The 57,671-nt window shown below is 68.6% G+C and carries 39 protein-coding genes and 6 pseudogenes (2 of these 45 only partly in view); 27 read left to right on the top strand and 18 right to left on the bottom strand.

The features are described 5' to 3' along the window. Positions 1-215 carry the 5' portion of an SCO family protein gene (locus WJ35_RS06345; RefSeq protein ID WP_069238930.1) on the bottom strand. 430 nt of this gene lie to the left of the window's left edge, so the window shows 215 of its 645 coding nt (coding positions 1-215); the start codon lies at positions 213-215; its stop codon lies beyond the left edge, outside the window. A 278-nt stretch (positions 216-493) separates the two neighbouring features. On the opposite strand from WJ35_RS06345, the gene otsB reads away from it, so the two are divergent. Both otsB and otsA read left to right on the top strand, forming a co-directional pair. Next, positions 494-1,246: a trehalose-phosphatase gene (otsB, locus tag WJ35_RS06340; protein WP_010091865.1), complete on the top strand. Its 753-nt coding sequence runs from the start codon at positions 494-496 to the stop codon at positions 1,244-1,246. Next, positions 1,243-2,638, top strand: a pseudogene (gene otsA / locus WJ35_RS06335) (alpha,alpha-trehalose-phosphate synthase (UDP-forming)). The gene otsB and the pseudogene otsA overlap by 4 nt, the downstream one beginning before the upstream one ends. Positions 2,639-2,724: 86 nt before the next feature. Here the strand turns inward: otsA and WJ35_RS06330 are convergent. Next, on the bottom strand, positions 2,725-4,557 hold the full coding sequence (locus WJ35_RS06330) for an ABC transporter ATP-binding protein (protein ID WP_059893833.1): 1,833 nt from the start codon (positions 4,555-4,557) through the stop codon (positions 2,725-2,727). A gap of 574 nt (positions 4,558-5,131) precedes the next feature. On the opposite strand from WJ35_RS06330, the gene WJ35_RS06325 reads away from it, so the two are divergent. Together WJ35_RS06325 and WJ35_RS06320 are read left to right on the top strand one after the other, a co-directional pair. Beyond that, positions 5,132-6,196 (top strand): glycosyltransferase family 4 protein, encoded by a 1,065-nt coding sequence (locus WJ35_RS06325; RefSeq protein ID WP_010091870.1) that lies wholly within the window; start codon positions 5,132-5,134, stop codon positions 6,194-6,196. 241 nt (positions 6,197-6,437) lie between these two features. Then, complete coding sequence (locus WJ35_RS06320; protein ID WP_029226476.1) at positions 6,438-7,253, top strand: hypothetical protein; 816 nt, start codon at positions 6,438-6,440, stop codon at positions 7,251-7,253. A gap of 78 nt (positions 7,254-7,331) precedes the next feature. Here WJ35_RS06320 and gudD read toward each other — a convergent pair whose 3' ends face one another. Further along, positions 7,332-8,684: a glucarate dehydratase gene (gene gudD / locus WJ35_RS06315; protein ID WP_060234528.1), complete on the bottom strand. Its 1,353-nt coding sequence runs from the start codon at positions 8,682-8,684 to the stop codon at positions 7,332-7,334. A gap of 308 nt (positions 8,685-8,992) precedes the next feature. Here gudD and WJ35_RS06310 point away from each other — a divergent pair, with 308 nt between their 5' ends. Then, on the top strand, positions 8,993-9,754 hold the full coding sequence (locus tag WJ35_RS06310; protein ID WP_042583502.1) for a FadR/GntR family transcriptional regulator: 762 nt from the start codon (positions 8,993-8,995) through the stop codon (positions 9,752-9,754). Positions 9,755-9,898: 144 nt separating this feature from the next. Here the strand turns inward: WJ35_RS06310 and WJ35_RS06305 are convergent, their stop codons facing one another. From WJ35_RS06305 to pdxY, 3 genes are all read right to left on the bottom strand, one after another. After that, complete coding sequence (locus WJ35_RS06305) at positions 9,899-11,047, bottom strand: branched-chain amino acid ABC transporter substrate-binding protein (protein WP_069238929.1); 1,149 nt, start codon at positions 11,045-11,047, stop codon at positions 9,899-9,901. 386 nt (positions 11,048-11,433) lie between these two features. After that, complete coding sequence (locus WJ35_RS06300; RefSeq protein ID WP_069238928.1) at positions 11,434-13,578, bottom strand: phosphocholine-specific phospholipase C; 2,145 nt, start codon at positions 13,576-13,578, stop codon at positions 11,434-11,436. Between the two features lie 321 nt (positions 13,579-13,899). After that, entirely contained in the window at positions 13,900-14,760 is an 861-nt protein-coding gene (pdxY, locus tag WJ35_RS06295) for a pyridoxal kinase PdxY (RefSeq protein ID WP_010091876.1), read from the bottom strand. 175 nt (positions 14,761-14,935) lie between these two features. Here pdxY and WJ35_RS06290 point away from each other — a divergent pair, with 175 nt between their 5' ends. After that, entirely contained in the window at positions 14,936-15,985 is a 1,050-nt protein-coding gene (locus tag WJ35_RS06290; RefSeq protein ID WP_060234576.1) for an alpha/beta fold hydrolase, read from the top strand. 49 nt (positions 15,986-16,034) lie between these two features. Here WJ35_RS06290 and WJ35_RS06285 read toward each other — a convergent pair whose 3' ends face one another. After that, complete coding sequence (locus WJ35_RS06285) at positions 16,035-17,033, bottom strand: LLM class flavin-dependent oxidoreductase (protein WP_060234525.1); 999 nt, start codon at positions 17,031-17,033, stop codon at positions 16,035-16,037. Between the two features lie 626 nt (positions 17,034-17,659). Here WJ35_RS06285 and hpnI point away from each other — a divergent pair. From hpnI to WJ35_RS06245, 9 genes and pseudogenes are all read left to right on the top strand, one after another. Further along, a pseudogene (hpnI, locus tag WJ35_RS06280) lies at positions 17,660-18,840 on the top strand (bacteriohopanetetrol glucosamine biosynthesis glycosyltransferase HpnI). A 117-nt stretch (positions 18,841-18,957) separates the two neighbouring features. Beyond that, on the top strand, positions 18,958-20,379 hold the full coding sequence (gene hpnJ, locus WJ35_RS06275) for a hopanoid biosynthesis associated radical SAM protein HpnJ (protein ID WP_010091881.1): 1,422 nt from the start codon (positions 18,958-18,960) through the stop codon (positions 20,377-20,379). 3 nt (positions 20,380-20,382) lie between these two features. After that, a pseudogene (hpnK, locus tag WJ35_RS06270) lies at positions 20,383-21,274 on the top strand (hopanoid biosynthesis-associated protein HpnK). Further along, positions 21,271-22,315 (top strand): annotated as a pseudogene (locus WJ35_RS29650) (HpnL family protein). The pseudogenes hpnK and WJ35_RS29650 overlap by 4 nt, the downstream one beginning before the upstream one ends. Positions 22,316-22,403: 88 nt before the next feature. Next, complete coding sequence (locus WJ35_RS06265; RefSeq protein ID WP_060234522.1) at positions 22,404-22,961, top strand: hypothetical protein; 558 nt, start codon at positions 22,404-22,406, stop codon at positions 22,959-22,961. A gap of 302 nt (positions 22,962-23,263) precedes the next feature. Then, positions 23,264-23,953: an ABC transporter permease gene (locus WJ35_RS06260; protein WP_060234575.1), complete on the top strand. Its 690-nt coding sequence runs from the start codon at positions 23,264-23,266 to the stop codon at positions 23,951-23,953. Next, complete coding sequence (locus tag WJ35_RS06255; protein WP_042583511.1) at positions 23,950-24,663, top strand: ABC transporter permease; 714 nt, start codon at positions 23,950-23,952, stop codon at positions 24,661-24,663. The genes WJ35_RS06260 and WJ35_RS06255 overlap by 4 nt, the downstream gene beginning before the upstream one ends. A gap of 21 nt (positions 24,664-24,684) precedes the next feature. Next, positions 24,685-25,479 carry an ABC transporter ATP-binding protein gene (locus tag WJ35_RS06250; RefSeq protein ID WP_060234521.1) on the top strand — a complete coding sequence of 265 codons (795 nt, stop codon included), beginning with the start codon at positions 24,685-24,687 and terminating at the stop codon, positions 25,477-25,479. Between the two features lie 22 nt (positions 25,480-25,501). Next, the gene (locus WJ35_RS06245; RefSeq protein ID WP_010091890.1) at positions 25,502-26,545 is read left to right on the top strand and encodes a GlxA family transcriptional regulator; all 1,044 of its coding nucleotides are present in this window, start codon (positions 25,502-25,504) and stop codon (positions 26,543-26,545) included. A gap of 537 nt (positions 26,546-27,082) precedes the next feature. Here WJ35_RS06245 and WJ35_RS32715 read toward each other — a convergent pair. Then, positions 27,083-27,184: pseudogene (locus WJ35_RS32715) on the bottom strand (ion transporter); the annotation flags it as partial. Positions 27,185-27,337: 153 nt separating this feature from the next. On the opposite strand from WJ35_RS32715, the gene WJ35_RS06240 reads away from it, so the two are divergent. From WJ35_RS06240 to WJ35_RS06210, 7 genes and pseudogenes are all read left to right on the top strand, one after another. Beyond that, positions 27,338-28,570 carry an aspartate aminotransferase family protein gene (locus WJ35_RS06240; RefSeq protein WP_060234520.1) on the top strand — a complete coding sequence of 411 codons (1,233 nt, stop codon included), beginning with the start codon at positions 27,338-27,340 and terminating at the stop codon, positions 28,568-28,570. Between the two features lie 30 nt (positions 28,571-28,600). Next, positions 28,601-29,656 carry an arginine/ornithine succinyltransferase subunit alpha gene (gene aruF / locus WJ35_RS06235; protein ID WP_042583515.1) on the top strand — a complete coding sequence of 352 codons (1,056 nt, stop codon included), beginning with the start codon at positions 28,601-28,603 and terminating at the stop codon, positions 29,654-29,656. Continuing rightward, a pseudogene (astA, locus tag WJ35_RS06230) lies at positions 29,653-30,709 on the top strand (arginine N-succinyltransferase). The gene aruF and the pseudogene astA overlap by 4 nt, the downstream one beginning before the upstream one ends. 7 nt (positions 30,710-30,716) lie before the next feature. After that, on the top strand, positions 30,717-32,180 hold the full coding sequence (gene astD / locus WJ35_RS06225) for a succinylglutamate-semialdehyde dehydrogenase (RefSeq protein ID WP_060234519.1): 1,464 nt from the start codon (positions 30,717-30,719) through the stop codon (positions 32,178-32,180). Positions 32,181-32,194: 14 nt separating this feature from the next. After that, complete coding sequence (gene astB, locus WJ35_RS06220; protein ID WP_042583517.1) at positions 32,195-33,535, top strand: N-succinylarginine dihydrolase; 1,341 nt, start codon at positions 32,195-32,197, stop codon at positions 33,533-33,535. Between the two features lie 7 nt (positions 33,536-33,542). Next, positions 33,543-34,616, top strand: coding sequence for a succinylglutamate desuccinylase (gene astE, locus WJ35_RS06215; RefSeq protein ID WP_069238927.1), 1,074 nt, complete (start codon positions 33,543-33,545; stop codon positions 34,614-34,616). A 236-nt stretch (positions 34,617-34,852) separates the two neighbouring features. Beyond that, positions 34,853-35,647 carry an ABC transporter substrate-binding protein gene (locus tag WJ35_RS06210; RefSeq protein ID WP_010092790.1) on the top strand — a complete coding sequence of 265 codons (795 nt, stop codon included), beginning with the start codon at positions 34,853-34,855 and terminating at the stop codon, positions 35,645-35,647. Positions 35,648-35,743: 96 nt separating this feature from the next. Here WJ35_RS06210 and WJ35_RS06205 read toward each other — a convergent pair whose 3' ends face one another. Together WJ35_RS06205 and cdpA are read right to left on the bottom strand one after the other, a co-directional pair. Continuing rightward, positions 35,744-37,258: an HDOD domain-containing protein gene (locus tag WJ35_RS06205; RefSeq protein WP_069238926.1), complete on the bottom strand. Its 1,515-nt coding sequence runs from the start codon at positions 37,256-37,258 to the stop codon at positions 35,744-35,746. 31 nt (positions 37,259-37,289) lie between these two features. Beyond that, positions 37,290-39,035, bottom strand: a complete 1,746-nt coding sequence (gene cdpA / locus WJ35_RS06200) for a cyclic di-GMP phosphodiesterase CdpA (RefSeq protein ID WP_196222093.1) — start codon at positions 39,033-39,035, stop codon at positions 37,290-37,292. Positions 39,036-39,314: 279 nt separating this feature from the next. Between cdpA and WJ35_RS06195 the strand changes: the two genes are divergently transcribed. Next, the gene (locus WJ35_RS06195) at positions 39,315-39,866 is read left to right on the top strand and encodes a peroxiredoxin (RefSeq protein WP_069238924.1); all 552 of its coding nucleotides are present in this window, start codon (positions 39,315-39,317) and stop codon (positions 39,864-39,866) included. A gap of 204 nt (positions 39,867-40,070) precedes the next feature. Here WJ35_RS06195 and WJ35_RS06190 read toward each other — a convergent pair whose 3' ends face one another. After that, positions 40,071-40,700: an SDR family oxidoreductase gene (locus WJ35_RS06190; protein WP_059960610.1), complete on the bottom strand. Its 630-nt coding sequence runs from the start codon at positions 40,698-40,700 to the stop codon at positions 40,071-40,073. 231 nt (positions 40,701-40,931) lie between these two features. On the opposite strand from WJ35_RS06190, the gene WJ35_RS06185 reads away from it, so the two are divergent. Further along, a complete protein-coding gene (locus WJ35_RS06185; RefSeq protein WP_069238923.1) occupies positions 40,932-42,440 on the top strand; it encodes an NYN domain-containing protein in 1,509 nt (502 codons plus the stop codon). A gap of 325 nt (positions 42,441-42,765) precedes the next feature. On the opposite strand, the gene WJ35_RS06180 is transcribed toward WJ35_RS06185, so the two are convergent. The 7 genes from WJ35_RS06180 to WJ35_RS06150 form a co-directional block, all read right to left on the bottom strand. Continuing rightward, entirely contained in the window at positions 42,766-46,074 is a 3,309-nt protein-coding gene (locus WJ35_RS06180; protein WP_069238922.1) for an efflux RND transporter permease subunit, read from the bottom strand. Positions 46,075-46,077: 3 nt separating this feature from the next. Next, positions 46,078-49,191 (bottom strand): MdtB/MuxB family multidrug efflux RND transporter permease subunit, encoded by a 3,114-nt coding sequence (locus tag WJ35_RS06175; RefSeq protein WP_060234513.1) that lies wholly within the window; start codon positions 49,189-49,191, stop codon positions 46,078-46,080. Between the two features lie 15 nt (positions 49,192-49,206). Further along, on the bottom strand, positions 49,207-50,568 hold the full coding sequence (locus tag WJ35_RS06170) for an MdtA/MuxA family multidrug efflux RND transporter periplasmic adaptor subunit (RefSeq protein WP_060234512.1): 1,362 nt from the start codon (positions 50,566-50,568) through the stop codon (positions 49,207-49,209). A gap of 254 nt (positions 50,569-50,822) precedes the next feature. Continuing rightward, positions 50,823-51,647: an IclR family transcriptional regulator gene (locus tag WJ35_RS06165; protein ID WP_060234511.1), complete on the bottom strand. Its 825-nt coding sequence runs from the start codon at positions 51,645-51,647 to the stop codon at positions 50,823-50,825. Positions 51,648-52,132: 485 nt separating this feature from the next. After that, positions 52,133-54,094, bottom strand: a complete 1,962-nt coding sequence (locus tag WJ35_RS06160) for a PhoX family protein (protein ID WP_069238921.1) — start codon at positions 54,092-54,094, stop codon at positions 52,133-52,135. Between the two features lie 159 nt (positions 54,095-54,253). Beyond that, complete coding sequence (locus WJ35_RS06155; protein WP_060234509.1) at positions 54,254-55,447, bottom strand: ammonium transporter; 1,194 nt, start codon at positions 55,445-55,447, stop codon at positions 54,254-54,256. Between the two features lie 253 nt (positions 55,448-55,700). After that, entirely contained in the window at positions 55,701-56,036 is a 336-nt protein-coding gene (locus WJ35_RS06150) for a hypothetical protein (RefSeq protein WP_069238920.1), read from the bottom strand. Positions 56,037-56,227: 191 nt separating this feature from the next. On the opposite strand from WJ35_RS06150, the gene WJ35_RS06145 reads away from it, so the two are divergent. From WJ35_RS06145 to WJ35_RS06135, 3 genes are all read left to right on the top strand, one after another. Further along, positions 56,228-56,656: a hypothetical protein gene (locus WJ35_RS06145; protein WP_069238919.1), complete on the top strand. Its 429-nt coding sequence runs from the start codon at positions 56,228-56,230 to the stop codon at positions 56,654-56,656. A 92-nt stretch (positions 56,657-56,748) separates the two neighbouring features. After that, complete coding sequence (locus WJ35_RS06140; RefSeq protein ID WP_069238918.1) at positions 56,749-57,189, top strand: Rrf2 family transcriptional regulator; 441 nt, start codon at positions 56,749-56,751, stop codon at positions 57,187-57,189. Between the two features lie 131 nt (positions 57,190-57,320). Next, positions 57,321-57,671, top strand: partial view of an NAD(P)-dependent oxidoreductase gene (locus tag WJ35_RS06135; protein ID WP_060234507.1) — the 5' portion only. The gene runs 291 nt beyond the window's last position; the window shows 351 of its 642 coding nt (coding positions 1-351); its start codon is at positions 57,321-57,323; the stop codon falls past the right edge of the window.

Raw genomic sequence — 57,671 nt, 5'->3', positions numbered from 1 at the left:
CCGCGGAATGCGGACGCATCGACCGGCCGGCCGTCGCCGCCCGTCAGCGTGAACGACAGGTCGGGCAGGTGGCCGGTCACGTCGGTCAGGCGCCAGGGCGGTTCGCCGCGCGTGCAGGCGGCGAGCGCCACGGCGACGGCGAGTGCCGCGGCGGCGCGGACGACGCGGGAGAGGCGCCGGTGCGGCGCGTAGTGGACAAGCGGGACTGGCGACATCCAGGGGCTCGATCGGACGGAACGGACGCACGGCCGGCGCGACGCCAAGCGTCGCGCGGCCGGCGGTTGCGACTGTAGCGCAATTCGCCCGTTGGCGCCCCGGCGAAACGCGTGCGACGCACCGTGGCGGGGCAATATGTCGCAGCGGCCGCATCGGGGGGGCATCGCCCGCGTCGCACCCCGGTTTCGCCCATCCGGACGCGAAGGCGCGGTAAGATGCGCACAATTCCTCTCGTGCAGCGGCGGTCTTGCGGGCCGCCGCTCAGACTATCGACTCGATGCAATCCGTCCCGGCTTCCCTGTCCCTGACCGATACCGCGTTCTTTTTCGACTTCGACGGCACGCTCGTCGAACTGGCGCCGACGCCCGACAGCATTCACGTGCCGCCGTCGCTGCTCGCACTGATCGACGCGCTGCGGCGCCGCTCGCACGGCGCGGTCGCGATCCTGTCCGGCCGCGGCATCGACAACATCGACCAGTACCTGAAGATGCCCGACCTGCCGGTCGCCGGCCTGCACGGCGCGGAGCGGCGCGACGCCAACGGCGACACGCAGCGCGTCGGCTTCAACGACGCGCGCCTGTTGCGCATCGAGCGCGAGCTCGCGGACGTCGTCGACCGCTATCCGGGCATGCTGCTCGAAATCAAGGGCGCGGCGGTCGCGCTGCATTACCGCAATGCGCCCGAGCGCGAGGCGATTGCGCGCGAGGCGGCCGAGCGGCTCGTCGCCGACTATGCGGACGCGTACGTGCTGCAGCCGGGCAAGATGGTGTTCGAGATCAAGCCGAAGGGCGTCGACAAGGGGCGCGCGCTCGCGGCCTTCCTCGACGAGCCGCCGTTCGCGGGCCGCACGCCGGTGTTCGCGGGCGACGACCTGACCGACGAGAAGGGGTTCGCGGTCGTCAACGCGCGCGGAGGCCTGTCGATCAAGGTCGGCGCGGGCGAGACGTCGGCGCGCGTGCGGCTCGACTCGGTCGACGCGCTGCACGCGCAGATTCGCCGCTGGCTCGACGTGGAGCCGCAGCACGCATGAGCCGTCTCATCATCGTTTCGAACCGCGTCGCGCCGATTTCCGAAGGCGAGCCGGCGGCGGGCGGGCTTGCCATCGGCGTGTACGACGCGCTGAAGGAAACCGGCGGCATGTGGTTCGGCTGGAGCGGCGAGGTCGTCGCGTCCGGCGCGCCGCAGATCCGCGTCGAGGAGCATGGGCCGGTCACGTTCGCGACGGTCGGCCTGTCGCGGCGCGACTACGACCAGTACTACCGCGGCTTCTCGAACGCGACGCTGTGGCCCGCGTTCCACTACCGCGCGGACCTGATCCAGTACGACCGCCACGAGTTCGAAGGCTACGGCCGCGTGAACGTGTGGCTCGCGCAGCAGCTCGTGCCGCTGCTGCAGGAAGACGACGTAATCTGGGTGCACGACTATCACCTGATCCCGTTCGCCCGCGCGCTGCGCGCGGCCGGTGTGAAGAACCGCATCGGCTTTTTCCTGCACATTCCGTTTCCGGCGGCGCAGGTGCTCGTCAACGTGCCGCCGCATCGCGAGCTCGTCGAGGCGCTGTGCGCGTTCGACCTGCTCGGTTTCCAGACCGAGCCCGACCTGCGCGCGTTCTGCGATTACATCGAGTCCGAAGCGGACGGCGCGGTCGAGCGCCGAGCGCGACGGGCGCGACGTTCGCGCGGTGGCCGTGCGCGCGTTCGGCCAGACGCTGCGCGCGGCCGCGTATCCGATCGGCGTGCATCCGGACGAGATCGCGTCGCTCGCGCAGGCGGGCGAGCACGGCAAGGCGGTGCGCACGCTGGCCACGTCGCTGCGCGGCCGCCAGCTGATCATGAGCGTCGACCGGCTCGATTACTCGAAGGGGCTCGTCGAGCGCTTCCGCGCGTTCGAGAAGCTGCTCGAGCACGAACCGTCGCACCGCAACCGTGTGTCGTTCCTGCAGATCGCGCCGTCGACCCGCGCGGAACTGCGCGCGTACCAGGACATCCGCCTGCAGCTCGAAGCGGAGTCGGGCCGCATCAACGGACGCTTTGCGGAGCTCGACTGGGCGCCGATCCTCTATATCCATCGCCAGTACGACCGCCAGCTGCTCGCCGCGCTGTACCGGCTCGCACGGGTCGGCTACGTGACGCCGCTGCGCGACGGGATGAACCTCGTCGCGAAGGAATACGTGTCCGCGCAGAACCCCGACGATCCGGGCGTGCTGGTGCTGTCGCGTTTCGCGGGCGCCGCGCGCGAGCTGACGGGCGCGCTGATCGTCAATCCGATCGACATCGCGGGGATGGCCGAAGCGCTGTCGCGGGCGCTGTCGATGCCGCTCGCCGAGCGGCGCGCGCGCTATGCGGACATGATCGCGCAACTGCGCGAGAACAACGTGTCGGTGTGGCGCGACAACTTCCTGCGCGACCTGCAGCGCGCCTGAGCCGCCGCCCGGTGCGGCGTCGGGAATGAACAAAGCCGCAGTGCGTGATGCACTGCGGCTTTGTTTTCGGGCGGGTGCGCCGCGCGTCAGGCGACGCGCTCGCCGGCAGCCGGGCCGCCGTCGGGCGCCACGTGTTGGCGGCCGTGCTGTTTCGCGAGCAGGTCGCGGTACAGGCCGGGGCGGTTGCGCAGGACTTCCGGATCGCCGTCGTCGATCACCTTGCCGCTGCTCATCACGATGATCCGGTCGAAATTGCGCAGCGTCGACAGGCGGTGCGCAATCGCGATCACCGTGCGGCCGACCATCAGGCGGTCGAGCGCGCTCTGGATCGCTTCCTCCGACGCGCTGTCGAGCGCGGACGTCGCCTCGTCGAGCAGCAGGATCGGCGCGTTCTTCAGGATCGCGCGCGCGATCGCGATGCGCTGGCGCTGGCCGCCCGACAGCTTGACGCCGCGGTCGCCGACGATCGTGTCGTAGCCTTCCGGCATCGCCTCGATGAACTCCGCGCAGCGCGCGTCGCGCGCTGCGGCGAGCACCTCGTCGCGCGACGCGTCGGGGCGGCCGTACGCGATGTTGTCGTAGATCGACCGGTGCATCAGCGAGATGTCCTGCGGGACGAGTGCAATCGCATGGCGCAGGCTGTCCTGCGTGATCGACTTCACGTCCTGGCCGTCGACCTTCACGACGCCGTCCTGCGTGTCGTAGAAGCGCTGCAGCAGCGCGAGCACGGTCGACTTGCCGGCGCCGGACTTGCCGATCAGGCCGACGCGCTGGCCCGGCTCGATGTGCAGCTCGAAGTGGTCGAGGATCGGGCGGCGGTGCGGATACGCGAACGTCACGCGCTCGAAGTCGACGCGGCCGCCCGATGCGGCGAGCGGCACCGCGTCGGAGCGGTCCGGCATCCCGTGCGGTTCGAGCAGCGTCTTCACGGCTTCGGCGAGACGCGCGACGTGCTGCGTGACGTCGACGAGCGCCACCGCGAGGTCGCGCGTGCCGTGCAGGATCGTGAAGCCGAGCGAGCTGACCAGCACGATGTCGCCCGAGGTCGCGCGGCCCTGGTCCCACAGCCACAGGGCCCAGCCGAGCAGGCCGGCGGACAGCATCGCGGTGATCACCGCGTGCAGCAGCCGCAGCTTTTCAAGATAGAGCAGGCTCTGCTGGCGCGCGTCCATCTCGGCCTTGACCGTCGCGCCGAAGCGCTTCTGCTCGCGCAGCGTCATCCCGAACGCGCGCACGAGGCCCATGTTGCCGATCACGTCGACGAGCTCGCCGTCGACCGCGGCGGCCTTCGCCGCGAACGCGTGATGGCGCGCGGAGCCGCGTCCGGCGAGCTTGAACAGCACGACGGAGAGCACCGCCGAGCAGCCGAGCAGGCCGGCCGCCATCATCGGGTTGACGACGATGATCATCAGGATCGCGCCCATCACCGCGATGCACGGCGGCAGCACGTTCCACGCCATCGTGTTCTCGGACGTATAGACGGCGTTCGACGTCGCGGTGATGCGGCTCGCGAGCGTGCCGGGCTGCTTTTCCGCGTAGTACGTCGGCGAGTGGCCGATCAGGTACTGGAACAGGTCGCGCCGCAGGTCGCCCGTGACTGCGACGAACGTGTGCGCGGCGAACCAGCCGCCGACGCGCCACAGCAGGTTGTCGGCGGCGATCAGGCCGACGAGCAGCGCGAACGCGCTCCACAGCGGGCCCGGGTGGTGGCGGCCGGTCGCGAGGACGTCGATCAGGTGCTTGATCGCGTATTGCGAGCCGAGCGCGCAGCCGACGGCGGCCAGCACGCTGAAGAGCACGACGAAGTGCGCGACGGGATGCAGGCGGATGTAGCGGAACAGGAACGCGAGCGGCCGGTGCGCGTAGCTCGACAGCTTCGCGTTGTAGGCGTTGCGCTGGGCAGGGGTGAGAGCTTCCAAAATATGCGTGCGGTGAATCGGTGGTTGAACGTTGCGGCCGGACCGGATGCCGACCTTCGGCCAGGCGCAACGTAATCCGGCATTGTAAACAAGGCCGTGCCTCGCGCTGAGCGAATCTTGCCGACGGCAGGAGGCGCTGAGTTAATTTTGGGATAAAATTCGACATCCCGCGCCTTGCGATGGGTGCCGCGTTCGCGGTCCCGGTCGTGCGGACGGCGGCGAGGAATGCCAAAAGGGCCTTCCACTCTAGAACGGACGCCAACGTCCGCGGGTTGCAAAGTGTTGCCGCTTTGTAACAAAGTAAAGTGTTTGAAATGTTGTGCGCCGTATCGGGATTAACCCTAGATAATCGGCTCCGGGTTCGCGCCTTGGTATTTTTACGAACCCCTGTCAACGGGTCTTCGTTTCAAACGTTCTATGCCTGTCGCGTCGCCGACGCTCCTTGAGCAGCGCGGGTTCGACGCCGCCAGCAGGCCGAATCGTCCGAATGTCGGATGAAGTGCGTCCAGCCAGGATCGCCGGCAGGCTGCTGACCCAAATGCTTGGTTTATTGCCGATTTTTTAGGAGTTACGCATGCGAATCGCCCAAATCGCTCCGTTGCACGAAGCGGTTCCCCCGAAGCTGTACGGCGGTACCGAACGGGTGGTGTCCTACCTGACCGAAGCGCTCGTCGAGATGGGGCATGACGTCACGCTCTTCGCGAGCGGCGATTCGCAAACGTCGGCGAAGCTCGAAGCCTGCTGGCCGCAGGCGCTGCGCCTCGACCCGACGATCCGCGACGTGATGGCCCCGCACATGCTGCTGCTCGAGCAGGTGCGCCGCCGCGCGGAAGAGTTCGATGTCCTGCACTGCCACATCGACTACTACCCGTTCTCGCTGTTCTCGCGCCAGCCGGTCCCGCATCTGACGACGATGCACGGCCGCCTCGACCTGCCGGAGCTGCAGCCGATCTTCAACGCGTTCAGCGACGTGCCGGTCGTGTCGATCTCCGACAACCAGCGCATCCCGCTGCCGCAGGCGAACTGGCTGTCGACCGTCTACCACGGCCTGCCGGAAAACCTGCTGACGCCGATCCCGAACGTGAAGCCGAGCTACCTCGCGTTCCTCGGCCGCATCTCGCCGGAGAAGCGCGTCGACACGGCGATCCGCATCGCCGAGCAGGCCGGCCTGCCGATCAAGATCGCCGCGAAGCTCGACAAGGCCGACCGCGCGTACTACGAAGAGAAGATCAAGCCGCTGTTCGCGCTGCCGCACGTCGAGTACATCGGTGAAATCAGCGAAGCCGAGAAGACCGAGTTCCTGGGCAACGCGCACGCGCTGCTGTTCCCGATCGACTGGCCGGAGCCGTTCGGCCTGGTGATGATCGAGGCGATGGCCTGCGGCACGCCGGTGATCGCGTTCAAGCGCGGCTCGGTGCCGGAAGTGATCGAGAACGGCGTGTCGGGCTTCGTCGTCGAGGACGAGTTGTCGGCCGTCGCGGCGCTCAAGCGCCTGGACACGCTGCCGCGCGAGAAGGTCCGCGCCGCGTTCGAAGCGCGCTTCTCGTCGAAGGTGATGGCGCAGAACTACGTGAAGGGCTACGAGGAGCTGCTGCGCCAGAAGCGCCGCACCGTGCTGCGCGAAGTCAACGCAGGCTGAATCCGGCCGGCCGCCTCGCGGCGGCCGGCTTCACGGCGACGCCCCGTCCGGGTTTTCCGGCGGGGCGTCGTCGCATTCGCGGCGCCGATGGCCAATGTGTTGTATTCTCGCCGCGCCCGGCGGCCGCGACGGGCCGGAACGCGTCCGTGCACGCCTGCCGTTCGTCTGTCCAGCCGGTAATGTCCCTATAATGGCCGTGCCGTAAAATCCGGCCCCGCAGATCATCGAGAGGAGAGCAGTCTTGGCGAGAACGAAACCCACGCGCGCAGCCCCGGCCCCCGGCGCCGGCGTGATCTTCGCGTTGCGCGCGATCGGTCTCGTGCTGCTTGCCCGGTGGCTGTTCTCGATGTCGCAGATGGGCTATCGCGAGTCGTTGTCGGCGATGGCGTCGTCGCCGTGGGCATTCGTCTACCTGGTGCTGATCTTCCTGCTGCTCGCGTTGCCGGGCGCGGTCGCGCGCGCCGAGCGCCCGTTCCATCCGCTGCCGCAATGGCTGCGCCAGGCGCTCCGCTTCTTCGCGCTGATCGGTTTCCTGTTCGCCGTCTGGTCGATCGGCGTCTACGTGTGGGCGGCCGGCTGGCGCCGGGCGATGCATGCGGTGACCGCGACCAACGGCTGGCTCGTCGCCGCGCCGGCGCTGTACGCGGCCGTCGTCTGGATCTGCCGGCCGCGGCCGCTGTGGCGCACCAACGTCGCCGCGCGGCGGTTCGCGGTCGGCCGCTACGCGATCTCCCTCGATACGCTGACGCGCACCGTGATCGTCTGGATGGAAAGCCGCAAGGTCGGGCAGTACGACGCGCGCGAGCTGTCGGTGCGCTGGCCCGGCCGCGCCGGCTCGGCGGGCCGCCAGGTTCAGGGCGGCCCGCCGCAGGACTGCCCGCCGCCCGTCGCGCTGCCCCGCGGCAGCTGGTTCAAGCGGCCGAAGGTCGAGCTGCTGTGGGATTCGCCGGCGGCCGTCGGTCATAACCGGCAGATCGTGATGCGCGCGCCGCTCGCGACCGAGGGCGACCGCGTCGCGGTGCTCGCGCTCGACGCGGCGCTCAAGCAGATCGTCTGATACGTCCGGCGCGGGCAGCCATGCCAGCCCGCGTTTGATCCGTCGCCGCGTCTGACCGGCCGGAGGCCCGCCCGCCGCTCAGCGCGCGAGGCAGGGGCGCTTGTTGTCGAACGTCCACCCCGGAATCAGGTACTGCATCGCCGCCGCATCGTCGCGCGCGCCGAGGCCGTGCTGCTTGTAAAGCTCGTGCGCGGCCGCGACCGCGTTCATGTCGAGTTCGACGCCGAGCCCCGGCCGCTGCGGCACGTCCACCAGCCCGTTCTCGATCTTCAGCGGCTCGCGCGTGAGCCGCTCGCCGTCCTGCCAGATCCAGTGCGTGTCGATCGCCGTGACCTTGCCGGGCGCGGCGGCCGCGACGTGCGTGAACATCGCGAGCGACACGTCGAAGTGGTTGTTCGAGTGCGAGCCCCACGTCAGGCCCCAGTCGCGGCACATCTGCGCGACGCGCACCGAGCCCTGCATCGTCCAGAAATGCGGATCGGCGAGCGGAATGTCGACCGCGTGCAGCTGTATCGCGTGGCCCATCTGCCGCCAGTCGGTCGCGATCATGTTGGTCGCCGTCGGCAGCCCCGTCGCGCGGCGGAATTCCGCCATCACTTCGCGGCCCGAGTAGCCGTTCTCCGCGCCGCACGGGTCTTCCGCATACGCCAGCACGTGATGGAGGTCGCGGCACAGCCGCACGGCCTCGTCGAGCGACCACGCGCCGTTCGGGTCGAGCGTCACGCGCGCGCCGGGGAAGCGCTCGGCCAGCGCGGTCACGGCCTCGATCTCGCGCGCGCCTTCGAACACGCCGCCCTTCAGCTTGAAGTCGTTGAAGCCGTAGCGCGCATGCGCGGCCTCGGCGAGCCGCACGACGGCCTCCGGCGTCAGCGCGGGCTCGTTGCGCACGCGCGTCCAGTCGTCGGTCGCGCCGCTGCTGTCGCGGTAGGGCAGCGCGGTCCGCGTGCGGTCGCCGACGTAGAACAGGTAGCCGAGCATGTCGACTTGCTCGCGCTGCTGGCCTTCGCCGAGCAGCGCGGCGACGGGCACGCCGAGGTGCTGGCCGAGCAGGTCGAGCAGCGCGGCTTCGAGCGCGGTGACCGCGTGGATCGTCGTGCGCAGGTCGAAGGTCTGCAGCCCGCGGCCGCCCGCGTCGCGGTCCGCGAAGCGGCGGCGCACGTCATTGAGCACCGCGTGGTAGTTGCCGACCGGCTGGCCGACGACGAGCGCGCGCGCGTCGTCGAGCGTACGCCGGATGCTTTCGCCGCCCGGCACTTCGCCGACGCCGGTGCGCCCCGCGCTGTCCGTCAGGATCACGAGGTTGCGGGTAAAGAACGGGCCGTGCGCGCCGCTCAGGTTGAGCAGCATGCTGTCGTGGCCGGCAACCGGGATCGCTTGCAGGTCGACGATGCGCGGCGTGTCGTGTCGGGGCGTGGAAGTGGCGGCGTTCATGGGCGGCGATGGCAAATGGGTAGGGGGCGCCGCACCCACGCAAAAGCTTTGCCGGGCGCGGCAGGAGGTGCGATCATTCGACAACCGACGTGCGCGGAACGGCAACGACCGCGGCATTGGCATTGGAGCGATGAATCCACGATAGCGCCGCGAATCGTCCGATGCCAGCGTGGGTCGACAGGAGACAGATCGAGCAATCATCAGTCGTCGGATGACTTGTGACGCAGTATAATGAATCGACGGCTTTCGCTCAAACCCCGCGTAAACCCTCGGCTTACCGATACGATATTCAAAAAGGAACCGGCCTCATGTCCGTGCCTACGCTCCCCGCAGCGCCGCGTCGTCGCGCGCGCAGCCTCGCACAAGATGTCGTCGACGCGCTGACCGCGCAGATCGAAAACGGCACGCTGCGTCCCGGCGACAAGCTGCCGACCGAAACCGAAGTGATGGCGACGCAGGGCGTGAGCCGCACGGTCGTGCGCGAGGCGATCTCGCGGATGCAGGCGAGCGGCCTGGTCGAGACGCGTCACGGCATCGGCAGCTTCGTGCTCGAGCCGTCGCGCCGCCAGGCGCTCGGCATCGATCCCGCGACGATCACGACGCTGCGCGACGTGCTCGCGGTGCTCGAACTGCGCATCAGCCTCGAGAGCGAGTGCGCAAGCCTCGCCGCGCAGCGCGCGAACGACGCGGACCTCGCGGCGCTGCGGCGCGCGCTCGACGCGATCGCGTCGGGCTCGGGGGGCGGCCGCGACACCGCGCAGCTCGACTACCAGTTCCACCTGCAGATCGCGCAATCGACCGGCAACCGGTATTTCGTCGACATCATGACGCAGCTCGGCGCGTCGATCATCCCGCGCACGCGGGTGAATTCCGCGCGTTTCGCGGGCGACGACCTGGAGCGCTACGTGGCGCGGCTGAACCACGAGCACGAGGACATCTACGAGGCGATCGCGCGCCACGACCCGGAAGCGGCGCGCGCCGCGATGCGCACGCACCTGACCAACAGCCGGGAGCGGCTGCGCCGCGCGCACGAGGCGGCCGAAGCGGGGCGGGACGCGCACGCCGAGTAGGCCGCCGGTCCGCCGGCGCGCGCCGTCAGGGCTCGGCGCGGCGGCGGTTCTGCCAAATATCGGTCATCGTATGATTGCATCGCGCATCACACCGGATGACGACGCCCGCGCCGCCGACGCAAGGCCGGCGCGGGCGTTCCGCAATCAACCGCCCTTCGTCACGATCGTCTTCCAGGCGCCGCTCTTCACCTGGTAAAGCGTCGACATGCCGCTCTTCAGCGAGCCGTCGTTCGCGAACGAGATGCGGCCGGTGATCCCCTCGAAGTCGACCTTCTTGAGCGCCGGCCGATAGACCTTCGGATCGGTCGAGCCGGCCGCCTGCATCGCCTTGATCGCGGCCCAGGTCGCGTCGTAGCCGAACTGCGCGTACGACAGCACGTCCACCCCGAAGCGCTTCCTGAAGCGCTGCTCGAAATCCTTCCCTTGCGGCAGCTCGTCGAGCGGCCGGCCGTACTCCCACGCCATCGCGCCTTCCGCGGCGGGACCGGCGATCTTGATGAACTCGTTGTCCTTCACGCCGCCGCCGCCGACGAACTGCGCGTTCAGCCCGAGCTGGCGCATCTGCTTGATGAAGTTCGCGGCGAGCGAGTCGAGGCCGCCGAAAAAGATCAGGTCGGGGTTCTTGCCCTTCAGGCTGGTGATCTGCGCGCGGAAGTCGACCGCCTGGTTGTTCGTGAATTCGCGCGCGACGATCGCGCCGCCGGCCGCCTTTACCGCTTTTTCGAATTCGTCCGCTTCGCCCTGGCCGAACGCGGTGCGGTCGTCGACGATCGCGATGCGCTTCGCCTTCGTCACGTCGACCGCGTACCGGCCCGCGTTGCCGGCGTTCTGGCCGTCGGTCGCGATCACCATGAACATGTTGGCGAGCCCGCGCGACGTGAGCGTCGGGTTGGTCGCGGCCGGGTCGATGACGGGGATGCCGGCCTTGTCGTAGACGACCGACGCCGGAATCGTCGTGCCCGAGTTGAAGTGGCCGACGACGACCGATACGTTCTGGTCGACGAGGCTTTGCGCGGCCTGCACGCCGATCCGCGGGTCGGCCTGGTCGTCCTGCACGACGAGATCGAAGCGCGCCGGCTTGCCGGCGATCTGGATCTTCTGCGCGGCGGCGTCGTCGAGCGCGAGCTGGACGCCGTTCTGCAGATCCTTGCCGTAGCCGGCGTTGACGCCGGTGAGCGGCGCGGCGAAGCCGACCTTCACGTCGGTTGCGTCGGCGGCGCGGGCGGCCTGTTGCGAGAGGAGTGCCAATGCGGATACGACCGATACCGACAGCAGGGAATGACGAAATTTCATGTTCGTTCCTCTTGTTCTACACCAGCGGGTGGATTCCGCACGCATCCGGCAGCCGGATGCGCGCGACGGGCGGGCGGTTCAACCGCTTCTCTGATCGGGCGGGTAGGTCCGGCGTGCTGCCATTCCAGGGAAGACGCTCCCGGCAGGCTCGGCGAGGAGCCCCGATCGCTTCGATTTATAGGTCGCCGATATGTGCGGGTCTTGGCAATTTGCCGCGCATTCGATGCGGATTTGCGCATAGCTTCCGCGCGTGCGGCAGCGGCCGGTATCGGGAGTTTCCCGTCACGAGCGGACGGACGAATGGAGGCAGGGCGGAAGGCGGGTAGAGCAGGAGGATGCGGCAGGCGACGCAGCCCCGCGGCGGGGCTGCGTCGCGCTGGCCGTCGTCAGTCGGCCAGCGCGTCCGACGCGGCTTCTACGACGTCCTGCGTCGCGCTCGTGCGGATCGCCGGGTCGCTCGTGCTCGGGCGGCCCGTCTCGACGTGGCCGGCGAAGCGGCGCACGAAGCCGAGCGGCTTGCCGTCGCTGACCGTCAGGTCGTACCAGCCGTGGCTGCCGCGCAGGTCCCAGTAGTCGTCGACGCGCGCGCCGGGCGCCAGGTCGAACACGCGCGGATGCGCGTGGCCGTAGGCGCTCGTCACCTTGAGGCGCACCGCCCGGTGGCCGCGGTTCAGCAGGCGCAGCGTGATGTTGCCGTTCGCGACGTCGTAGCCGTAGACCACCTCGGGGTTCGCGCTCGTGCCGCCGACGCCGCTCGCGAACGAGCCGCGGAAGTGGCAGTAGAAGCCGTTCGGGCCGTACACGTCGAGGTCGTACAGGCCGAGCGACGGCGCGGGGCTCCACGTGTCGGAGAGGCGCTTGCCGGCTTCCACCGTGTAGGTCCACGGGCCGTCGACGCGATTGCGCGCCTGGACCTGGAACGCCGCGCCTGCGCGGCCGGTGTTCGCGAAGGTCAGGCGGAACTGGCCGCTCGCGTTGTCGATCCGGCCGTACGCAAACAGCTCGTAGGGCAGCGCGCGCGCCGGCCGCAGGCCGGCTTCCTGCTTCGGCAGCTTCTGCGCGAGCGGCGGGATCGGGATGTAGTCGGGATGGCGGTTGCGGTCGGGCGGCGCGTAGCCGCTCGTGTCCGGCAGTTGCGGCCAGCTCGCGTCGATCGACGCGAAGTCGAACGCGGACGTCAGGTCGCCGCACACCGTGCGCCGCCACGGCGACACGTTGCCGGCCGTCACCGCGTACTGCGCGCCGAAGCGCGCCTCGATGAATTGCAGCAGCGACGTGTGATCGAACGTCTGCGAGCAGACCCAGCCGCCTTTCGTCCACGGCGACACGACGAGCATCGGCACGCGCGGACCGAGGCCGTACGGGCCGGCCATGTGCGACGCGTCGCCGGGGAACGCCTCGTTGGTGGTCGCGACCGTCGACAGCCCGTTCTCGCGCGACTGCGGCGCGAACGGCGGCGGCACGTGGTCGAAGAAGCCGTCGTTCTCGTCGTAGGTGATGAAGAGCGCGGTCTTGCTCCACACGTCCGGGTTCGACACGAGCGTCTTCAGCACCTGCTCGATGTACCACGCGCCGTAGTTCGCGGGCCAGTTCGGGTGCTCCGAATACGCTTCCGGCGCGCAGATCCACGACACCTGCGGCAGCGTGCCGTTCTTCACGTCCTGCTGCAGCACGTCGAACAGCGTGCCGCCCGCGCTGATGTTGGTGCCGGTGCGCGCCTTCTCGTACAGCGGCGAGCCGGGCTGCGCGGTGCGGTACTGGTTGAAGTAGAGCAGCGCGTTGTCGCCGTAGTTGCCGATGTACGGGTTCTGCGTCCAGCCCCACGAGCCGTTCGCGTCGAGGCCCGTGCCGACGTCCTGGTAGATCTTCCACGACACGCCGGCCTGCTCGAGCACTTCCGGATAGGTGGTCCAGCCGTAGCCCTTCTCCTCGTTGCCGAGCACCGGGCCGCCGCCGACGCCGTCGTTGCCGACGTAGCCGGTCCACATGTAGTAGCGGTTCGGGTCGGTCGAGCTCGGGATCGCGCAGTGGTACGCGTCGCAGATCGTGAACGCGTCGGCGAGCTGGTAGTGGAACGGGATGTCGTCGCGCTTCAGGTACGCCATCGTCGTCGTGCCCTTGTTCGGCACCCACTGGTCGTAGCGGCCCTTGTTCCACGCGGCGTGCATGTCCTGCCAGCCGTGCGGCAGGTCCTGCAGGAACTGCATGCCGAGCTTGTCGGCGCGCGGATGGAACGGCAGCAGCTCCGCGAGGCCGACCGGCTGGTGGAACACCGACTTGCCGTTCGCGAGGCGCAGCGGGCGCGGATCGCCGAAGCCGCGCACGCCGCGCAGCGTGCCGAAGTAATGGTCGAACGAGCGGTTCTCCTGCATCAGGATCACGATGTGCTCGATGTCGCGGATCGTGCCGGTGCGGCGGTTCGCGGGAATCGCGAGCGCGTCGCGGATCACGGGCGGGAAGAGATTCAGCGCGGTGGCGCCGGCGGTGCCGGCGGCGACGCGCAGGAAGTCACGACGGGTCGATCGGGTCATGGTCGGTATCGTGCGGAAAAGGTGGGCGCCGGATGGCGGGGAGTGATGCAGGCGTGCTGCCCCGGCGCGCGAATGCAGGAGCGTGCCGGGCCGTGCCGCCGCGAGCATAGCGGCGAAACGGTGTCATTCATGTGAAGCGGTGGAAACGTTTGCGCGCGCGGGCCGGGCAGCGCGGCGGGATGGCGTGCTGACGCGCGCGGCGTCGCGGCCGGTGTATCGGGACGAACCGCGGGACGAACTGCGGGACGAACCGCGGGACGAACCGCGGCGCGGACCGGCGGCGGGCGATGCGCGTCGGGCGTCGTCACGCGGCGCGCGCCGTCAGACGTCCGTGACCCACGCGCCGAACCACTCGCTCGGGCTCGCGATCTCGTCCTGCGCGGCGATCAGCTCCAGCTCGTAGCGGCGCGCGTCATAGGTGGCCTTGACGACCGCGTGCACGGCCGCGAGCGTATGTTCGAACGCCGCGCGCACCGAATCGCCGCGCAGCCGCCGCGCGACGAAGACCGCGCTCGTCAGGTCGCCGACGCCGACCGGATGGCGCGGAAACGCATACAGCGGGCGCTGGCCGATCCAGGCCTCGGTGGCGGTGACGGCCAGCATGTTGAAGCGGTCGGCCGGGCTGTTGCGGTCGTGCAGGTGCTTGACGAGCACGATCTGCGGGCCGCGGCGGATCAGCGCGCGGCACGCGTCGACGGCTTCGGCGACGGTCTCGATGCGCCGGCCCGCCAGCTTCTGCAGCTCGGTGTGGTTCGGCGCCATGCCGTCCGCGAGCGCGGGCACCTCGTGGACGATGAACTCCTCGACGCCCGGCTCCGGGCGAATGCCGCCCGTCTGGCCCATCGCCGGATCGCAGAAGTACCATGCGTTCGGATTCGTCGCCTTCACCGCGCGCACGATCTCGACCGTCGCGCGGGCCTGCGCGGGCGAGCCGAGGAACCCGGAGAGCACCGCGTCGCAGCGCTTGAGCGCGCCGATCGCGGCGATGCCGTCGACGAGCTGCTCCATCTTCGCGGCGTCGATCGCGCTGCCCGCCCAGTGGCCGTACTGCATGTGATTCGACAACTGGACGGTGTTGAGCGGCCAGACGTTGACGCCGAGGCGCTGCATCGGAAACACGGCCGCGCTGTTGCCGGCGTGGCCGTAGATCACGTGAGACTGAATGCTGAGGACGTTTTTCATGGGAATTCGCCTGCACGCGGGCCCGGTTCACGTCACACGATACCCGAGTTCCTCGTATGCGAGAAAGCCGCCCGGCAACGGAGTGTTGCGCGCCGTCGTCAACGCGACCCGCGTAGAATCGCGGGGCGCGGCGCCGTCCGGCGATCCGCGTGCGTCTCCACTCATCGTGTTCGCCATGGTTTCGATTTGCAAGATGTTGTCCGCCGCCCGCACCGCCATGCTCGGCGCCGGCCTCGCCGCCGCGTGCGCGGCGTCCGCCGCGGCACCCGCCGGCAACGACGGGCCCGCGTACGGCGCGCGGCTCGAAGGCTTCACGTATCCGGAGCCGCTGCACCGCTATTCGTTCGTGTCGCAGCGCGAGACCGTCGAGATGGTGTACATGGACGTGCAGCCTGCGCATCCGAATGGGCGCACCGTCGTGCTGCTGCACGGGAAGAACTTCTGCGCGGCAACCTGGGAGGACACGATCACGGTGCTGAGCCATGCGGGCTATCGCGTGATCGCGCCGGACCAGATCGGCTTCTGCAAGTCGTCGAAGCCCGAGCGCTACCAGTACAGCTTCCAGCAGCTCGCGCGCAACACGCATGCGCTGCTCGAATCGATCGGCGTGAAGTCGGCGACGCTCGTCGGCCACTCGACGGGCGGCATGCTCGCGATGCGCTACGCGCTGATGTATCCGAAGGCGACCGAGCAGCTCGTGCTCGTCAACCCGATCGGGCTGGAAGACTGGAAGGCGCTCGGCGTGCCGCCGCTGTCGGTCGACTACTGGTACGCGCGCGAGCTGAAGACGAGCGCCGACGGCATCCGCCGCTACGAGCAGACGACGTACTACGCGGGCAAGTGGTCGCCGTCCTACGAGCGCTGGGTGCAGATGCTCGCGGGGATGTACCGCGGGCCGGGCCGCGACGCGGTCGCATGGAATTCCGCGCTGCTCTACGACATGATCCTCACGCAGCCGGTGGTCTACGAGCTGGGCGCGATCCGCGTGCCGACCTTGCTGATGATCGGCGACAAGGACACCACCGCGATCGGCAAGGACGTCGCGCCGCCCGACGTCCACGCGAAGCTCGGGCGCTATCCCGAACTCGCGAAGCGCACGCAGGCGGCGATTCCCGGCGCGCAGCTCGTCGAATTCGCGGCGCTCGGCCACGCGCCGCAGATCCAGGATCCGGACGCGTTCCACAAGGCGCTGCTCGACGGGCTCGCGCAGACGCATCCGCAGTGACGGGGACGCCCCGCGGCGCGACGGCAGACGTGCCGCCTGACGTGCTGCGCTAGCGCGCCTCGCTCGCGAGCTCGTCGCGAATCTGCGCGGCGAGCTCGAACGAGCGCAGCCGCGCCGCGTGATCGTGGATCTGCGCGGTGATGATCAGCTCGTCCGCACCGGTCTGCGCGATCCGCTCGCGCAGCCTGTCGCGCACGGTGTCGCGCGAGCCGACCGCGGCGAACGACAGCGAATGCGCGACGCTCGCCAGCTCCAGCTCGGTTGCCTCGAGCACGTCGACGGGCGGCGGCAGCTTGCCCGGCGTGCCGCGCCGCAGGTTCAGGAACTGCTGCTGCAGCGACGTGAACAGGCGTCGCGCCTCGTCGTCGGTTTGCGCCGCGAACACGTTCACCCCGACCATCGCATGCGGTTTCGGCCACGCGGCCGACGGCCGGTATTGCGCGCGATAGAGCTCGAGCGCTCGCATCAGGTAGTCCGGCGCGAAGTGTGACGCGAACGCGAACGGCAGGCCGAGCATCGCGGCGAGCTGCGCGCTGAACAGGCTCGAGCCGAGCAGCCAGACCGGCACGTCGAGCCCCGCGCCGGGCACCGCACGCACGCGCTGGCCCGCCGCCGGCTCGGCGAAGTAGCGCAGCAGCTCGGCCACGTCGTCGGGGAACGCATCGGCGCTGCCGAGCAGGTCGCGGCGCAGCGCGCGCGACGTGGTCTGGTCGGTGCCGGGCGCGCGGCCGAGGCCGAGATCGATCCGGCCCGGGTACAGCGACGCGAGCGTGCCGAACTGCTCGGCGATCACGAGCGGCGAATGGTTCGGCAGCATGATGCCGCCCGAGCCGACGCGGATCGTCCGCGTGCCGCCGGCGACGTGGCCGATCACGATGGCGGTTGCCGCGCTCGCGATGCCGGGCATGTTGTGGTGCTCGGCGAGCCAGTAGCGGTGGTAGCCCCAGCGCTCGGCGTGCTGCGCGAGGTCGAGGGTATTGCGGAACGCCTGCGCGGCGTCGGCGCCGGCCGGAATGGGGGCGAGATCGAGTACGGAAAACGGAATCATCGGGTGGGGCCTTCGAACGTGAGGGCGCGCGGTGATGCGCGGACGCAACAGATGCGGAAGATTTTGCCAAAGGGTTCCGGATCGCGCTGGCGACGCGCCGATACCCCTGCGGGCGTCAGGGGCGCCCAGGTCATACGCATCGAATGTTTCCGTAATCAACGTAATGATCGGGAAATTACGAAATTTTACGGAGATTGGGTGCAAATTTGTGCGCAGACACAAAAAACCACGAAAGGCCAAGATTTGGAGACTGCAATACGCCTGCAAACCGCTTACGCTAGGGTTTACGAGGTTGCATCGGAAGAATGTCCGCTGTCCGGATTTGACGGTTTTGCATCAGTCCGTTTCATGGCGTGTTCGAGCGCGGGGTATCGCCGGCTGTTAAAATCCGCCGATTGTCCATCCCGCGCTCACGGTTGCCGTTCGCATTTTCTGCGTTTCGCCCGCGCGTTGCGCAGGAGCGCCTCTCAAGCGGGGCAGCGCTGCCTTCGAGCATCGCGTGCCCCTGATACAGACGCTGCCGGAACAAGGAGTCGGGTCGTGCCCGCGTTCGTCCCAATCGAATCATCCATCATTGCTCGCCCGTTCGATCACCGCTGCGGCATGGCCGCCGCAGGGCGGCGCGCATGACGTCGTCGGCCGTATCGCTCATCGAGTGGCTGCTGGTCGCGTTCACGCTGGCCGCGGCCGGGTATGCGCTCGTCGCGGCGTTCGCGCCGCGTCCGCGCACGCCGCGCACGGCGGCCGTGCGCGACGGCTTCGGGCCCGTCAGCGTGCTGAAGCCGCTGTGCGGCGCGGAGCCGCACCTGTACGAGAATCTCGCGACGTTCTGCGAGCAGCGCCATCCGCGCTACGAGGTGCTGTTCGGCGTCGCGTCGGCGGCGGACCCGGCGGTGGCGGTCGTCGAGCGGCTGCGCGCGAACTACCCGGAGTGCGACATCACGCTTGTGATCGACGCGCGCGTGTACGGCAAGAACCTGAAGGTCAGCAACCTGATCAATCTTGCCGAGCGCGCGAAGTACGGGCGGATCGTGATCGCCGACAGCGACATCGCGGTGAAGCCGGATTATCTCGAGCGCGTGACGGCGCCGCTCGCCGATGCGTCGGTCGGCGTCGTCACTTGCCTGTATCATGCGCGCAGCGTCGGCGGGTTCTGGACCCGCATCGGCGCGCAGTTCGTCGACGCGTGGTTCGCGCCGTCGGTGCGGATCACGCACCTCGGCCGCTCGAGCCGCTTCGGCTTCGGCGCGACGCTCGCGCTGACGCGCGACACGCTGGACCAGATCGGCGGCTTCAAGGCGCTGAAGGACGAACTGGCCGACGATTTCTGGCTCGCCGAGCTGCCGCGCCGCCTCGGGAGGCGCACGGTGCTGTCGGAGGTCGAAGTCGCGACCGACGTGATCGAGGCGGCGTTCTGGCCGCTCTGGCACCGCGAAACGCGCTGGCTGCGCACGATCCGGTCGCTGAACCCGGCCGGTTTCGCGTTCCTGTTCATTACGTTCACCGCGCCGTGGCTCGCGATCGGCGCGGGGCTTGCGCTGCGTCTCGACGGCACGTTCGCCGGCACGCTGGCGGGCGCGCGGCGACGGCGGCAGGCGTGTTCGGGCGGCTCGTGCTGCACGCGCGCGGCGAGGACGGCTGGCGCGCGTTCTGGCGCGATTTGCCGCTGATCGCGGTGCGCGACACGCTGCTCGCGCTCGAGTGGCTCGTCGCGGCGTTCGGCACGCAGGTCGTGTGGCGCGGCGCCAGGATGACGGTCGTCGGCGGCGAGCGCGCGACGGCCGTGGAGGGCGGCGACGGCCGCTGAACGGCACGGCGCAGGCTGACCAACCATGACGAGAGGCGGGCGCCCGGATGGGCGGCCCGCGGTTTTTTTACTAGATTCTTGAAACGAACTCGAACTATGCAGGCTACCGGAGCATTGATGAAAACCCTGTTCTTGCAGGCCCCTTCGTACGACGGCTTCGACGGTGGTGCCGGCTCGCGCTACCAGGCGAAGCGTGAAATCCGTTCCTTCTGGTATCCGACGTGGCTCGCGCAGCCGGCCGCGCTCGTGCCGGGCAGCCGTGTCGTCGATGCGCCGGCCGACGGCCTGTCGGTCGAGGAAACGCTGAAGATCGCGAACGACTACGACCTCGTGATCATCCACACGAGCACGCCGTCGTTCCCGACCGACGCGATGTTCGCGCAGGACCTCAAGAAGATGAAGCCGTCGATGCTGGTCGGCATGGTGGGCGCGAAGGTGATGGTCGATCCGCACAACTCGCTCACGGCGACCGAGGCAATCGACTTCGTATGCCGCGAGGAATTCGACTTCACCTGCAAGGAAATCGCCGAAGGCAAGCCGTTCCCCGAGATCAAGGGCCTGAGCTGGCGCGCGAAGGACGGCTCGATCGAGCACAACGAAGCACGTCCGATCCTCGAGAACATGGACGAACTGCCGTTCGTCGCACCCGTCTACAAGCGCGACCTGAAGATCGACAACTACTTCATCGGCTACCTGAACTACCCGTACGTGTCGATCTACACGGGCCGCGGCTGCAAGTCGCGCTGCACGTTCTGCCTGTGGCCGCAGACGGTCAGCGGCCATCGCTACCGCACGCGCTCGGTCGAGAACGTGCTCGCGGAAGCGAAGTGGATCCGCGACAACATGCCGGAAGTGAAGGAACTGATGTTCGACGACGACACCTTCACCGACGACCTGCCGCGCGCCGAAGCCATCGCCATCGGTTTGGGCAAGCTCGGCATGACGTGGTCGTGCAACGCGAAGGCGAACGTGCCGTACAAGTCGCTCAAGGTCATGAAGGAAAACGGCCTGCGCCTGCTGCTGGTCGGCTTCGAATCCGGCGACGACCAGATCCTCGTGAACATCAAGAAGGGCGTGCGCACCGATTTCGCGCGCCGCTTCAGCGCGGACTGCAAGAAGCTCGGCATCAAGATCCACGGCACCTTCATTCTCGGCCTGCCGGGCGAGACCCAGGAAACCATCAAGAAGACGATCGAGTACGCGAAGGAAATCAATCCGCACACGATCCAGGTTTCGCTCGCCGCGCCCTATCCGGGCACGACGCTCTACAAGCAGGCCGTCGAAAACGGCTGGATGGAAGAGAACAAGACCATCAACCTGGTGAGCAAGGAAGGCGTGCAGCTCGCGGCGATCGGCTATCCGCACCTGTCGCGCGACGAGATCTATCATCACCTCGAGCAGTTCTATCGCGAGTTCTACTTCCGTCCGTCGAAGATCTGGGAGATCGTCCGCGAGATGCTGACGAGCTGGGACATGATGAAGCGCCGTCTGCGCGAGGGCGTCGAATTCTTCCGTTTCCTGCGCGCGCACGAGGCCTGATTCGTGACGACGCAGCGGGCGGCGCGGGCGCTCATCTTCACCGCGGACGACTTCGGGCTGCATCCGCGCGTCAACGCGGCGGTCGAGCGCGCGCATCGCGACGGCGTGCTGAACGCCGCGAGCCTGATGGTCGCCGCGCCGGCTGCGCACGATGCGATCGAGCGCGCGCGGCGGCTGCCGTCGCTCGCGGTCGGCCTGCATCTCGTCCTCGCGGACGGCCCGGCCACGCTGCCCGCCCGTGAGATCCCCGCGCTCGTCGGCCCCGACGGGCGGTTCGGCGACGCGATGGCGAAGGACGGCTGCCGCTTCTTCTTCCTGCCGCACGTTCGTGCGCAGCTGCGCCGCGAGATCCGCGCGCAGTTCGACGCGTTCGCGGCGAGCGGCCTGCCGCTCGACCACGTGAACGCGCACAAGCATTTCCATCTGCATCCGACCGTGCTGTCGATGATCGTCGAGATCGGCCGCGACTACGGGCTGCGCGCGGTCCGGCTGCCGTACGAGACGACCGCGCCCGCGTGGCTCAAGCCGTGGATCGGGCTCGTGCGCGCGCGGCTCGACCGCGCGGGGCTTGCGCACAACGACTACGTGGTCGGCATCGAGCACACGGGCGGCATGGACGAGGCGGTGCTGCTCGATGCGCTCGCGAGCCTGCCGCCGGGCGTCGGCGAGATCTATTGCCATCCGGCCGAGGCGGGCGACGGCCCGATCACGCCGACGATGGCCGGCTACCGTCCCGTCGACGAGCTGGACGCGCTGCTGTCGCCGCGCGTCGCCGCCGCGCTGAAGGCGGCGGGCGTCGCGACGGGCGGTTTCGCCGACGTGTTCGGCCAGACCTCGCCGCCGCCCGCCGCGCGCGCCGCGCGCGGCGCGCCAACCGGGAGCGCAGCCGTCGTGAGCAAGTGGATCAAATGGCTCGGCTGGCCGATCGGCATCGCGATCCTGCTCGCGCTGGTGCTGCATGACGGCGTCGGCGACGTCACGCAGATGATCGGGCGCGCCGGGTTCGCGCTGCTGTGGCTCGTGCCGTTCCACGCGCTGCCGCTGCTGCTCGACGCGTATGCGTGGCACCTGCTGCTCGACAAGCGCAGCTCGCTGCCGTTCCTGTGGTGGGTCGCGACCGTCCGCGAGGCCGTGAACCGGCTGCTGCCGGTGGTCGGCATCGGCGGCGAGATCGTCGGCATTCGCCTCGTGCGCTGGCGGACCCCGGACGCGAGCCGCGTGACCGCGTCGGTGATCGTCGAGGTGCTCGTGACGATCGTCGTCCAGTATGCGTTCGCCGCGCTCGGCCTCGTGCTGCTGCTCGCGACGACGCGCGACGTCGATGCCGGGACGATCGGCCTCGCGCTGCTGCTGTCGCTGCCGCTGCCGGTGCTCGGCGTCGTGCTGATGCGGCGCGGCGGGATCTTCCATGCGATCGAGCGCTTCGCGGGCCGCCTGCTCGGCGATTCGCACCGGCTGCTGCAGGGCGTCGACGGCCGGCGCCTCGACGCGGGACATCGACGCGCTGATGTCGCGCACGGGCCTGCTGTTCAGCGCATTCTTCTGGCAATTGGCCGGCTATGCGGTCGGCGCGCTCGAGATCTACTGGGCGCTCGAACTGCTCGGCCATCCGGTGTCGATCGGCGGCGCGCTCGCGATCGAGGCGATGACCCAGGCCGCGCGCCACGCCGCGTTCATGGTGCCGGGCGGGCTCGGCGTGCAGGAGGCGACCGTCGTGCTGCTCGCGCAGATGTTCGGCGTCGACCGCGATACGGCGCTGTCGCTCGCGCTCGTGAAACGCGCCCGCGAGGTCGTGTTCGGCTGCCTCGCGCTCGGCTCCTGGCAGCTCGCCGAGCTCGTGCGCACGCGCGGCCGGATCGCCGCGATCCCGGCCGCCGCGCGCGTCGCGCAGCCGCTGCGCGGCGAGCGCGAGCGTCAGACCGAATCGACCCATTGAACGGGTGACGGGCCGCGCGCCCGTCTCGCGCTTTTGGCGGCGCGCGGGTATGCTTGCCGCGTGTTTTCTACGACGCGCATTTCCATCGATGACTTTCCGTTTCCGGCTGTTCCCCGTCGCCATGCTGGCTGCCGCGCTGGCGCTGTCCGCGTGCGACGACAAGCAAGGCGAGCTCAACGTGCAACGCATCCGGGACTTCTTCAAGGCGATCAAGCCGGCTCAATTGCTGCTGAAGGGCCTGAAGCCGGGCGAATCGACCGAGGCCGACATCCGCGGCACGATGGGTCCGCCGGAGACCGAGCGCGTGTTCACCGACGGCTCGAAGCGCTTCGAGTATCCGCGCGGCCCGATGGGCAACCAGACCTGGTTCGTCGAGATCGACGCGAACGGGCGCTACCTGGGTGCGACGCAGGTGCTGACCGCGGCCAATTTCGCGAAGGTGGAGCCCGGGATGAGCGAGGACGAGGTGCGGCGCCTGCTCGGCAAGCCGGGCGAGATCGCGCAGTATCCGCTCAAGCCCGAAACGGTGTGGAGCTGGCGCTGGCTCGAGGACGGCGTCAACCAGGACGCGTTCTTCAACGTGCATTTCGGCCCGGACGGGCGCGTGTACACGACGTCGCGCTCCGACATCCTGAAAGGGCGCTGACCGCGGCGCGCCGTCCGCGACCGTTTCGTCACCAATCGTCCGCCCCCGTCGCGATATCGAAAAAGCGACCGGAATATTGCAAAAAGTCCGCTTCCCGGCCTGTCATCCGGCTGTCCGGAAGCGGACTTTTTCGTTTCGAAACAGGCAACTAGCACGCAATTGCGAATCGTGAAGCGGATTGTTGCGACGCAGCAACCGGGCGGGCAGTAATTTGAGACAACTATTTTCGCTTGCGACTATGCGCGTCAGCCCGGCGCGGACAGTTAATGGTGCCGGCTTTCATTCACGTTCTGGAGACGCGCGTGTTTCTTTACGGCTTTGGTCCCGTCCTGTGGGCGGGCACCGTGCAGACGATCGAGCTGTCGGTGCTGTCGCTCGCCACCGCGGTGGTGCTCGGGCTGATCGGCGCGGTGGCGAAGCTGTCGCACAACCGGGTGCTGCGTTCGCTCGCGACCGGTTATACGACGCTGATCCGCTCGGTGCCCGATCTCGTCCTGATGCTGCTGCTGTTCTACAGCATCCAGATCTGGCTGAACCAGCTGACCGACCTGGCCGGCTGGGAGCAGATCGACATCGATCCGTTCGTCGCGGGCGTGCTGACGCTCGGCTTCATCTACGGCGCGTATTTCACGGAGACGTTCCGCGGCGCCTTCCTGTCGGTGCCGCGCGGCCAGCTCGAGGCGGGCGCGGCCTACGGGATGAGCGGGATGCGGGTGTTCGCGCGGATCATGTTTCCTCAGATGATGCGCTTCGCGCTGCCGGGCATCGGCAACAACTGGCAGGTGCTCGTGAAGGCGACCGCGCTGGTGTCGATCATCGGGCTCGCCGACGTCGTGAAGGCGGCGCAGGACGCGGGCAAGAGCACGTTCAACATGTTCTTCTTCATCCTCGTCGCGGCGCTGATCTATCTCGCGATCACGACCGTTTCCAACCTCGTGCTGATGCAGCTCGAGAAGCGTTATTCCATGGGCGTGCGCCACGCAGAACTATGATCGAGATTCTCCAGGAATTTGGCCAGGCGTTCCTTTACTGGGACGGCCAGCGCCTGTCGGGCCTCGCGGTGACGCTGTGGCTGCTCGTCGCGTCGATTTCGCTCGGCTTCGTCTGCGCGGTGCCGCTGGCGGTCGCGCGGGTGTCGAAGAAGAAATGGGTGTCGATGCCGGTGCGCTTCTACACCTACGTGTTCCGCGGCACGCCGCTCTACGTGCAGCTGCTGCTGATGTACACGGGCATGTACAGCCTGGAGTTCGTGCGCTCGCACTCGCTGCTCGACGCGTTCTTCAGGAGCGGCTTCAACTGCGCGATTCTCGCGTTCGCGCTGAACACCTGCGCGTACACGACCGAGATCTTCGCGGGCGCGATTCGCGCGATTCCGCATGGCGAGGTCGAGGCGGCGCGCGCGTACGGGATGACGCCGTTCACGATGTACCGCCGCGTGATCCTGCCGTCGGCGCTGCGCCGTGCGCTGCCGCTGTACAGCAACGAGGTGATCCTGATGCTGCATGCGACGACGGTTGCGTTCACGGCGACGGTGCCGGACATCCTGAAGGTCGCGCGCGACGCGAATTCCGCGACCTACATGGCGTTCCAGTCGTTCGGCATCGCCGCGCTGATCTATCTTGCGGTATCGTTCGCACTCGTCGCGGCGTTTCGCCGTGCGGAGCGCCACTGGCTCGCGTATCTCGCGGCCGGCCGTCATTGATTTCACTTCGAGGAGAGCCAGTTGGCCGAGATCACTCAAACGGGCGCTGCCTGCAAGCTTGCGGCGCTCGACATCCACAAGCGCTACGGTGACAACGAGGTGCTCAAGGGCGTCTCGCTGAACGCGAAGGCCGGCGACGTCATCAGCATCATCGGCGCGAGCGGCTCGGGCAAGAGCACGTTCCTGCGCTGCATCAATTTCCTCGAACGGCCGAATGCGGGGCAGATCGTCGTCGACGGCGAGACCGTGCGCACGAAGACCGACAAGGCCGGTGCGCTCGAGGTCGCCGACCACAAGCAGCTGCAGCGGATCCGCACGAAGCTCGCGATGGTGTTCCAGCACTTCAATCTGTGGGCGCACATGAACGTGCTCGAGAACGTGATGGAAGCGCCGGTGCACGTGCTCGGCATCCCGAAGAAGGAAGCCGAGGAGCGCGCGCGCGAGTATCTGGAGAAGGTGGGCCTGGCGCCGCGGGTCGAGAAGCAGTATCCGTCGCACCTGTCGGGCGGCCAGCAGCAGCGCGTCGCGATCGCGCGGGCGCTGGCGATGCATCCGGACGTGATGCTGTTCGACGAACCGACGTCGGCGCTCGATCCGGAGCTCGTCGGCGAAGTGCTGAAGGTGATGCAGAAGCTGGCCGAGGAAGGCCGGACGATGATCGTCGTCACGCATGAGATGGGGTTTGCGCGCAACGTGTCGAACCACGTGATGTTCCTGCACCAGGGGCGGACCGAGGAAGAGGGGAATCCGTCGGAGGTGCTCGTGCGTCCGCAGAGCGAGCGGCTCAAGCAGTTCCTGTCCGGAAGCCTGAAGTAACGTTACGCGGCAGGTCGCAAACGTGGTATCGGTGCTCCGTCCCGCAGGCGCCACCCGCACGACGCAGGTGGCGATCGTCGCATTGCCGCCCGTGTCGATGTCGGGCGTGGGTCCGATCGTCGACGCGCTGAATCTCGCGAACGAGATCGACGGGCGGTTGCTGTACCGCTGGCAGGTGTGTTCGTGGGACGGGCGGCCGGTGCCGCTCTCCGGCGGCGCGCAGTGGCATGCCGATGCGGCGTTCAACGACGCGATCACGTGCGACTGGCTGATCGTCGTCAGCGAGCGGTTCCAGCAGTTCGCCGACTACCGGCTGTTTCTCGCGAGTCTCGCGCGGGTCGGGCAGCGCACGCCGCTCGTGACGGGCATCCATCATGGCGTGTGGTGGCTCGCGATGGCGGGGCAGTTGTCCGGCTACCGGGTGAGCGTGAACTGGGAGACGTATCAGCAGTTTGCGGAGCAGTTCGAGCGGTCGATCGTCACGCAGCAGATCTTCGAGATCGACCGGGACCGCGCGACGTGCGCGGGCGGGCAGGCGACCGTCGATTTCATGCTCGCGATGATCGGCCGCGAGCACGGGCCGGAGCTGGCGGAAAGGATTGCCGATGCGCTTGGCGCGGGCACTTTGCGCAGTGGCGAGGAGCGGCAGCGGATTCCCTTTGTGACCGCGCCGGGCGAGCGGCATCCTCGGTTGAACGATGCATTGCTGCTGATGGAAGCCAACATCGAAGATCCGTTGACGACGGATGAAATCGCCGGGCTGGTCGGCGTGTCGCGCCGACAATTGGAGCGGCTCTTTCGGCAGTATCTTGGCGCGATGCCTTCGAAGTATTACCTCAATTTGCGGTTGCTCAAGGCTCGCACGCAGTTGCAGCGGACCAGCAAGTCGGTCGTTCAGGTCAGCCTCGCCTGTGGGTTTTCTTCTGCCGCGCATTTTTCCAATGCGTACCGCGAGCGGTTTGGTGTGACGCCTCGGGAGGATCGGCGCGCGTGGCTCGAGAAGCAGACCGGCGGCGGCGCCGAACCGCGGGCTGGGGCGCTCGTCGAGCGCGTGAACAAGGACTGAGTTTGTTGGGTGGACGGTCAGTGTTTTTCGTGAAGCACCTGTAATGTTTTCGGTCTGTTAGCGTCGCCCCTGCGCGGGGCGGCGGTTACTTTTCTTTGTCTTGCCAAAGAAAAGTAACCAAAAGAAAGGCGCTCGAAATGCCCCGGGTTCCGTGCGATCGTCGTCGGAGTGGATCGCACAAAAGTGTCCGAGCCAGTCACGACACCGGAGTGGTTCGAGCAATGGATCTGACGCGCCGCACCACGGAGCAGAGCGGTATACCGCCCGCCAGCTCCGTCCTCGCTACGCTCGGCCGACAGGTCCACACCTGCTGAACAGATGATTGGTTGATTGGCGTGGACTATCGCGGGCGATGCATGTGTAGCGCGAACCATGAAGTGCCTTGCAGCCGAGCGTAGCGAGGATGGAACTGATGAGCGGTATACCACTCTGCTTGGCGGTGCGACGTGTCAGATCCATTGCTCGAACCACTCCGGCGTCGTGACTGGCTCGGACACTTTTGCGCGATCCACGCTGATGACCACGGCACGGGAAGTCTTGCGTTATCCGAGCGCCTTTCTTTTGGTTACTTTTCTTTGGCAAGACAAAGAAAAGTGACCCCCGCCCCGGGGAGGGGCGACGCCAACAGACCGAAAGCATTACAGGCAATTCACGAAAAGCCCAGGCAGACCACCCCAAAAACGCGCCAGCACCCCCAACCCGATAGAACCCGTCGCAATTCTGCAAGACGCTTGCACGACCCTTACCTAAACTTGAACCTATTGTTCAAGACCTCTACCGAAAGGAACAGCCATGACGAACCTGACCGTGAACCGCCAGACTTTCGACGAAGTGATGGTGCCGGTGTTTTCCCCCGCGCCGTTCGTGCCGGATCGCGGCGAAGGCTCGCGCGTGTGGGACACGGCAGGCCGTGAATACGTGGATTTCGCATGCGGCATCGCCGTGACGTCGCTCGGCCACGGCCATCCGGAACTGCTGAAGGTGCTGGACGAACAAAGCCGCAAGCTCTGGCACATCGGCAACGGCTACACGAACGAGCCGGTGCTGCGCCTCGCGAAACGCCTCGAATCGCTGACCTTCGCCGACCGCGCATTCTTCGCGAACTCGGGCGCGGAAGCGAACGAAGCGGCGCTGAAGCTCGCGCGCCGCGTCGCGTTCGAACGCCACGGCGCCGACAAATTCGAAATCATCTCGTTCGTGCAGTCGTTCCACGGCCGCACGTTCTTCACGGTCAGCGTCGGCGGCCAGCCGAAATACTCGGAAGGCTTCGGCCCGGTGCCGGAAGGCATCAAGCACCTGCCGTTCAACGACATCGCAGCCGCCAAGGCCGCGATCGGCCCGCAAACCTGCGCGGTGATCGTCGAGCCGGTGCAGGGCGAAGGCGGCGTGATCCCGGCCGATCCGGCCTTCCTCAAGGCGCTGCGCGAAGCGTGCGACGCCAACGACGCACTGCTGATCTTCGACGAAGTGCAGACGGGCGTCGGCCGCACGGGCCACTTCTACGCATACATGGACACGGGCGTGACGCCCGACATCCTGACGACCGCGAAGGCGCTCGGCAACGGCTTCCCGATCGGCGCGATGCTGACGACGAAAGAACTCGCCGCGCACTTCAAGGTCGGCGTGCACGGCACGACCTACGGCGGCAACCCGCTCGCGTCGGCGATCGCCGACAAGGTCGTCGAGCTGATCGGCGAGCCGGCGCTGCTCGAAGGCGTGCGCGAACGCAGCATGCGCCTGAAAGGCGCGCTCGAACGCATCAACGCGCGCTTCGGCATCTTCAAGGAAGTGCGCGGCAAGGGCCTGCTGGTCGGCGCGGAACTCACGGCCGCATTCGACGGCCGCGCGAAGGACTTCGTGAACGCGGCCGCCGAGCAGGGCGTGATCATGCTGATCGCCGGCCCGAACGTGCTGCGCTTCGTGCCGTCGCTGGTGATCCCGTTCGACGTGCTCGACGAAGGCCTCGCGCGCTTCGAGAAGGCGGTCGAACAGGTGCTCGCCGCGCAGGCAGCCAACGCGCGCTGATCGGCGCCTCCATCGCAGACAGGAACGACGATGCTATTTGTTCGCCCCGGCAAACTCACGGATCTCGATGCGCTCGCGCAGATGGCGCGCACCGCGCAGCCGGTCCTGCACTCGCTGCCGCACGACCGCGCTGCGCTCGAGGCGCGCGTCGCGCTCTCGGAGGATTCGTTTCGCGCGGACGTCGACTTCCCCGGCGAGGAGTTCTATCTCTTCGTGCTGGAAGACACCGAGACCGGCAAGCTGCTCGGCACCGCCAGCATCGTGGCGGCGGCCGGCTACTCCGAGCCGTTCTACGCGTTCCGCAACGACGCGCTGATCCACGCGTCGCGCGAGCTGCACGTGAACCGCAAGATCCACGCGCTGACGATGTCGCACGAGCTGACCGGCAAGAGCCGGCTCGCGGGCTTCTACGTCGATCCGTCGCTGCGCGGCGACGCGGCCGCGCACCTGATCTCGCGCGCGCGGATGATGTACATCGCCGCGAACCGCCGCCGCTTCACGCCCGAAGTATTCACGCTGCTGCTCGGCGTGAGCGACGAGCACGGCGCGTCGCCGTTCTGGGAAGCGGTGGGCCGCAAGTTCTTCGGCCGCGATTTCGAGGACGTCGACATCGCGTCGGGCGGCCGCAGCCGCACGTTCATCGCCGAAGTGATGCCCGGCTACCCGCTGTACGTGCCGCTGCTGCCGGAAGCCGCGCAGCGCGTGCTCGGCGAGCCGAACGCGAGCGCGCTGCTCGCGTACGACATCCATCTCGAGGAAGGCTTCGAGCCGGACCGCTTCGTCGACATCTTCGACGCGGGCCCGGTGCTGACCCAGCAGATGGACCGCACCGCATGCGTGAAGCATGCGGCCGAACGCACGGTGCGCGAGGCCGCGCACCAGCAGGGCGACGCCGCGTACCTCGTGTCGAGCGGCAGCGGCGAATCGTTCCGCTGCGTGCTCGCGGATTTGCCGGCCGATGCCGGCAAGGGCGCGCCGCTCGCCGGCGACGTGCGCGCGGCGCTGAACGTGAAGGATGGCGATGTCGTGCGCTGCGTGCCGCTGCACCAGCGCGACGATGAGGAATCGAAGGGAGACGCAGCATGATCGTCGTTCGGGTCGTACAAACGGGCGACGTGGACGCGCTCGTGTCGCTCGCGAAGGAAACCGGTCCGGGCCTGACCACGTTCAAGCCCGACCGCGACGCGCTCGCCGCGCGCATCGAACGCACCCGCCGCACGCTCGAAGGGCGGGCCGCGCCGTCGGAAGCCGGCTACTTCTTCGTGATGGAAGACTCGGCGACGGGCGACATCGCGGGCGTGTGCGGTATCGAATCGCAGGTCGGCCTCGAGCAGCCGTTCTACAACTACCGCGTGAGCACGGTCGTGCACGCGAGCCAGGAGCTCGGCGTGTGGACGCGGATGCATGCGCTGAACATCTCGCACGACCTGACCGGCTACGCGGAAGTGTGCTCGCTGTTCCTGAGCCCGCGCTACCGCACGGGCGGCGTCGGCGGCCTGCTGTCGCGCTCGCGCTTCATGTTCATCGCGCAGTTCCGCGAGCTGTTTCCGGAACGCATTTGCGCGGAGCTGCGCGGCCACTTCGACGACGACGGCACGTCGCCGTTCTGGCGCGCGGTCGGTTCGCACTTCTACCAGATCGACTTCAACGCCGCGGATTACCTGAGCTCGCACGGCCGCAAGTCGTTCCTCGCGGAACTGATGCCGCGCTACCCCGTGTACGTCGACCTGCTGCCGCAGGACGCGCAGGACGCGGTCGGCCTCACGCATCGCGACACGCTGCCGGCGCGCAAGATGCTCGAGGCGGAAGGGCTGCGCTACCAGAACCACGTCGACATCTTCGACGCAGGCCCGGTGCTCGAATGCCACATCAACGACCTGCGCACGGTGCGCGAGAGCGTCGTCGTGCCGGTCGCGATCGGCGAGCCCGACGCGCGCGTCGACGCGCGGGGCGGCCATGGGCGGCCATCCGCCGAAGTCGCTCGTGTCGAACACGTCGCTCGGCGACTTCCGCGTCGGCGTCGCGCCGGGCGTCGTCGCGAACGGCGCGTTCGTGCTGTCGGCCGACGATGCCGCCGCGCTCGACGTGAAGGCGGGCGATCCGGTCCGCGTGCTGCCGCTCAAAGTCAAACAGGGATAAACGAATCATGACGGAACTCTTCATCGACGGCGCCTGGGTCGCGGGCTCGGGCCACGTGTTCGCTTCGCGCAACCCGGGCACCGACGCGATCGCGTGGCAGGGCGCGAGCGCGTCGGCCGCCGACGTCGACCGCGCGGTCGCGAGCGCGCGCCGCGCATTCGCCGGCTGGTCGGCGCTCGACTTCGAAGCGCGCTGCGAGATCGCGAAGCGCTTCGCGGCGCTGCTCAACGAGCGCAAGGAAGCGCTCGCCGCGGCGATCGGCCGCGAGACCGGCAAGCCGCTGTGGGAAGCGCGCACCGAGGTCGCGGCGATGGCCGCGAAGGTCGGCATCTCGATCCAGTCCTACCAGGAACGCACCGGCGAGAAGCGCCAGGACATGGCCGACGGCGTCGCGGTGCTGCGCCACCGTCCGCACGGCGTCGTCGCGGTGTTCGGGCCGTACAACTTCCCGGGCCATTTGCCGAACGGGCATATCGTGCCGGCGCTGATCGCGGGCAACACGGTCGTGTTCAAGCCGTCCGAGCTCGCGCCGGGCGTCGCGCGCGCGACCGTCGAAGCATGGAAGGACGCGGGCCTGCCCGACGGCGTGCTGAACCTCGTGCAGGGCGAGAAGGACACCGGCATCGCGCTCGCGAACCATCGCCAGATCGACGGGCTGTTCTTCACCGGCAGCTCGGACACGGGCACGCTGCTGCACAAGCAGTTCGGCGGCCGTCCGGAGATCGTGCTCGCGCTCGAGATGGGCGGCAACAACCCGCTCGTGATCGGCGAGATCGAAGACGTCGACGCGGCCGTGCATCACACGATCCAGTCGGCGTTCCTGTCCGCGGGACAGCGCTGCACGTGCGCGCGCCGCATCTTCGTGCCGCAGGGCGCGGCGGGCGACCGCTTCCTCGCGCGCTTCGCCGACGTCACGTCGAAGATCACGGCGGACGTGTTCGACGCCGACCCGCAGCCGTTCATGGGCGCGGTGATCTCGGCGCGCGCGGCGGCGAAGCTCGTCGAAGCCCAGTCGCGTCTGCTCGCGCAAGGCGCGAAGCCGATCATCGCGATGGAACAGCGCGACCCGCGCCTCGGCTTCGTGAACGCGTCGATCATCGACGTGACCGGCGTAGCCGACCTGCCCGACGAGGAGCACTTCGGCCCGCTCGCGCAGATCATCCGCTACGCGACGTTCGACGAAGCGATCGAGCGCGCGAACGACACCGCGTTCGGCCTGTCCGCCGGCCTCATTGCCGACGACGCGCGCGCGTGGGAGCACTTCCGCCGCACGATCCGCGCGGGGATCGTCAACTGGAACCGGCCGACCAACGGCGCATCGTCCGCCGCGCCGTTCGGCGGCGCGGGCCGCTCCGGCAACCACCGCCCGAGCGCGTACTACGCGGCCGACTACTGCGCGTATCCGATGGCGTCGGTGGAGAGCGCCCAACTGACCCTGCCCGCGAGCCTGTCGCCGGGCCTGCATTTCTGATCGAGGGAACGACGATGAACGCACAAGAAGCCAATTTCGACGGACTCGTCGGCCCGACCCACAACTACGCCGGGCTGTCGTTCGGCAACGTGGCGTCGCTGAACAACGAGAAATCGGCCGCGAACCCGAAGGCCGCCGCGAAGCAGGGCCTGCGCAAGATGAAGCAGCTCGCCGATCTCGGCTTCGCGCAGGGCGTGCTGCCGCCGCAGGAGCGCCCGTCGCTGCGCCTGCTGCGCGAGCTCGGCTTCTCCGGCAAGGACGCGGACGTGATCGCGAAGGCCGCGAAGCAGGCGCCCGAGCTGCTCGCCGCGGCGAGCTCCGCGTCGGCGATGTGGACCGCGAACGCGGCGACGGTGAGCCCGTCGGCCGATACCGGCGACGGCCGCGTGCACTTCACGCCGGCGAACCTGTGCAGCAAGCTGCACCGCGCGATCGAGCACGAGTCGACGCGCCGCACGCTGTCGACGCTGTTCGCCGATCCGACGCGCTTCGTCGTGCATGAAGCGCTGACCGGCACGCCGGCGCTCGGCGACGAAGGCGCGGCGAACCACACGCGCTTTTGCGCGCAGTACGGCCAGCCGGGCGTCGAGTTCTTCGTGTACGGCCGCTCGGAATACCGCCGCGGGCCGGAGCCGAAGCGCTTCCCGGCGCGCCAGACCTTCGAGGCGAGCCGCGCGGTCGCGCATCGCCACGGGCTGCGCGAGGACGCGACGGTCTACGCGCAGCAGGACCCGGACGTGATCGACGCGGGCGTGTTCCACAACGACGTGATCTCGGTCGGCAACCGCGACACGCTGTTCACGCACGAACGCGCGTTCGTCAACAAGCAGGCGGTCTACGACACGCTGACGGCGGCGCTCGACGCGCGCGGCGCGCACCTGAACGTGATCGAGGTGCCGGATGCGGCGGTGAGCGTGTCCGATGCGGTGACGTCGTATCTGTTCAACAGCCAGCTGCTGTCGCGCGCCGACGGCTCGCAGGTGCTCGTCGTGCCGCAGGAATGCCGCGAGAACGCGAACGTCGCCGCCTACCTCGACAGCCTCGCGGCCGGCCACGGCCCGATTCGCGACGTGCTGGTGTTCGACCTGCGCGAGAGCATGAAGAACGGCGGCGGCCCGGCGTGCCTGCGCCTGCGCGTCGTGCTGAACGACGCGGAGCGCGCGGCCGTCACGTCGAACGTGTGGATCAACGACACGCTGTTCGCGTCGCTCGACGCGTGGATCGAGAAGCACTACCGCGACCGCCTCGCGCCGGACGACCTGGCCGACCCGGCGCTGCTCGACGAGTCGCGCACCGCGCTCGACGAACTGACGCAGATCCTGCGCGTCGGGTCGCTGTATGACTTCCAGCGCTGAGGCCCGCATGCGCGACGCGGCCTGGCTCGACGACTTCCTCGCGTTCACGCTGGCCGGCGACGCGCCGGCCGTGCGCGACGGCGTCTGCGCCGGCGGCGCGGTGCGCTGGCAGTGGCAGGGCGAGGGGCTGCTCGCGCTCGAGCCGGGCGCGGCGGACGTGGCAGACGTGGCATCGAGCCGCAGCGTGCTGGTATCGGCCGGCGTGCACGGCGACGAGACCGCGCCGATCGAGCTGCTGTCGATGCTGGTGCGCGACGTCGCGGCCGGCACGCTGCCGCTCGCGTGCCGGCTGCTCGTCGTGTTCGGCAATTCGCCGGCGATGCGCGCGGGCGGGCGCTATCTCGACGACGACCTGAACCGCCTGTTCAGCGGGCGCCACGCGCAGGTGCCGGACAGTCGCGAGGCGCCGCGCGCCGCGCAGCTCGAGGCGGCCGCCGCGGCGTTCTTCGCCGCTGCGCCGGACACCCCCGGCGCGCGCTGGCACGTCGACATGCACACGGCGATCCGCGCGTCGGTGTTCGAGCAGTTCGCGCTGCTGCCGCATACGGGCACGCCGCCGTCGCGCGCGATGATCGAATGGCTCGGCGATGCGCGCATCGCGGCGGTGCTGCTGCATACCGCGAAGGGCCATACGTATTCGCATTTCACGGCCGAGCATTGCGGCGCGCTCGCGTGCACGCTGGAGCTCGGCAAGGTGCGGCCGTTCGGCCAGAACGACCTGACGCGCTTCGCGGCCGCCGACCGCGCGGTACGCCAGCTCGTGTCGCGCGCGGCCGGCGATGTGGGTGACAAGGGTGACGCCGGCGCTGCCCGCGGCGACGCGCCGCTGCCGCGCGTGTTCACGGTGATCGACCAGATCACGAAGCAGAGCGACGCGCTCGAGCTGTTCGTTGCTGCCGACGTCGCGAACTTCACGCCGTTTCCGCGCGGCACGGTGCTCGCGCAGGACGGCGCGTACCGCTACACGGTGCGGCACGACGAGGAGCGGATCGTGTTTCCGAACCCGTCGGTGAAGCCGGGCCTGCGCGCGGGCCTGCTCGTCGTCGACACCACGCGCGAGACGCTCGCTGCGCTCGTGTGACCGACGGCGGCGTCCGCGTGTCGCGCTTGCGCGACAGCGACATCGTCTTGCGCGTTCGCCGGCGCCGCGCGGCCGCCGCCGCTTTGCCGTCGCGGGCGGCGCGGATTGGTACAATCGCGGCCTTGCGGCTGTTGCGCCGCATCAACGCGCGGCATCGGGATGGTGGTAGTGGTCCGGCGCTGCCATGATGCATGCGCCGTGGTTCCGGAACATTCAAGTATCGAGGAGAACACCTGATGAAGTTGGATTGGCGAAAAGTGGCCGCGCACGCGGTGGTGACGGCGGTGGCCGTGGCGGCAGGCAGCGCGTTTGCGGCGGATCTGAAGGAGATCCGCTTCGGCGTCGAGGCATCGTATGCGCCGTTCGAATACAAGACGCCCGACGGCAAGCTGACCGGCTTCGACATCGATATCGGCAACGCGGTGTGCGCGAAGCTGAAGGCGAAGTGCGTGTGGGTCGAGAACGACTTCGACGGCCTGATCCCGGCGCTGCAGGCGCGCAAGTTCGACGCGATCAACTCGGACATGACGATCACCGAGCAGCGCAAGCACGCGATCGCGTTCACCGATCCGATCTACACGATCCCGAACCAGCTGATCGCGAAGGCGGGCAGCGGCCTGCAGCCGACTCCGCAGTCGCTGAAGGGCAAGCGCGTCGGCGTGCTGCAGGGCACGATCCAGGAATCGTACGCGAAGAAGAAGTGGGCGCCGGCCGGCGTCGACGTCGTGCCGTACCAGACGCAGGATCTCGCGTATGCGGACCTGAAGTCGGGCCGCCTCGACGCGGCGTTCCAGGATTCCGAAGCGGGCGCGAAGGGCTTCCTGTCGAAGCCGCAGGGCGCGGGCTTCGCGTTCGCGGGCGGCACGGTCAGCGACGCCGAGATCCTCGGCACGGGCGTCGGCTTCGGCCTGCGCAAGAACGACGCGGCGCTGAAGACCGCGCTCGACCAGGCGCTCAAGGACCTGAAGGCGGACGGCACGATCGACAACCTCGCGAAGAAGTACTTCAGCGTGCCGGTGACGCTGAAGTAAGCGCGCGGTCCGATCCGTCGCACAAAGCATACCGGCCGCTCATGCGGCCGGTTTGCTTTTGGGGGAGGGGCTTTCGGTGCCGGCGCGCCGGGCCGCTCAATGCTTGAAGAACCGCCCCAGCTCCCGCGCCATCTCGTTCAGCACGGCCATTTCCTGCTGCGTGATCTTCCGCGCCGGCTGCGCGCCCGCCCAGTCGCCATACAGCAGCGCGACCGAACCCGCGCCGACGCGCACCGGCAGCAGCACGAACGCGTGCGCGTCGTCGAACGCATCCAGATACCACGCCGGCAAGCGCTTCATCATCTTCGGCTCGCGCGCCTGCTCGATGAAGATGCCGACGGAATTGGTGATCGCGAGGTGGAACACGTCCGGCTCGAAGCGCTCGTCGAAGCGCAGCTTGTCGAGCGCCGCGTCGACGCCGGCGCCGAAGCCGAGGCGCGCGGCGAACGTGCCGTCGTCGTGCCGCACAAACATCACCGTGCGGGTGAACGCGAGCCCCGCGAGCAGGCTTTCCGACGCGAGCGCGAGCACCGGCGTCAGCACGTGTTCGGACGGCAGCGCGCGCAAGTCCAGGAGACCCGCCTCGAGGCAGGCCTCGGGCTCGCCCTGCGCACGCGCGATCGCATCCGCGTTCGCGCGCAGCTCGACGATCTCGCGCATCACGGTATCGCTCGCCTCTTCGCGCACCAGCCGGTCGGCGATCTCGACGAGCGCGTCCGGACCCGTGTCGAGCACCGCGCCGTAGTGCTGCGCGAGCGACGCGATGCGCGCGTCGCGCTGCGGGCTTGCCGGCATCGCCAGCGCACTCGCGACGTCGGTCGAGCAGCGGCTCACCGCGCGCAGCCAGCGCACGCGCTCCTCGCCTTCGTCGGCGCGCGTGTCCGGCGCGAACCGGCGCTCGTCGTCGAGGTCGTCGGCGTCGTCGTCCATCTCGTCGGGCTCGACGTCGTCGTCGCCATTGGCCATCCCGGCGCGGATCACGTCGGGCAGCCGCCAGCGGGCCGCCGCCTCGAGGCCGATCTCGTCGAAGCCGACGCCGAGCACGTCGACGCAGGCCGCGGCCTCGTCGCCGTGCAGCTCGGCGGCGCGCCGGCGGATCCGGTCCCATTCGCTGTCGAGGTAGCAGACGACCAGCAGCTTGCCGACCTGGCGCATCAGCGTGCAGACGACCGCTTCCTCGCCGGCGCGCAGGTCCACATGCTCGGTCAGCTTGCGGGCGACGCAGCCCGACAGCAGCGCGCGGTTCAGTTCGAGCTTCGCGTCGATGCGGCGCGACGTGCTCTGGTGGAAGTGATCGACGAGCTTCAGGCCGACGACGAGGTGGCCGACCGCGTCCATGCCGAGCACCATCAGCGCGCGGGTCACGGTCGTGATGTTGCCGCCGAACGCCATGTACATCGCGGAGTTGGCGAGCCGCAGCACTTTCTGCGTCAGGGCGAAGTCGGACAGCACGACGCGCACGAGCGCGGTGAAGTCGAGATCGTCGTTCTTCATCGCGGCCATCGTCGCGCGCAGCGATTCCGACAGCAGCGGGAAGTCGCCCCGTTCGTTCATCCGGTCCCACAGCTTGTCGAGCGGCGTTGTCCGGGGCAGGTGTTCGGTGATTGACATACGGATCTGTTCGGTTCGCGTGGGCGGCGCGTCAGGCCGCCTCCTCGTGCAGGCGGAGCTGCTGCGCCTCGAAGCGCTGCGCCAGTTCCTCGGACGGCAGCGCCTGGCAGACGAGCCAGCCCTGGATATGGTTGCAGCCCATCTCGGTCAGCAGTTCGCGCTGCGCCTCGGTCTCGACGCCTTCGGCGACGAGTTCGAGATCGAGCGTCTGCGCGAGGCCGACGACGGCCGACACGATCGCGCGATCGTTGCGCGACGTCAACAGGTTCTCGACGAAGCTGCGGTCGATCTTCAGCTTCGCGAGCGGGAAGCGCTGCAGGTAGGCGAGGCTCGAATAGCCGGTGCCGAAATCGTCGATCGCGAAGCGGATGCCGAGTTCGGTGAGCTCCTCGAGCAGCCCTTTCGCGCGCACCGGATCGTGCATCAGCAGGCTCTCGGTGATCTCGAGCACGATCCGGCGCGGATCGATGCCGGTCAGCGAGATCGCGTCGCGCACGCTCTGCGTGAAGCGCGGATCACGGAACTGCTGCGGCGACACGTTGACGGCGACGTATTGCAGCGGGAGCTCCTGGCGGTCCCACGCGACGAGCTGCATGCACGCGGCCTTCAGCACCCAGTTGCCGAGGTAGTTGATGAGGCCGATCGATTCCGCGAGCGGAATGAAGGTCGCCGGCGGCACGAGCCCGTGCACCGGATGGCGCCAGCGGATCAGCGCCTCGACGCCGACCACCGCGCCCGACTGGCTGCGCGTGATCGGCTGGAAGTGCAGCGAGAATTCGCCGTTGCGCACGCCGTCGTAGAGGTCGGCCTCGAGCTTCAGGCGCTCGGCGTCGGACCGATCGTCGAGCGGCGTGTGGAACGCGAGCGCGTTGCCGCCCGACGCCTTGGCCTGCTCGAGCGCATGGTCGGCGCGGCGCAGCAGCGGGCTGTGGTGCTGCGCGCGGTGCGTCGCCGCGCGCTCGTCCGGATAGAGCGCGATGCCGATGCTCGCGGACAGGTGCACGGGCTGCCCGTTGTACACGTAAGGCTGCCGCACCGCGGCCTGCAGCCGGCGGCCGAGCGCGCCCGCGATGTCGCCCGCCCGCGCGCGATCGGCGGCGGTGAACACCACCGCGAACTTGTCGCTCGCGACCCGTGCGAGCTGCTCATCCGGCGTCACGAGCGCCTGCAGCCGCTGCGCGGTTTCGCGCAGCAGCGCGTCGCCGGCGTCGTAGCCGAGCGCGCGGTTGATCCGCTGGTAGTCGTCGAGGTCGAGCAGCACGAGCGCCGCGCAGGTGCCGGACTCTTCGGCGAGCTTTTGCGCGCGCATCAGCGCGGGCACCAGCGCCGACAGGTTGTCGAGCCCCGTCATCGGGTCGTGATGCATCTCGTAGGTGAGGCGCGCCTCGAGCGCGCGCCACGACGACACGTCGAACGCGGCGACCGCGAAGCCGTCGACGCCGTGGTGGCGGCTCTTCACCGCGCGCACCTCGACGTCGAGCGGGTAGGTCAGCGACTTGACGATGCACATCGTCGCCTTCTCGACCTGGCCGGAACGCGCGGCGCGCGCGAGCAGGTCTTCGAGCGCCGCGGTATCCTGTTCGGCGATCAGGTCGCGCAGCGTCAACGTGTGCAGGTAGTCGCGGTGATAGCCGATGAAGCGCAGGCTCGCATCGGAGACGTACAGAAAGCGCAGCTCGCGATCGACATGGGCGAGGAAATCCACCGGGCCGACCGTCTGCTCCAGCCAGTTGCGCACGGTGTCGTCGCGACGCGGCGCGCCGGCGCGCGCGGGCATCAGCGCGCCGCCCGACCAGGCGAAGCGGCGCAGCGTATGCAGGGCGCTGCGCCAGGAGCCCTTGCGTGGCGTCTGTTTCCTGTTGGCTTCCATGTTTCTCGCTGACGTGAAGGGCTGGAACCGGTTGTCCGGAAGGAATAACGGCAGCCTGCGCGAAATCTTTAACCGTCCGGCCGGGGCTGAGACTACGTGCCGCGCCGGGTCGTACCTCCGGTGTTCGGCAGGCGAACGCCGGCATGGCCTGCATCGAGGCTGACTTTATAAGAAATGAGGACGCAGATGAAGCGAAAACTGACGATGATGTGCGCCGCGGCGGCGCTGGTGGCGGGGCATGCGCTGAACGCGCAGGCGCAATTGAAAGCCGGCGATGCCGCGCCGGATTTCACGACGCAGGCGTCGCTGGGCGGCAAGACTTACACGTACTCGCTCGCCGACGCGCTGAAGAAGGGGCCGGTCGTGCTGTACTTCTACCCGGCCGCGTTCACGAAGGGCTGCACGATCGAGGCGCATGCGTTCGCGGATGCGGTCGACCACTACGCCGCGTACGGCGCGACCGTGATCGGCGTCTCCGCCGACAAGATCGACACGCTGACGAAGTTCTCGGTCAGCGAATGCCGCAGCAAGTTCCCGGTCGCCGCCGACCCCGACGCGCGGATCATCCGCGCGTACGATGCGAAGCTGCCCGCGCTCGACCGCGCGAACCGCGTGTCCTACGTGATTTCTCCGGAAGGGAAGATCCTGTACGAGTACACGAGCCTGTCGCCGGACAAGCACGTCGAGAATACGCTCGGCGCCGTCAAGGCGTGGGCCGACGCTCATCCGAAGCAGTAGGCATCGCGCCGAAGGTGTGCGGCGGCGCGGCGGGCCGGCGGTAATCGACGTCGCGGCCGCACGCGAGCGCGAGCGCCTGTTGAAGGAAATCGCGTGTCCGGGCGGCGCGAAACGCGCGATGCAATGCGAAACCCGGCCACGACGCATGGCGCCGGTGCGACGGGCTGCGCGCCCGCCCGCACCCGGTCACGGCCACGGCGCGCTTTACGCGCGCAGCGCCTGCTCGATCGGCACGCCGCCGCCGACGAAGCCGATGGTCTTGCGCGAGATGCCGAGCTTGATCGCCTCGATCGCGGCCCACGCGACGTCCTGGCGCGACACGGGCGGCGCCGGGTCGAGGCGCTCCTCGGTCAGCGCGATCTTGCCGACGCCGGGCTCGTCCGCGAGCGGGCCGGGGCGCAGGATCACGTAGTCGACGCCCGACGCGATCACGTAGTCGTCGCCTTCGCGTTTCATCTGTGAATAGTGGCGCAGCGCGTCGGGGCTGCGCTCGGGCCAGTAGGCCGTCAGCGAACTGATCACGACCAGCTTCTGCACGTTGCAGGCCAGCGCATAGTCGGCCGCGCGGGCGACCGCGTCGCGATCGATCTGCTCCTCCTCGGCCGCGCCGTCCGACTCGGCCGACCCGGCCGCGTAGATCGCGTGCGTGACGCCCTGGAACGCGTGCGAGAAGTCGCCCGCCAGGTCGGCCTCGATCACCTTCGCGCCCGGCAGCGTGTAGCCGTGCCGGCGCACGAGCGCCGTGACCTCGAATTCCGGCTGCTTGAGCAGCAGATCCGCGCAGGCCTGGCCGGTGCGGCCGGTCGCGCCAATCAGCAGTACCTTCGTCGTCATGAAACCGCTCCTTGCTCGATGCGTCGCCCGTCCAGATGGGGACGGACGACCGATACTCAAGTGTATGTCGAATTGGCCCGGCAGCGGGCGGGGAAATGGGGGCATACCGGCGGCGACGAGCGGCGAGCATATGGCGGCGACTGCGGTAGCGACTCGCGAACCGGCTATCATGTGCGCCATGCATTTTTTGCCGCAACGCGACGACGCGTCGGCCAACCGGTTGGAGTACACATGGCATTACCCCTGGATAACGTCAGCATGGCGGTGTTCTGCGACTTCGAGAACGTCGCGCTCGGCGTGCGCGACGCGAAGTACGAGAAGTTCGACATCAAGCCGGTGCTCGAACGGCTGCTGCTGAAGGGCAGCATCGTCGTCAAGAAGGCCTATTGCGACTGGGATCGCTACAAGGGCTTCAAGGCGTCCATGCACGAGGCGAGCTTCGAGCTGATCGAGATTCCGCACGTGCGCCAGTCCGGCAAGAACTCGGCCGACATCCGGCTCGTCGTCGACGCGCTCGACCTCTGCTACACGAAGTCGCACGTCGACACCTTCGTGATCATCAGCGGCGACTCGGACTTCTCGCCGCTCGTGTCGAAGCTGCGCGAGAACGCGAAGAAGGTGATCGGGGTCGGCGTGAAGCAATCGACGTCGGACCTGCTGGTCGCGAACTGCGACGAATTCATCTTCTACGACGATCTCGTGCGCGAGCAGCAGCGCGCGCTCGCGAAGCGCGAACAGCAGCGCGCCGGCAACGGCGGCGCGAAGCGGCCCGACGAGCCGTCCCGCAAGCCGGAGCTCGAAGCGCGCCGGACCGAGGCGATCGCGCTCGCGGTCGAGACCTTCGACGCGCTCGCGTCGGAGCGCGACGACGTCGGCAAGATCTGGGCGTCGGTGCTGAAGAGCGCGATCAAGCGCCGCAAGCCGGACTTCAACGAGTCGTATTACGGCTTCCGCGCGTTCGGCAACCTGCTCGACGAAGCGCAGGCGCGCGGCCTGCTCGAAGTCGGCCGCGACGACAAGTCGGGCGCGTTCGTGTCGCGGCCGCGGCATCCCGTTGCGGCGGAGCCGGCGGCCACGCGCGAGGCGGGCGGGCACCATGGTCACGGCGGGCGCGACGCTGTACAGCCCGCGCGCGAGCCGCGCCGTCGCGGGCACGGCGCTCATGCGGGGGTGCCGGAGAGCACGCACGCGGATGCGGACGATGCAGCCGCCGTCGAGTTCGTCGACGAAGCGGCGATCGTCGCGGCGCAGGCGGCTGATGCGGCCGAAAGCACGGCGTCCGGCGAAGCGGTGGAGGCGGTGGATACGCATGGCGACGCGAAGGAAGGTCGCAAGCGCACACGCAAGAGCGCGGCAAAGAAGGCCGGGACGAAGAAGGGCGGTGATGCGAAGGGCGCTGCCCGCCATGGCGAAGCGAAGCCCGACGACGCGACGCACGACGGCGACAGGCATGGCCGAGACCAGCACGCGAACCCCGAGCATGCGGATACCAGGCATGCCGACCGCCAGCACGCGCGCGCCGCGCACGACGACGACCGGCGCGTAGCGCAGGCATCGGGTGAGCCCGTTGCGCCGGCGAGCGGCGCGACGCCGCGTGAACCGTCAGCGGCCGCACCGGTTGCCGAAGCGGCTGCCGAGGCGACGGGTGAAGCATCGAGCGAAGCGAAGCCGAAAAAGCCGGCCCGCAAGACGGCGCCGCGCGCGCGCCGTCCGCGCAAGACGGCAGCTGCGAGCGAATAACGGGGAATAGCGGCGGTTCGGCAGTTCGGCGGGGGAACGTCGGTGCCGGTGCCGCCGTTTTCCCGCACCGTTGCCCCGCGCGGACCACCTACGCCGATGGTCTGCGCAGGTCGCTTGCGCCGCTCACTCGCCGGCCACGGTCAGCGCGCCTGCATCGCCACGTCGATCACGACGCCTTTCGTGGATGGCCCGCGGCGATCACCGGAGCCGACCGCTTGCACGGCTCATTCGCCGGCCACGGTCAGCCCACCTGCATCGCCCCGTCGATCACGACGCCTTTCGCGGACGGCTTACGGCGATCACCTGAGCCAACCACCCACACCCCTCACTCCCCAGCCACCGCCGGCCCACCCGTATCGCCGCGCCGTCCGCGCCGCTTCTCACTCCACACGCGCAGCCGGTCCATGTACAGGTAGACGACCGGCGTCGTATAGAGCGTCAGCATCTGCGACATGATCAGGCCGCCGGCGATCGCGATCCCGAGCGGCGCGCGCAGCTCGGCGCCGTCGCCGCTGCCGAACGCGAGCGGCACCGCGCCGAGCAGCGCGGCCATCGTCGTCATCATGATCGGCCGGAAGCGCAGCAGGCATGCCTCGTGGATCGCGTCGAACGACGACATCCCGCCGTTGCGCGTCGCATCGATCGCGAAGTCGACCATCATGATCGCGTTCTTCTTCACGATGCCGATCAGCAGGATCACGCCGATCAGCGCGATGATGCTGAACTCGGTCCGGAACAGCAGCAGGCCGAGCAGCGCGCCGACGCCGGCCGACGGCAGCGTCGACAGGATCGTGATCGGGTGGATGTAGCTCTCGTACAGCACGCCGAGCACGATGTAGACGGCCATCAGCGCGGCGAGGATCAGGATCGGCTGGTCGTTCAGCGATTGCTGGAACGCCTGCGCGGTGCCCTGGAAGCTGCCGTGGATCGTCGGCGGCATGCCGATCGCCGCCATCGTCTCGTAGATGACCTGCGTGGCCTGCGACAGCGACACGCCGGGCGGCAGGTTGAACGAGATCGTCGTCGCGACGAACAGGCCCTGGTGGTTCACCGACAGCGGCGTCGTGCTCGGCCCGAACGTTGCGATCGCCGACAGCGGGATCATCGTCGACTTCGACGTCGACACGGCCGCGCCCGACGACGCGCTCGACTTGCCGCTCGCCGCGATCGAATTGAGCGCCTGGTTGCGCGCGGAATCGGCCGCGATCGCGGCGGCGCTCGGCGCGCCGGTGCCGGCGCTCGACGTGCCGGCCTTCGTCGCGACGTAGGTGCCCGCCGCCGAGTTGGTCGTCTGCGCGCCGCTCGCGCTGCCGCCCGACGTGCTGACCCACACCTGGTTCAGCATCTGCGGGCTCTGCCAGTACTTCGGCGCGACTTCCATCACCACGTGGTACTGGTTCAGCGGGTTGTAGATCGTCGAGACCTGGCGCTGGCCGAACGCGTCGTACAGCGTGTTGTCGATCTGCGCGGGCTTGATGCCGAGCCGCGCGGCGCTCGCGCGGTCGATCGTCACCATCGCCTCGAGGCCGCCCTGCTGCTGGTCGGAGTTCACGTCGGTCAGCTCGCGGCGCTTCTGCAGCGCCTCGGTCAGGAGCGGCCCCCACTTGTACAGCTCGGCGCTCGAATCGCCGAGCAGCGTGAACTGGTATTGCGCGTTGCTCTGCCGGCCGCCCACGCGGATGTCCTGCGCGGCCTGCAGGAAGGTGCGCGCGCCCGCGACGTCCGCGAGCGGCCGGCGCAGCTCCTGGATCACCTGGTCGGCCGACAGCTTGCGCTCGGTGCGGTCCTTCAGCGTGACGAACATGAAGCCCGAGTTGGTCTGCGAGCCGCCCGTGAAGCCCGCGACGCTCTTCACGTTCGGGTTGCCCTGCACGATCCGCATCATTTCCGAGAACTTCAGCTTCATCGCCTGGAACGACGTGCTCTGGTCGGCCTGGATGCCGCCGATCATCAGCCCCGTGTCCTGCTGCGGGAAGAAACCCTTCGGCACGACGATGTACAGGTAGACGTTCAGGCCGATCGTCGCGAACAGGATCGCGAGGATCATCAGCGGATGGCGCAGCGCCCACGACAGCGAGCGCTCGTAGCCGCGCTGCATGCGCGTGAAGCCGCGCTCGAGGAAGCGCGCGAAGCGGCCTTCGTCGCGCTTGTCGTGCGCGTCGGGGAGCAGCCGCGCGCACATCATCGGCGTGACGGTGAGCGATACCGCGAGCGACACCGCGATCGCGAGCGACAGCGTCAGCGCGAACTCGCGGAACAGCCGCCCGACGATGCCGCCCATCAGCAGGATCGGCAGGAACACCGCGACGAGCGACAGGCTCATCGACAGCACCGTGAAGCCGACCTCGCGCGCGCCGTCGAACGCGGCCTGCAGCCGCGGCGTGCCGTTCTCGATGTGGCGCGAGATGTTCTCGAGCACGACGATCGCATCGTCGACGACGAAGCCGGTCGCGACGATCAGCGCCATCAGCGACAGGTTGTCGATCGAGAAGCCGAGCAGGTACATCGCGCCGAACGTGCCGACGATCGAGATCGGCACCGCGACGCTCGGGATCAGCGTCGCGCGCCAGTTGCGCAGGAACAGGAACACGACCATCACGACGAGGCCGACCGCGATCAGCAGCGTGTGCTCGGTGTCGCGCAGCGACGCGCGGATCGTGGTCGAGCGGTCGAGCACGGGCGTGACCGTGATGTCGGCCGGCAGCGACGCGGTGAGCTGCGGCAGCGCCGCGCGCACGCGGTCGATCGTCTCGATGATGTTCGCGCCGGGCGAGCGGTACAGGATCACGAGCACCGCGCGCTTGCCGTTCGCGAGGCCCAGGTTGCGCAGGTCCTCGACCGAATCGACGACGTCGGACAGGTCGGCGAGCCGCACGGCCGAGCCGTTGCGGTACGCGACGACGAGGTCGCGGTATTGCGACGCCTGCGAGGCCTGGTCGTTCGTATAGAGCTGGTAGCGCTGCGGGCCGAACTCGATCGCGCCCTTCGGGCTGTTCGCGTTCGCCGACGCGAGCGCCGCGCGCACGTCCTCGAGGCCGATGCCGTAGTGGAACAGCGCCTGCGGTTCGAGCTCGACGCGCACCGCCGGGTTCGCGGAGCCGCTCACCGACACCTGGCCGATCCCGTCGATCTGCGACAGCGACTGCTGCAGCACGGTCGACGCCGCGTCGTACAGCTTCGCCGGCGACGAGGTTTCCGACGTCAGCGACACGACCATGATCGGCGAATCGGCCGGGTTGACCTTGCGGTAGGTCGGGTTGCTCTTCAGCGCGGCCGGCAGGTCGGCGCGCGCCGCGTTGATCGCCGCCTGCACGTCGCGCGCGGCGCCGTCGATGTCGCGGTTCAGCCCGAACTGCAGGATGATCCGCGCGTTGCCGACCGTGCTGGTCGACGTCATCTCGGACACGTCGGCGATCGAGCCGAGATGCCGCTCGAGCGGGCTCGTCACGCTGGTCGCGACGGTCTCCGGGCTCGCGCCGGGCAGCGACGCCTGCACGAGAATCGTCGGGAAGTCGACCTGCGGCAGCGGCGACACCGGCAGCTTGATGAACGCGAACAGGCCCGCGAGCGCGACGCCGAGCGCGAGCAGCGTCGTCGCGATGGGGCGGGTGATGAAGGGGCGGGACAGGTTCATCGCTTACGCGTCCGTGCGCGTGCCGGCGGCGGGGCCGTGGCGTTCGAACCAGCCGCGCACGCGGCGCGCGAGCGAATCGAAGCCGAGGTAGATCACGGGCGTCGTGAACAGCGTCAGCACCTGCGACACGATCAGGCCGCCGGCGATCGCGATGCCGAGCGGCTGGCGCAGCTCGGAGCCGGCGCCGGCGCCGACGATCAGCGGCACCGCGCCGAGCAGCGCGGCGAGCGTCGTCATCAGGATCGGCCGGAAGCGCAGCAGGCACGCCTGGTAGATCGCCTCGCGCGGCGGCTTGCCTTCCGCGCGTTCGGCCTCGAGCGCGAAGTCGATCATCATGATCGCGTTCTTCTTCACGATGCCGATCAAGAGCACGATGCCGATGATGCCGATGATGTCGAGGTCGTGCCCGGTCATCATCAGCGCGAGCAGCGCGCCGACGCCGGCCGACGGCAGCGTCGACAGGATCGTGATCGGGTGGATGTAGCTCTCGTACAGCACGCCGAGCACGATGTACATCGTGACGATCGCCGCGAGGATCAGGAACAGCTGGTTCGACAGCGACGCCTGGAACGCGAGCGCCGCGCCCTGGTAGCGGGTCTGGAACGACGCGGGCAGGCCGATGTCCTGCTCGGCCGCGCCGATCGCCTTGACCGCCTCGCCGAGCGACGCGCCCGGCGCGAGGTTGAACGAGATCGTCGTCGACGGGAACTGCGACAGGTGCGACACGAGCAGCGGCGACGGCCGCTCGCGGAACGTCGCGATCGATGCGAGCGGCACCTGGCCGCCGCCCGCGGACGGCAGGTACAGGTTGTTCAGCGAGTCGGTGTAGTGCTGCATCTGCGGCTCGGACTCGAGGATCACGCGGTACTGGTTCGACTGCGTGAAGATCGTCGACACGATGCGCTGGCCGTATGCGTCGTACAGCGCGTTGTCGACGGTCGCGGGCGTGATGCCGAAGCGCGCGGCGCTCGCGCGGTCGATCTCGATGTACACCGACTGGCCGCCGTTCTGCAGGTCGGTCGCGACGTCGGCGAGCGACGGCTCCTGCTTCAGGCGCGACACGAGCTTCGGCACCCAGGTCGCGAACTCGTCGGCGTTCGGGCTCGTCAGCATGAACTGGTACTGCGTCGGGCTGACGGTCGAGTCGATCGTCAGGTCCTGCACCGACTGCATGTAGAGCGAGATGCCCGGCACGTGCGACACGCGCTGCCGCAAGTCGCGGATGATTTCCGCCGCCGTCTCCTTGCGCTGGCCGCGCGCCTTCAGGTTGATCAGCATCCGGCCGCTGTTCAGCGTGATGTTGGTGCCGTCGACGCCGATGAACGACGTCAGGCTCTCGACGTTCGGATCCTTCAGGATCTCGGCGGCGAGTTGCTGCTGGCGCTCGGCCATCGCGCCGTACGAGATCGACTGCGGCGCCTGCGTGATCGCCTGGATCACGCCGGTGTCCTGCGGCGGGAAGAAGCCTTTCGGGATCAGCACGTACAGCAGGCCCGTCAGCACGAGCGTCAGCACCGCGACGACGAGCGTCGCGCGCTCGCGGTTCAGCACCCATTCGAGCGCGACCGCGTAGCGTGCGATCACCCGGTCGATCGCCTGGTGCACGCGCGCCTCGAAGCGGTGGCTCTCCGGCGGCGGCGAGTGGCGCAGGAGCTTCGCGCACATCATCGGCACGAGCGTGAGCGACACGATCGCCGAGATCACGATCGTCACCGCGAGCGTGATCGCGAACTCGTGGAACAGCCGCCCGACCACGTCGCCCATGAACAGCAGCGGGATCAGTACGGCGATCAGCGATACCGTCAGCGAGATGATCGTGAAGCCGATCTGCTTCGAGCCCTTCAGCGCGGCCTCGAGCGGCGAGTCGCCGTCCTCGACGTAGCGCGCGATGTTCTCGATCATCACGATCGCGTCGTCGACGACGAAGCCGGTCGCGATCGTCAGCGCCATCAGCGACAGGTTGTTCAGCGAGAAGCCCGACAGGTACATCACCGCGAGCGTGCCGATCAGCGACAGCGGCACCGACAGGCTCGGGATGATCGTCGCGTAGACGTTCGCGAGGAACAGGTACATCACCAGCACGACCAGCGCGACCGCGAGCATCAGCTCGAACTGCACGTCGCGCACCGCCGCGCGGATCATCGTCGTGCGGTCGGTGACGATGCGCACGTCGAGCGCCGCGGGCAGCGACTCCTGCAGCTTCGGCAGTTGCGCCTTGATCGCGTCGACCGTCTGGATCACGTTCGCGCCGGGCTGGCGCTGCACGTTCAGGATGATCGCGGGCTGCGCATCGACCCACGCGCCGAGCTTGGTGTTCTCCGAGCCGGCGACGATCTTCGCGACGTCGGTCAGCATCACCGGCCGGCCGTTCTTGTACGCGACGACGGCGTCCTGGTACTGGTCCGCGCTCGTCAGCTGGTCGTTCGCGTTGATCGTGTATGCGCGCGTCGGGCCGTCGAAGTTGCCCTTCGGCGTGTTGACGTTCAGGTTCGAGATCGTCGTGCGCAGGTCGTCGAGGTTCAGCCCGTACTGCGCGAGCGCGGTCGGGTTCGCCTGGATCCGCACGGCCGGGCGGTTGCCGCCCGACAGGCTGACGAGGCCGACGCCCGCGACCTGCGAGATCTTCATCGCGAGCCGCGTGTCGGCGAGATCCTGCACCTGCGTGAGCGGCAGCGTCTTCGACGTGACCGCGAGCGTCAGCACCGGCGCGTCGGCCGGGTTGACCTTCGCGTAGATCGGCGGCGCGGGCAGGTCGGACGGCAGCAGGTTGCCGGCCGCGTTGATCGCGGCCTGCACTTCCTGTTCGGCGACGTCGAGCGGCAGGTCGAGCGCGAACTGCAGCGTGATCACCGACGCGCCGGCCGAGCTCTGCGACGACATCTGGTTCAGCGACGGCATCTGCCCGAACTGCCGTTCGAGCGGCGCGGTCACCGACGACGTCATCACTTCCGGGCTCGCGCCGGGATAGAAGGTCTGCACCTGGATGGTCGGGTAGTCGACCTCGGGCAGCGCCGCGAGCGGCAGGAAGCGCAGCGCGACGAGGCCGGCCAGCATGATGGCCGCCATCAGGAGGGCGGTGCCGACCGGCCGGAGAATGAAGATGCGGGACGGATTCATCGGACGACCCGCGCGTTACCGTGCCGGCGCTTGCGATGCGCCGCCGCGATGCTGGCCGCGGTGTCCGCCTTTCGTGCCGGATGCGGCGGAGGCCGCGCCCGGGCCGTGCGCGCCGGATGTTCCCGACGCGCCCTTCGGCTTGTCGGCCGGGATCGTGATCGTCGAGCCTTCGCGCAGGCGGTCGGACCCGTCGGTGACGACCCGCTCGCCGACCGCGACGCCGTCGACGATGCTGGTGCGCTCGCCGTCGACCGGGCCGACCTTGACCTTGCGCACCGTCACCGTGCTGTCCGGCTTGACGACGTAGACGAACTGGCCGATCGAGCCCGTCAGCACCGCCGACGTCGGCACGATCGTCGCGTCGCGGACCGTGTCGACGAGCAGCCGCGTGTTGACGAACTGATTCGGGAACAGCAGCCCGTCCCGGTTCGCGAACGTCGCGCGCAGCTTGACCGTGCCGGTGGCCGTGTCGATCTGGTTGTCGAGCGTCTCGAGCGAGCCGGCCTCGAGCGGCACCGTGTTGTTGCGGTTGTACGCGGTGACCGACAGCTTGCTGCCCGCGTTCATCTGCTTGAGGATCTGCGGCAGGTTGTCCTCGGACGTCGTGAAGATCACGCTGATCGGCTGGATCTGCGTGATCACGACGATGCCGTTCGTGTCGCCCGGCGTCACGTAGTTGCCCGGGTCGACCTGGCGCAGGCCGACGCGGCCCGACACCGGCGCGGTGATGCGCGCGTAGACGAGGTTCAGCTTCGCGGAATCGATCGCCGCCTGGTCGGTCTTCACCGCGCCCTCGTACTGCTTGACGAGCGACGCCTGCGTGTCGACCTGCTGCGACGCGATCGAATCCTGCGCGAGCAGCGTCTGGTAGCGCTTCAGGTCGAGGCGCGCGGTCGCGAGCAGCGCCGCGTCACGCGCGTGCGTGCCTTCGGCGTTCGCGAGCGCGTTCTGGTACGGGCGCGGGTCGATCTGCGCGAGCACGTCGCCCTTCTTCACGAGCTGGCCTTCCTGGAACGCGACCGACTGCAGGTAGCCCGACAGCTGCGTCTTGACGGTCACGTTCGCGAGCGGCGTCACGGTGCCGAGCGCGGACAGCACGACCGGCATGTCGCCACGCGTCGCGGCCGCGACCTGCACCGGCTGCGGCACGTTCGCCATCGCGGCCGGGCCGCCGCGGCCGTGGCGGCCGCCGCCCGCGCTCGCGCCCGCGCCGGACTTGCCGGCGGGGTCGCCGCTCCACGGATGCCACCACAGCAGGCCGCCGGCCGCGACGAGCGCGAGCGCGCCGAGCATCAGCTTGCGGCGCGGGCGCCGCGCGGCGGAGGAGGCGGGCGCAGGGTCGTGCGCGGGGGGCGTGGGCTTTTGTTGGTTGTCCATCGGTTCGGTCTGAAAGACGGCGTGCCGCGAGGCGGGCAGCGCATGTGCATGCGGCGTCAGGGGGAGCCGGCCCGGCCCCGGCCTGCGCGGGAAAAGAGCGGTGCGCACCGCGAGGGCGGCGCGACGATGGGCATGATGCTACGTCCCGTCCCCGTTACAGTCCAGCGGACTATCTTTCAACGGTTTACGTTCGTTACAGAAGGCGGCGGACGGCGCTCGCGCGCATGATGCGCGCCCGTCATGCACGTCCTGCGTCAATTGCCGCGGCGCCGGGCGGGCGCGCCGCCGATCTCGCGGGTGATCTTCGCGATGCATTCGTGCAGCGCCGGCACCACGTGCTCGTTGAGCCACTCGGGCGGGCACTGGTGCGACGCGCCGCCGCAATTGACCGAATAGCACTGGCCCGACGGGCCGACGAACCCGGCGGCGACCGCGTTCAGGCCCTCGCGCCATTCGCCGATCGCGATCGTGTGGCCCTGGCGCTGCGCGTCGTCGAGCGCGGGGGTGAGCCGCGCGAACACGTGCGGCCAGTCGTCGCCCGCCGCGGCCCGCAGCGCGTCGATCAGCCCGCGCCGTTCGTCGTCCTCGAGCGCGGCGAGATACGCGCGGCCGACCGCGGTGCGCGCGATGTCCATCCGCGAGCCGATCTCGAGACGCGTGACGAGCACCGCCGAGCGCGGCCGGATCACGTCGATCGCGACCATGTCGAGCCGGTCGCGCACCGCGAGGTGCACGGACAGCGACGTGCGCTCGGCCAGCTCGATCATGAACGGCCGCGAGCGCGCGCGGATGTCGAAGTTGCGCAGGAAGCCGTGGCTCAGCTCCAGCACCGACGCGGTGAGCACGAACCGTTCGCTGTCGGGCAGCTGGAACAGGAAGCCGGCGCTGACGAGCGTCGCGGTGATCCGCGACACGGTCGGTTTCGGGATGCCGGTCAGTTCGGTCAGCTCGCGGTTGCTGACCGGCGCGTCGGCGGCGGCGATGCCCCGCAGCACGGCCAGGCCGCGCGCGAGCGCGGTGATTTCGTCGGGCGACGATTCGCGTTCGCGGGAAGCAGGAGGATTCACGGGTGTCGACACGGGGCGTTCTCTCTATTTCCGAAACTGGATTTCAATTTTGTTGGAATTGTAGGATGATTGTCAAAGGATGCACGTTATTCTGGCCAACCGTTCATGAGATGGGATTTTACGGGTTCACCCTTGGTTTATTAGGAAAACTCCCGATCCTGCATCGTGGAAAACCGGATCGTTGGATGCAAATACCGCTTGACTTGTCCGGCGGAAACGGAAAGAATGTCTCACGTTTTCGAAACATCGTTTCGCAGTTTAACCGGCAACGGTGTTTTGCGCAGTCTCTCAGGTTCTAGCACGGCCCTCGGAATGGCTAGAACTTTTTTAGCGCCACGGTCTCCGTGGCGCTTTTTTTTTGGTGCGCCCGGCACGGGCGAAAAAAAAAAGCGCGACGCCCGCAAGGGGCATCGCGCGTGAAGCGGCGTAGCGCCACGAATGAAACGTGATGAAGCAGGGGGCGGTTCCCGTCGCCGACGGGAACCGGTGCAGGGCGATCAGGCCTTCGCGAGCTTGATGCTGGTCGGCTCGGCCGTCAGGTAGCCGACGCTCGCGCCGAAGCGGTCCTTGAAGTTCGCGCGCACGAGCGGATCGAGGGTCGGCTTCACCTTGTCGTGCAGCGGCGACTCCCAGTCGCCCGCGTGCTGGAAGTTGCTCATGATGTAGGTCCAGCCGTTGATCTCGTCGACCGCGTGCAGGCCCGTCGATTCGGCGCCGGCCGGGCAGGACAGCACGCGCGTGAGCGCCTTCGTGTCGACGTTGTACGCCCACAGGAAATTGTTCACGTGCATGCCCGAGTCCTCGCCGATGAAGAGCGTGCGCAGCTTCTCCGAGAACTTGAGGTTGTCCGGGTTCGCGATCTTGTCCGGGTTCGCGAGGTTGCCGAGCGCGTCGGCGGCGGCGAGATCCTCGCCGACCAGCGCGGCCGGCGCGCTCATGTCGACCGGCACCCAGTCGCTGTCGATCGCGGCGCCCGACGTGTCGCGCTGGCCGCCCTTCAGGTTCAGCGCGTAGACGGCGCCCGCGGCGATCTTCTTGTCGAGTGCGACGTCGCGCGACACCGCATTGCCCTTGACCATCGACGTCTCGATCCGCGACATCGCCGTGTAGACGATCTTGTCCTTCGCGTTCACCGTCGTGCCTTCGAGCTTCGTGAACGCCATGCTGCCGCCGAGCAGCGCCGCGTAGCGGTGCGTCTCCAGGAACGCGGCGGCCTTTTCCATGCCCGGCTTCACGCGAACCCAGTTGAACTTGCCGCCGAAGTGGACCTTCGTGTAGCTCGCGTCGGCCGGATCGGCCGTCGAGACGTCCATGATGTCCGACGCCTTCAGCGTGTTCGCGAGCGCCTCGATCTCGGCGCTCGTCGCGTGGCCGATCTTGAGCCACGCGAGCGTCGCGGAGCCGGCGCCCACCGACGACGTCTGCGTCCACTTCGCGACGTACAGCGTGCCCGCCGACAGGTCGGCCGGCTTGTCCGCGACGAACATGAACAGGCCGCCGTTGGTCGCGTCGTCGCCCATCATCACCGTGCGCTGGTCCGGCATCACCTGGATCAGCTCGTGCGAGATGCGGCCGAGGCAGTAGTGCTTCTTCACGGTGCCGGTGCCGTCCGGGTTGACCGTGATCTCGGGCAGGTGGCCATAGTGGTACGGATTCGCCTTCGTCTCGTCGCCGAACGTGTTCCGGCTGAATGCCTTGAACTGCGCGTCGGTCGCGGCCTTCGTCGCGTCCGGCTCGTATTCCTCGCTCGACAGGTGCGTGCCCCACGGCGACAGGCTCGCGCCGCAGGTGATCCACAGGCCGTGCGCCTTCGACGTGTCGACGTTGTGGTACTTGACGAGCTTGAGCGCGCCGTTCGCCGGGTCCTGGTCGAGCGTGAGCACCGCGATCGGCGACGGCAGCTGGCCGTACTGCGACACGCTCGCCTGGTCGCGCGTCGTGTATTCGAACTGCACGACCGCGAACACCGTGTTGCCCTTCACGCCGGGCACGTTCGCGTTCTTCAGCGTCAGCAGCGAGCTGCCGTCCGGGCAGTCCGAATAGAACTGGCGTTCCTTGCCCGCGACCGAGCGGTCGATGATCGGCTGGTTGTTGATGTCGTAGTAGCCGCCGGCGAGGATCGTGCCGCCCTTGCCGTCCGGCACCAGGTCGCCCGTCACGAAGAACGGCCGGTAGGCGAGCTTGAAGTTGCGCGACGTGCCGTCGGAGAAGGACACCGACAGCGTCGAGCCCACCGTCGTCGTCGCCATGGCCGCGGGGTTGTCGAGCGCGGGCGCCGCCATCGACGCGAAGCTCGCGCTCGCCGCGGCGAATGCCGCGGCCGGCGCCGCAGCCGGATTGTCGTCGCCGCCGCAGCCCGTCAGCAGGGCGGGCAGCGCGAGGCCGGAAAGGGGAAGCATGGGCGCGCCGGCGAGAATCTTCAGGGCCTGGCGACGGGAAGCATTGGGCAACGCGGGCATGTGGTGTCCAGTTTCGGTTGTTGGAAGCGTCGTCGCCTTCGCGTTGCTTGCGATCGCAAGCCGGGCGAAGGCGAATTGAAAACTGGACAGAAGTGTAGGGACGCCAGATGAAAGTTTTTTGAATCGAAGTTGTAGGGTGGTCGAGCGTTCGCTCGAATTTCAATCGCGTTCGGGCGTCGCCGAAATGCGGTGGATCGACAGGTCCGCGCCGTCGAATTCCGCCTCGCGGTCGAGGCGCAGGCCGACGCTCGCCTTCAGCGCGCCGTAGACGAGCGTGCCGCCGGCGAGCGCGATCGCGATGCCGCCGAGCGTGCCGACGACCTGCGAGCCGAGCGCGACGCCGCCGAGGCCGCCGAGCGCGGGCAGCCCGAACACGCCGGCCGCGATGCCGCCGAGCGCGCCGCACATCCCGTGCAGCGGCCACACGCCGAGCACGTCGTCGATGCGCCATTTGTTCTGCACGCGGGTGAACATCGCGACGAACAGCGCGCCGGCCGCGGCGCCGGTCGCGAGCGCGCCGATCGGGTGCATCACGTCGGACCCCGCGCAGACCGCGACGAGCCCCGCGAGCGGGCCGTTGTACGTGAAGCCCGGATCGTTGCGGCCGGCCATCCATGCGGCGAGCGTGCCGCCGACCATCGCCATCAGCGAGTTCAGCGCGACGAGGCCGCTCACCTTGTCGAGCGTCTGCGCGCTCATCACGTTGAAGCCGAACCAGCCGACCGCGAGCACCCAGGCGCCGAGCGCGAGGAACGGGATGTTCGACGGCGGATGCGCGGCGATCCGGCCGTCGTTGCCGTAGCGGCCGTGGCGCGCGCCGAGCAGCAGCACGGCGGGCAGCGCGACCCAGCCGCCGAACGCGTGCACGACGACCGAACCCGCGAAATCGTGGAACGGCGCGCCGAACGCTTGCACGAGCCACGCCTGGACGCCGAAGCGCTCGTTCCACGCGATGCCTTCGAAGAACGGATAGACGAAGCCGACGATGATCAGCGTCGCCACGAGCTGCGGGTTGAATTTCGCGCGTTCGGCGATGCCGCCGGAGATGATCGCCGGAATCGCCGCGGCGAACGTCAGCAGGAAGAAGAAGCGCACGAGCGCATAGCCGCTGTGCTGCGACAGCGTGCCGATGTCGTCGAAGAATTCGACGCCGTACGCGATCGTATAGCCGATGAAGAAGTACGCGATGGTCGACACCGAGAAATCGACCAGGATCTTCACGAGCGCGTTGACCTGGTTCTTCTTGCGCACAGTGCCCAGTTCGAGGAACGCGAAGCCCGCGTGCATCGCGAGCACCATGACGGCGCCGATCAACAGGAACAACGTGTCGACGCTGGATTTCAGACCATCCATGCCGTTACATCCTTGCGCAAAAAATGGGCAAGGAATGCAAATTTCGAGCCAAGTTGGTGAGTGAGTGCGTGTAGTTGGTGCGAAGTGCCGTGCGGCGCGGCTTTCGGGTGAGGGTTGCACGAAAACGGGGCGAGCTGCCGACGGCGTCATTTCGGCAGAAAACGCACGCGTGCGGTGCGGAGTGTGCGCAACTGGTGCGCGTGCTGGCGCGTGTGGCGCGTGGTGGTGCGGTGCGATGCGCCGGTCTGGTGCGTCAGTGGCGCGTGAACATGTGGCGCGGGCGGCGCAGCCGCACGGCGCAGGCGGACCAGTACGCCGCGACGGCCGCGAGCCCGAGCGCGGCGATTGCCAGCGAGGCGAAGCCGGTGACCGATTGTCCGTGGCCGTCGGGGCCGAGAATGCCCTGCACGACGATCAGCGCCGCCGTCCAGAAGCCGATCACTGCCTGGGCGAGCAGGCGCGCGGATTCGAAGCGGCGCGCGCGGCCGTCGTCGCGAAAGCGCCGCGCGGCTGGCGCGCGAAGACACACGAACAGGCTGGTGGCGAGTGCCGCGGCCAGCGCGATGAACCAGTCGATGAGAAAAGCCATGGGGAGCGGGAAGCGAGCGAAACGGTTGTAGGCCTGCCGACTTTAGTAGCGTTGCGCGGGCGCTTGAATCAGACGAATTCGAAATTGCACCGCGTGTTCGATCGCGACGCTTCATGGCCGCGGTGACACAGGCGGTATCATCGACACCGGTCCAACCAACCAGGCCGTACCTGCATGGCCGGAGATTGCTGATGAAGATGAAGACATGGCCGGCGCGACGCGCGCCCGGCGCGATGCTGGCGGCTGCGGCCGCTGCTACGGTGCTGTTGCTCGCGGGCTGCGAGAAGTCCGGTGCGCCGGCGAACCAACCCGATACGGCTGCGAGCGCGGCCGCCGATGCCGCGAACCACGCGGCCCAGGCGCTCGACCAGGTAGCGAGCACCGTGAGCCAGCAGCTCAATGCCGCGAAGGCCGGCATCGCGTCCGCGGCGTCCGCCGTGCCGCCGCTTTCCGCGAGCGGCCTCGCGTCCGCCGCGCAGGCGCAGATCGACGCGGCGGCGTCCGCGGTCGTCGCGCACGCCGCGTCCGAAGCCGGCGCGAAGATGGCCGAGGCCGGCAAGAAGCTCCAGCAGTGGAGCCAGCAGAACGCGGCCGGCGCAAAGCCTGCCAGCGGCCAGTGACGGTGCGCTTGCACAAGTCGTCAAATGTAATTATAGTGGTTACACATTGTCGCCGGTCGCGGTTCGGGCCGGCGTCGTTGAGCGAGTGACGAATGAATACCAGCAGCCGATTCGCGTTTGCCGTTCACGTGCTCGCCTTGCTGTCGATGCAGGAGGGCGTGCCGCTGTCGTCCGACATCATCGCCGGCAGCGTGAACACGAATCCGGCGCTGATTCGCCGGCTGCTGTCGATGCTCGCGGCGGCCGGGCTCACGACGTCCCAGCTCGGCGCGGGCGGCGGCGCGCTGCTGGCGCGCGAGCCGGGCAGCATCACGCTGCTCGACGTGTACCGGGCGGTCGACGACGCGCAGCTGTTTGCGCTGCACCGCGAGGCGCCGAATCCGGCGTGTCTCGTCGGGCGGCACATCCAGGGCGTGCTGACCGACTACATCGGCGACGCGCAGCGCGCGATGGAAGCATCGCTCGCCACCCGCACGCTGACCGACGTGACGGCCGACGTGCTCGCATCGGAGCAACGCAGCGGCGCGGGGTAGGGCGCCGGCTGGTGAAGGCGCTGGGGCGGCGCCTAGTGGACCGCGCGGTGGTTTGCGCAACGGAGTTCGCTCCGTTTTTTTTCGGCCTTATATGTAATCGCTGTAGTTACTTTTATTTCTGGAGAATCGACATGACGCAACGTACCTTGAACATCGCCCTGTTCGGCGCAACCGGCACGATCGGCTCGCGCATCGCCGCGGAAGCCGCGCGGCGCGGGCACCGCGTGACGGCGCTGTCGCGCACGCCGGGCGCGGGCAGCGACGGCATCACCGCGAAGGCCGCCGACCTGTTCGACCCGGCGAGCATCGCGGCCGCGCTGCCGGGCCACGACGTCGTCGCGAGCGCGTACGGCCCGAAGCAGGACGATCCGGCGAAGGTGGTCGCGGCCACCGAGGCGCTCGTCGCCGGCGTGCGCCAGGCCGGCCTGAAGCGGCTCGTCGTGGTGGGCGGCGCGGGCTCGCTCGAAGTCGCGCCGGGCAAG

This window comes from Burkholderia ubonensis (genome assembly GCF_001718695.1).
Lineage (GTDB): Bacteria > Pseudomonadota > Gammaproteobacteria > Burkholderiales > Burkholderiaceae > Burkholderia > Burkholderia ubonensis_B.
Note: the sequence above shows the minus strand (reverse complement) of the source record. Positions and strands in the feature narration are given on the sequence as shown.

Bases quoted from the DNA above. Each gene is read 5' to 3' on its own strand.
- otsB (WP_010091865.1), top strand. From the start codon at position 494: ATGCAATCCGTCCCGGCTTCCCTGTCCCTGACCGATACCGCGTTCTTT.
- WJ35_RS06325 (WP_010091870.1), top strand. From the start codon at position 5,132: ATGCGAATCGCCCAAATCGCTCCGTTGCACGAAGCGGTTCCCCCGAAG.
- gudD (WP_060234528.1), bottom strand. From the start codon at position 8,684: ATGAACGCCGCCACTTCCACGCCCCGACACGACACGCCGCGCATCGTC.
- WJ35_RS06310 (WP_042583502.1), top strand. From the start codon at position 8,993: ATGTCCGTGCCTACGCTCCCCGCAGCGCCGCGTCGTCGCGCGCGCAGC.
- WJ35_RS06305 (WP_069238929.1), bottom strand. From the start codon at position 11,047: ATGAAATTTCGTCATTCCCTGCTGTCGGTATCGGTCGTATCCGCATTG.
- WJ35_RS06300 (WP_069238928.1), bottom strand. From the start codon at position 13,578: ATGACCCGATCGACCCGTCGTGACTTCCTGCGCGTCGCCGCCGGCACC.
- pdxY (WP_010091876.1), bottom strand. From the start codon at position 14,760: ATGAAAAACGTCCTCAGCATTCAGTCTCACGTGATCTACGGCCACGCC.
- WJ35_RS06290 (WP_060234576.1), top strand. From the start codon at position 14,936: ATGGTTTCGATTTGCAAGATGTTGTCCGCCGCCCGCACCGCCATGCTC.
- WJ35_RS06285 (WP_060234525.1), bottom strand. From the start codon at position 17,033: ATGATTCCGTTTTCCGTACTCGATCTCGCCCCCATTCCGGCCGGCGCC.
- hpnJ (WP_010091881.1), top strand. From the start codon at position 18,958: ATGAAAACCCTGTTCTTGCAGGCCCCTTCGTACGACGGCTTCGACGGT.
- WJ35_RS06265 (WP_060234522.1), top strand. From the start codon at position 22,404: ATGACTTTCCGTTTCCGGCTGTTCCCCGTCGCCATGCTGGCTGCCGCG.
- WJ35_RS06255 (WP_042583511.1), top strand. From the start codon at position 23,950: ATGATCGAGATTCTCCAGGAATTTGGCCAGGCGTTCCTTTACTGGGAC.
- WJ35_RS06240 (WP_060234520.1), top strand. From the start codon at position 27,338: ATGACGAACCTGACCGTGAACCGCCAGACTTTCGACGAAGTGATGGTG.
- aruF (WP_042583515.1), top strand. From the start codon at position 28,601: ATGCTATTTGTTCGCCCCGGCAAACTCACGGATCTCGATGCGCTCGCG.
- astD (WP_060234519.1), top strand. From the start codon at position 30,717: ATGACGGAACTCTTCATCGACGGCGCCTGGGTCGCGGGCTCGGGCCAC.
- astB (WP_042583517.1), top strand. From the start codon at position 32,195: ATGAACGCACAAGAAGCCAATTTCGACGGACTCGTCGGCCCGACCCAC.
- astE (WP_069238927.1), top strand. From the start codon at position 33,543: ATGCGCGACGCGGCCTGGCTCGACGACTTCCTCGCGTTCACGCTGGCC.
- WJ35_RS06210 (WP_010092790.1), top strand. From the start codon at position 34,853: ATGAAGTTGGATTGGCGAAAAGTGGCCGCGCACGCGGTGGTGACGGCG.
- WJ35_RS06205 (WP_069238926.1), bottom strand. From the start codon at position 37,258: ATGTCAATCACCGAACACCTGCCCCGGACAACGCCGCTCGACAAGCTG.
- cdpA (WP_196222093.1), bottom strand. From the start codon at position 39,035: ATGCCCGCGCGCGCCGGCGCGCCGCGTCGCGACGACACCGTGCGCAAC.
- WJ35_RS06195 (WP_069238924.1), top strand. From the start codon at position 39,315: ATGAAGCGAAAACTGACGATGATGTGCGCCGCGGCGGCGCTGGTGGCG.
- WJ35_RS06190 (WP_059960610.1), bottom strand. From the start codon at position 40,700: ATGACGACGAAGGTACTGCTGATTGGCGCGACCGGCCGCACCGGCCAG.
- WJ35_RS06185 (WP_069238923.1), top strand. From the start codon at position 40,932: ATGGCATTACCCCTGGATAACGTCAGCATGGCGGTGTTCTGCGACTTC.
- WJ35_RS06180 (WP_069238922.1), bottom strand. From the start codon at position 46,074: ATGAACCTGTCCCGCCCCTTCATCACCCGCCCCATCGCGACGACGCTG.
- WJ35_RS06175 (WP_060234513.1), bottom strand. From the start codon at position 49,191: ATGAATCCGTCCCGCATCTTCATTCTCCGGCCGGTCGGCACCGCCCTC.
- WJ35_RS06170 (WP_060234512.1), bottom strand. From the start codon at position 50,568: ATGGACAACCAACAAAAGCCCACGCCCCCCGCGCACGACCCTGCGCCC.
- WJ35_RS06160 (WP_069238921.1), bottom strand. From the start codon at position 54,094: ATGCCCGCGTTGCCCAATGCTTCCCGTCGCCAGGCCCTGAAGATTCTC.
- WJ35_RS06155 (WP_060234509.1), bottom strand. From the start codon at position 55,447: ATGGATGGTCTGAAATCCAGCGTCGACACGTTGTTCCTGTTGATCGGC.
- WJ35_RS06150 (WP_069238920.1), bottom strand. From the start codon at position 56,036: ATGGCTTTTCTCATCGACTGGTTCATCGCGCTGGCCGCGGCACTCGCC.
- WJ35_RS06145 (WP_069238919.1), top strand. From the start codon at position 56,228: ATGAAGATGAAGACATGGCCGGCGCGACGCGCGCCCGGCGCGATGCTG.
- WJ35_RS06140 (WP_069238918.1), top strand. From the start codon at position 56,749: ATGAATACCAGCAGCCGATTCGCGTTTGCCGTTCACGTGCTCGCCTTG.